The following is a 56,506-nucleotide window of genomic DNA, read 5'->3' as shown; positions in this document are numbered from 1 at the left end:
TATCGACCTTGGCGGCGTCGCTGATCAGTTCCAGCGCCACATCCGGACAGGCATCGAGAAAGGCTTTGGCCAGAGGCTGCAGGACAAAGTCGATGGCCGGGTTGGGTGCGTTGATGCGGATGGTGCCGGCTGGCCGGTGCCGGAAGCCTTCGATGTCGTCGACGGCCTCCGCGACGTCGCGCAGGGCCACGCGCAGCCGGCGCAGAAGCTGCTCGCCGGCGTCGGTCGGGGCCACGCTGCGGGTGGTGCGGTTCAAAAGCCGCACGCCAAGACGTTCCTCAAGGTTCCGGATCGACTGACTGAGCGCCGAGGCCGAGACGCCCCGCTCCGCCGCGGCCTTGCGGAAACTCCGCGCATCCGCCACAGCGGCGAAGACCTCCAGTTCGGCAAGGTTGGGACGTTTCATTGTAAACCTGTTCTAATCAGATCGATAAGAACTGAGCATATTATCGAACAATCTCAACCGTTCCATCATGTCTCAGGGAAAACGTCCGGTCCGGCGCCGGCGCATGGCCGGCGCCGTCTGACCGCATCATCCTGAGGACTGATCAATGGCTGGCCTGACCGTCAATGGACGTGGCGTCGACATCGATGCCGACCCGCAGACACCTCTGCTCTGGATTCTGAGGGAACATCTGGGCCTGACCGGCACCAAATACGGCTGCGGTGCGGGCGTTTGCGGCGCCTGCACGGTTCACCTCGACGGCGAGGCGGCCTTTGCCTGCCAGGTGCCGCTGGACGCGGCCACAGGCCGTGCCGTGACCACGATCGAGGGCCTGTCGCCCACGGGCGAGCATGCGCTGCAACGCGCCTGGATCGCCGAACAGGTGCCGCAATGCGGTTATTGCCAGTCCGGACAGATCATGCAGGCGGCAGCCCTGCTCAGCACCAATCCGCGGCCGGCGCGCGCGGAGATCGTCGATACGATGTCGGCCAATCTGTGCCGGTGCGGCACCTATCTGCGGATCGTGAAAGCCATCGAACGCGCGGCAGAGGAGGGCTGACCCCATGACCATCACCGCCAGCATGACGCGCCGTGGCTTCCTTCGCGGCACCGGCGCCCTGACCTTCGCCGTTCTGGCCGATGGCGCGATCCGGGTGTTCCGACAGGGCGCGCAGGCGCAGGGCCCGACCGTCACCCCGGCGCCGGTCAATGCCTGGGTCAGCATCGCGCCGGATGACGCGGTCACGATCCGTTTCGCCGCGACCGAAATGGGGCAAGGGGTCATGACATCGCTGCCGATGATCCTGGCCGAGGAACTCGATGCCGACTGGTCCCGGGTCCGCGTGGCCCAGGTCGATCAGGACAATTCGGCGATCTATGGCAATCCCAGGACCGGGGGCATCCTGTTCACGGCAGGCAGTTCCTCGGTCGAGGGTTATTTCGACGTCATGCGGCGTGCCGGCGCCGGCGCGCGGCGGATCCTGATCCATTCGGCCGCGGCGGCCTGGGATCTGGCGCCGGCCGAACTGGCCACCGAGGCCGGCGCGGTCGTATACCGGCCCGGCAATCGCCGCCTCAGCTTCGGGCAGATCGCGGCCCTGCCGCGGCTCGTGACCGACGTGCCCGCGATCACCGATGCCGATCTGAAACCGCGTGCCGCCTATCGCCTGATCGGCACCGATCCGGGCCGGCGCGATATTCCGGCCAAGACCCGGGGCGAGACGGTCTATTCGATCGATGTCCGCCTGCCCGAGATGGGCTATGCCGCCCTGCTGCATGCGCCGGTGGAGGGGGAAGCGCCGGCGACGGTCGACGATGCCGCCGCGCGACGCGTGCCGGGGGTGATCGAGATCATAACGCTGCCTGGTGCGGTGGCGGTGGTCGCGACGCGCTGGGAGACAGCCCTTCAGGCCCGCGATCTGCTCGATGTCACATGGACGACGACCTCGCCGTTCCGCGATGCCGACAGCGCGGCCGATCTGGCGGCGGAGGTCGCCGCCGTTCGCGATCCCGCCCGGTCTGGCACCGCCTGGGAAACCCGGGGTGACGTGGCGGCCGGGCTCGGTGCCGAGGGTGTGCGGGTGGTCGAGGCGGTCTACACGACCGAGCATGTCTATCACGCGCAGATGGAACCGCTGGCCGCGGTTGCCGCCGTCGATCCCGATGGCCGGGGCGCCGAAGTGTGGCTTGGCACCCAGAGCCAGACGCTGTCCATCGCCGCCGCCGCCCAGACATTGGCGACGACGCCCGACCGCATCCGCTTTCACGCCATGCAGATGGGTGGCGGATTCGGGCGCCGGACATTCTTTGCCCGCGATGTTCTGCGCGACGCGCTGCTGCTGTCCAAGGCGGTCAAACGACCGGTCAAGCTGATGTGGACGCGCGAGGATGACGTCAAGAACGGCTGGCTGCGGCCCGCGACCGCCCACAGGCTTGAGGCGGCGCTCGATGGCGACGGGCGGGTCGTGGCCCTGCGCCATCGCGTCGCCAGCCCGTCCATCCTGGCCTTCGCGGCACCGCCGCGCTGGGCGTCGGCCAATAACCGCGACCTCCTGGTGATGGAAGGCACCGAGAGCCACGATTATGACATCCCGGATTTTCTGGCCGAGCATGTCATATCCGAGCGGCGCGCGCGGGTGTCGGCCTGGCGGGGGATCGGCTGGGGGGTGAACTGTTTCGTCCGCGAAGCCTTCATCGACGAATTGGCCGAGGCCGCCGGGGAGGGCCCGGTCGGGTTCCGCCAGCGGCTTCTGGCCGGCAGCCCGCGCGGGCGCGCGGTTCTCGATGCGGTGGTGGCCATGTCCGGCTTCGGCCGGGCGCCGCAGGGCCGCGCCCACGGGCTGGCCTTCGCCGGCTACAAGACCACATTCGGGGCCGGCGTCGCCGAGATTTCGCTCGACCGGTCATCCGGCCGGATCCGCGTGCACCGCTTCTGGGCCGCGGTCGACGCCGGCCTTGCGATCCACCCGAAGAATCTTGAGGCGCAGACCGAAGGCGGCATCGTGTTCGGCTTGTCGGGCCTGCTGAAAGAACGCATCACCATCGCCGGCGGGATGATCGAGCAGAACAACTTCTATGATTATGAGCCGATCCGCATGAACGAGGTGCCCGAGATCGCCATCCGCATCGTTCCGTCGGACGCGGCCCCCTCAGGGGCGGGCGAGATCGGGGTGCCGATGACGGGTGCCGCCGTCGCCAACGCCATCTTTCAGTTGACCGGCAAGCGGATCCGCGACATGCCGTTCACGCCTGAGCGAATGATGGCATTGATGCAGGCATAAGGCGGGGCGGGCTGGCGGCGGGTTTTCAATTCAGGCTGGCGGCGCCGTGCAGGCGGTTGCCGGCCCCAACTGCCCCACGCGCCGGGCGATGGTGTTGGCGCGGCCCTGGATGTAGCGGGTTGGCTCGCCCGCCGACCAGCGGCGCGGATTGGGCAGCACGGCGGCCAGCAGTGCCGCCTCTCGGGATGTGAGGGCGGCGGCGGGCTTGTCGAAATGGGTCTGGGCCGCTGCCTCCGCGCCGTAAAGACCCGGCCCCCATTCGGCCACGTTCACATAAAGCTCGATGATCCGCCATTTCGGCCAGGCCAGTTCGATCGCATAGGCCAGCGGCACTTCAAGCGCCTTGCGCAGGAACCCGCCGCCCGGCCACAGGAACAGATTTCGAGCGGTCTGCATGCTGATCGTGCTGGCGCCGCGCAGGGCCTTGCCCCCGCGCCAGTCGTCGATCGCCACCCGCACCGCCGGCCAGTCGACCGCGCTGTGGTTGCAGAAATTATTGTCCTCGGCAGCGATGGCCGATTGCGGCAGGCTGCGCGCGATCTCGTCCAGACCGCGCGGGCGATAATCGATCCGGCCTTCATCGATCAGGCGGATCAGCATCAGCGGGGTTGCCGGCGGATCGACCCAGCGATAGGCGACCAGCATCGCCGCCCATACCGCGAGCACGGTCAGCAGAACCGCGCGCAGAACCCGCCACAGGCGGTGAAGCACGGGATGTAACTGGCGGCGCAGCCATGTTGCCAGCGGCCTCGGCGCAGGGGCGGGCATCTTCCTCCAGATCGGCATCGGGAACCGCGGAAATGAAACCGTGGCCCAGAATGCCGCAGCCGGGCGCCGGCGTCGAGCCCCGGGCGGCGCGCGCATGCCCGCGACCGGATCTGCCGTAAGCCTTGCGTAAACCCGGGTTGATCTGTGCATGATTGGTGACTTCCGGTTCTGATTGCCACGGGTCATGGTCGGGCCTGTCTCCACGACCGGCCCCCGCGCACCGGGTGTGTCGGAGTGTCCCCGCAGACCAAGGAAACATCCAGATGCAGCGTCTCAGAACCCGTGCCACCACCGATGGTGCCGCTGTGGCGCGCCTGACCGCCCTGCATCGCCGGCTGCTCGCCGGTGCTGCCGCGACGGTGATGGTATGGGCGGCAGCACCGGCGGAACGCCCGGCCCATGCGGCCGAGGTGCCGGCCGATGATGGCGACACGACGCTGCGCCTGGAACGTCTGTCGGACCTTCCAACCACCGTGCGTCTGGCCGTGGGCAAGGCCCGGCTGGTCGAAACCGGCCGGCCGGCCGTGCTTGGCCGCGATCAGGGCTGGACCTTCGCGAATGACGGCTTGGTTCTGTCGGAAGGCGACGGCGTGCGGATGGCCGGCGACAGGGTGGAGAACAGCGCCGGCGCGGTGATCCTGGGCCGTCGCGGCGTGGTGCTGGGCGGCGACGATGCCACCGGCACCCTGTCGGTGGACAATGCCGGCACTGTGCTGGGCGCGGGTGGCCCGGGTGTGCGGATCACCGGAGAGGCCGCGCGGCTGGTCAATCGCACGGACGCTCTGATCGGTGGCATCGGCGGCCGTGCCGCCGTGCTGCGCGGTGGCGAGACCAGCGTCGACAATCAGGGGCGCATCACCTCGTCCAGCCATGTCGGCCTGAAGATGACCGCCGATGATGATGCGTTGCTGGAGAACGGCCAGACCGGCCTCATCATCGGCACCGGTCGCGGCGCGGTTGTGGATGGCCGTGCCGTCACGGTGGTCAATGACGGCGCCATCGCCGGCGCCCGGCCGGCTGACGATCAGGATGGTGCGGCCCGTGACGCGCTTGGTCTGCTGGCGCGCGGCGATCAGGTGGTGGTGGTGAACAGGGCGACCGGGCTGGTCGTCGGCGACGATCAGGGGCTGCGTGTCCTGTCGGACCAGGGCGCGTTGATCGACAATGCCGGCGTCATCGGCGGGCTGGACGGGGATGGCGGCGACGGCACCATCCGACTGGTCAATCGCGACACCGGCGTGGTGACGGGCGGCAACGGCACTGTCCTGGCGGGAGCTGCGGTCGAGATCGACAATGCCGGCGCGTTCCTGGCTCCGGACAGTAGGATTTCACAGCCGATACTGTCGGTTTTTGACAGCGACGAGACCCGGATCATCAATCGCCTTGGCGGGGTGATCGACGGGAGCAGCATCGGCATCGACGTGACCGGCGGCGATGTCGAACTGATCAATGACGGCTTTATCAGATCCGGCATCCAGGATGACAGCGGGCTTGGTGGCCTGGATATCGGGGTGCTGATCACCGATGCCGAGGACGTGCTGATCGAGAATGACGGCCGGATCGAAGGCGCCTACGGGATCGCGGTCTTCACCGCCGACGAGGTCGAGATCACCAATGACAGCGCCGGTGAAATCCACGCCGGCTATGGCAATGCGGTCGCGGTCGAGGCCGATATCGTCCGGGTCGGCAATGAGGGCCTGATCCAGAGCGTGTTCGAGACCGGCGTGGAGGTGGTCGCCGGCGCGTCGGGACTGGTCGAGAACACCGGCGTGATCCTTGGCGGAGAAACCGGCGTCTTCGGCGCCGCCGATGTGATGACCGTCCACAATCAGGGCGTCATCACCGCCGGCCGCGAGGATGACGACGACCGGGATCCGGTGGCCGTGGATCTGACCGGCGGCGCCGTGAGATTGGTGAACGACCATGGCGGTGTGGTGTCGGGCGATACCGGCGCGCTGCTCTATGGCGTCGACCGTGCCGCGATCGACAATGCCGGCATCATCAGTGGCGGCGAGATGGGCCTGATCATTCAGGGCGGGACGGCCGGGATCGTCAATACCGGCCGGATCGAAGGCGCGGCCGGCGCGGGCATCGTGAGTGTGGCGACAGGCACCACAAGCATCGTGAACGCCGGCATCATCACCGGGGCCGTGGCCGGCGTCGCTGCCGACGGCATGATCGCCATCGACAATGCCGGCACCATCTCGGCCGGCGGTACGGCGATCTCTGCGACTGGCGGCACGGTGACCAACCACGCGGGCGGAGAGATTGCCGGCGCGGTTGGGATCTCGGCCAGAGGTGACGATGTCGGCATCGTCAACGCCGGCGGTTTGATAAGGGGCGATCAGGTCGCCATCGCCGTCGAGGGTGACGCTACTCTTGTGGATAACGCTGCCGGGGCCGAGATCACCGCCCAAGGCGATACGATCGACCTGAAGGGAGAGGCACTGATCGTCAATGCCGGGACCATCCGGTCGACCGGCGCGGTCGCGATCATCGTCGAAGGCGACGCCTTGGTCGACAATGCGGAGGGTGGTGTTATCGAAGCCGCGGGGCCGGCAATGATCCTGGCGGGGGTGACCTCGCTGACCAATGCCGGGCGGATTTCCTCGACCGATCCCACATTTGATGGTGACGACGACGACGGGGTGGCGGTCCTGGCCGGCAGTGGCGGGCTGATCGTCAATACCGGCGTGATCGACAGCGGCGCCGGTGCGGTGTCGATCGGTGACGTCGACACCGTAACCGGCCCGGCGGAACTGGAGACGGTCATCGCCAATGACGGCCTGATCCTGGCTCATGGCAATGGCGCCGCGCTGGGTGCTGATGTCGAGGGCGCGGTCGCGGTTGCCAATTCTAGCACGATCGCGGCGGAAGACGGACCGGCGGTCGACCTCGTGGCGGCCGATATCCTGCTCGGCAATGGCGGCACGATCGCAAGCGAAGGCGGCACCGGCGCCAGCCTCGCGGCCGATATCGTGTCGGTGTCGAACGCCGCCGGGGCGCTGATCGGCGGTGGCGATATCGGCCTCGCCATTCAGGGCGGGCGCGTCGATGTCGCCAATGGCGGTGTGATCGCCGGCGCCGCGATCGGGCTGGCGGTCGGCGGTGATGTGGTGACGGTCGACAATCAGGGCGAGATATCGGGCGAGACCGGTGTGGTGCTGCGCGAAGCCCCGGATGGCGAAGGGGATGGCGTGGCGTCAGAGCTGACCCTGGTCAATCGCGGCACGATCGATGGCGGCGTGGTCTTCCAGGGCGGGGATAGTAATTTTGCCGATATCGGCGGCACGGTGGCGGCGGACGAGGCTGGCAGGGCGGTGGTCTTCGCGGATGGCGCCGGCACGCGCGATCTGATCGTGGAGGCCGGCGCCGCGATCGGTGGTGACATTCTGGCCGGCACCAACAACACGCTGGAACAGGCGCGGCTGCGACAGGACAGTGTGGCCCGGTTCAGTGGCGCCGGCCGGTTCGAACACGATCTTCAGGGCTTCGGCCTGATCGACAAGACCGACGCCGGCACCTGGCGCCTCGATGGTGATCTGCTGGCAGCGGCATTCGATATCACCGGCGGCGGTGTGGCCCTGAACGGTCATTATACCGGTGACCGGTTGAGCGTCGGTGGTGCCGGCACGCTGTCGGGCACTGGCCGGATCACCGGCGAACTGATCAATGCCGGCACGGTGGCGCCGGGCAATTCGATCGGCACGCTGACCGTCACGGCTGACTATACCCAGACCGGCACCGGCACATTGGTGATGGAATACGCCGATGACGGCGCCGGCGGCGCGCTGACCGACCGGCTGGTGGTGGGCGGTGCCGCTGATATCCAGGGCGGCACCCTGGCGCTGACCTCGTTCGACGGATCGACCCCGCGCTATGCCAGCGCCGAGTTGTTGACCGCCGCAGGTGGCGTGACCGGCGGTTTCGACCGGGTGGAGACCGATCGCGCCGGTCTGCTGGGTGGGGTGCTGATCGAGGGTGACGTGATCTCGCTCCGGCTGGTCGATACCGCCAACGGTTTCCGGGCGCTGGCCGAAACCGAAACCGCCCGTGGCGTTGCCGGCGTGCTTGAGGCCCAGGCCCTGACGGCGACCGGCGACCGCGATGTGCTGCTGACCCAGCTTGCCGCTTTGGATGATGCCGGTGTCGCGGCGGCGCTGGGCGATCTGGCCGGCACCGAATATGCCGGCCATTGGCGGTATCTGCGCAGCACCGGCCGGGCCTTTGTCGATGGCGCGGCCCAGGCCGGTCGCGCCGGCCATCGCGGCGCCTGGATCACCGGCTTCGGCAATGCCGGCCGGACCAGCGGCGAGGATGCGGTGGGCGATGTCCGCTGGCGCAGCACCGGCACCGCCGTCGGCATCGACTTCGCGGTGGGCGAGGATGCCCGTCTGGGGCTTGCGGCCGGTGTCACCGACGGCCGGATGTCGGCCCGCGACCGCGATGCCGACATCGACACCACCGGCTGGCATGTCGGCGCCTATGGCGCGGTGCCGGCGGGGCCGGTGATGCTGGATGCGGCGGTGGCCTTCACCCGCGCCAGTTCCGATGCCAGCCGCAGCATCAGCGGCATCGGCCGGACGGCATCCGGCAGCTTCGATACCGACCAGATCACCGCCAGCGTCGGGGTGTCGACCGATATCGTCGTGCCTGGGGCAAAGCCGGGCACGCCGGAGGCCGCGGCCGGTGCGCCGGCCTGGACAGTGACGCCGATGCTGCGGCTGACCTTCGATCATCAGCGCAGCGATGACGTGACCGAGACCGGCGCGGGTGCCGCCTCGCTGCGGGTGGAGGGTGCGACGGTGCAGGGGCTGGAAGCCTTTGCCGGGTTGCGCTTCGGCGCGAGCTTCGGCGATGCCGCTGCCGGTGACGTCGTGGTCCGGCCCAGCTTCACCCTGGGCATCGGCCAGGAACTGCTCGACCGCGACAACAGCCTGATGGCCAGTTTCGCCGATGATCCGGCGAACCGGTTCAAGGTGAACGGCGTGTCGCAGGGCCGCACCACCGGCCGCTTCGGCGCCGAGGTGGCGGTGGATGTGGCGGCCGGGGTGACGATCGGCGCCGCCTATGCCGGCAGCATCGACGAGACCGGCGACGATCACCGCCTGACGGCGGGCCTGCGTCTGTCGTGGTGAGGCACCGGTTGACCGGGTGACGGACCGGTCAGTCCGCCGCGGCCCTGGCGGCCGCGGCGGCGCGGCGCGCCAGCGGGAAGATGGCGCAGGTGGTGGTGGCATGGGCATAGAGCTTGCCCGCCGCATCGGTCAGGGTCGCCTCGGCGGTGGCGAAGCTGCGGCCGACATGGATCACCTTGCCCTCGGCGCGCATGCGGCCGGTCTGGGCGGTGACCGCGCGCAGATAGTTCACCTTGATCTCGACGGTGGTATAGGCGCTGCCGGCGGCGAGCGTGCTGTGCACGGCGCAACCCAGCGCGCTGTCGAGCATGGCGGCGATCCAGCCGCCATGAACCGTGCCGATCGGGTTGTAGTGGTCGACCAGCGGCGTGCCCGCGAACACCGCGCGGCCATGTTCGACCGCTTCGGGATCGAAATTCAGCGTGGCACCGATCGGGGGCCGGGGCAGGGCGCCTGAGATCAGGCGCTGAAGCATCTCAAGCCCGCTCAATCCTTCGATCTGCTCGATGCTGGCGACGCCGACATTGCGGCTGTCGGTGGTGTCGGCGGCGGCGGCGATTTCGGTGGTCATGGCGGGGCGGGCTCCATTGAAGGCCTGTCTGTTCAGACAGGGATACCGCGCAGCAGCATGACCGGCAAGCGCTGGCAGAAGAGGCTGCGGCGCCGACAGCACCCGATCTGGCAGCGCCTCGCCTGGCAGCCCCCAAGGCCATGTGGCGCACCGATATGGTGTCCCTGTCTCCACAATACGGTATGATGGTGGCTGGTGAACGAGGTGGCAGCGAGGGCGGATGGTGCGGCACCGGAAGACCACACTGTCGAGACTGGGCGTGCTGTGCGCACTGGCGCTGGTGGGCATACTGGCCGGCTGTGCCGGCGGTGAGGATGATCGTGATGTCATCGCGGCAGCCTCGGTCCCGAAGCCTGTCGACGATGCCGACGATGTCATCGTCGCCCTGGACGGCGTTGTCCATCCGGATCTGGTGTATCTGCCGCCGGTGGCAGTGGATCCGATGCGGTTTCCCCGAGGCCGGGTGCCGGTATCGGCATTGTATGACCGGCTGCCCGATCTGGGACGCTGCGATCCAGGCCTACTGAAGGCGGCGGAACGACAGCGCGTGCTTGAACAGGTGAACCACGTCCGCGCCCTGCACCGGTTGCCACCGGTGCGGTATGAGCCGGCCGATGATGCGTCGACGACGGCGGCCGCCCTGATCATGGCGGCCAATGCCGCGTTGACCCATCAGCCCACCTCCGACGCGCTGTGCTGGACCGAGGCCGGCGCCGAGGGTGCGCGAACCAGCAATCTGGGGCAGCACTCCCAGAGTGGCGGCTATGCGCAACATGTCGTGCCATCGGGCATCGACCTGTGGTTGATCGATGAGGAGGTGGCCGGGCTTGGACACCGGCGCTGGCTGCTGATGCCGGCGCTGGACACGATCTCCTATGGCCGGGTGATCGGCAGACCGCCAGGTCGGCCGGACGTTCAGCTGTTCTCGGCCGATGCCATCCGTGTCGTCGGCCCCCGTCAGGACATCAGCCAACTGGGCACCGCGGTGATCGCCTATCCATTCGGCGACTATCCACGGCACTTGTTCCCCTCGGACAAGGTGGCGCTGTCGGTCAGTATTCTGGCCGATCGCGGCCCGCATGGCGACAATGGCCGTGGCGTGGTCGATTTCGACCGGGCGGTGATCCGGGTGACGGGGCCGGATGGTCGGGCGCTGCCGGTTCGCGACGTGAGGCAGGATTATGAAGGATTCGGCCTGCCCAACGTCCTGTACTGGAAGCTCGACGGTGTGCAGTCAGGCGTGCAATATCAGGTGGAGATCCGCGACATCCGGGTGTATGGCGTGTCGCGGGTGGTGGCCTATCCGTTCCGGCTGATCGCGACCGGGGCGCCGGGCTGACCCGCCGGTCGTGATCGGCATCGGGCGCCGGTCAGATGCGCCCCATGCGGGCGAAGGCATGGCGAAGGCCTGCCTCCAGGGTGTCGAAGGCAGGGCCACGCGCCTGGGCGGCGCGGTGAAGATGCAGGCCATGGGTGGGCAGGGGCGGCAGGTGCCAATCGGTGCCGATCTCGCGCAGGGCAGGGGTCAGGCGCCGACGATCGATCACACCGATGGCCATGCCGGTTTCGATGCAGGCATTGACAGCGGCGTTTGACGGGCTGACCAGAACCGGCCGCCAGAGCCGGCCCATCGCGGCCAGAGCCCGGGCCGCCGCCTGTCGATAGGGGCAGCCGGTATCATACAGCGCCAGCGGCAGCGGCGTGGCGTCCGCGCGCCCACTTTCCCTGGCCGCTCCGTCGATATCATCCGGAGGCGTCGCCGGCAGATGCCGGGCGCCGGCCCAGACCGGATCGATCCGGGCGGCGGCGCCGTCGCCAGACACATGGGGAGCCACGATCACCGCCATATCCAGGCGACCACCGGCGAAGGCCTCGGCCAATGTACCGCTGGGTGCTGTCTCAACCGATAACTCGGTGCCGGGATGGTCGGCGATCACCATCGCCAGCGCATCGCGGATGACGTCGGCGGCGTATTCATCGGGCAGGCCCAGACGGATCAGCGGCCCTTGGCGGCCGCCACGATCCAGCCGGCGCAGGATGCGATCGTTGAGTGCCAGCAGCGCCTCGGCATCGACCAGCAGGGCGTCGCCCGCCGGCGTCAGCGCCACATGGCGGTTGTCGCGATCCAAGAGCCGGGCGCCAACCAGATCCTCAAGCCGCCTGATCTGCATGCTGACCGACGCCTGACTGCGGCCCAGATGGTCGGCCGCGGCCTTGAACCGGCCAAGCCGGGCGACGCTGCGGAAACAGCGCAGCAGTTCCGGGTCGATGGTGCGTGTCATCTTCAAAAATCCTGAACAACAGCTTTCGATCATGCCATCTATACTGAAGCATAGCAAACGGCGAGGCTGGAGCACAGACGGTTCCCGCCACGCTTGAGAAGGTTTGTTCATGGTTGGTCGACGCCACTTTGCCGCCGTATCCGGCGCCATCGCCCTTGAGGCCGGGCTGGTGATCACCTGGAGTTCGGGTTTCGTCGGCGCCCGGTTGTCGGTGGATCAGGCCGCGCCGATTTTCACCATTCAGGCGTGGCGTTTTCTGGTGGCCGCCCTGGTGCTGGCGGCGCTGCCGCAGGTGCGGAGGGCCCTGACGGACACGGTGGCCGCTGGCGGTGCCGCGCGGGTTCTTTGGCGCCACGCATTGACCGGCCTGTTGGCGATCGTGGGCTATATCGGGGGGATCGTCGGGGCGATCGCCACCGGCATGCCCGTGGGCACCGCGGCATTGATCGCGGCCTTGCAGCCGCTGGCAGTGGCGGGATTGGCGTCGGCGCGCCACCGGCGCATGCCATCGCCGCGGCTGATGGCCGGGCTGGCGCTGGGGCTCGCCGGGGTCGCTGTGACACTGGGCACAGCCGGCATGTCCCCGGCTGGCGGGGCTGCGGCGGTCGACATGGTCGCGGCCGGATTGCTGGCCCTGGGGGGCACGACATGTCTGGTTGTCGCGACGCTGCGATCGACGGGCGGCCTGCCGCCAGCCGTGTCGCTGGCGGTGCAGTCGGCCGCGGCGGCTGTGGCCTTCGCGGTGGTGGTGGGGGTGAGTGATGGCGTGGCGGCCCTGTTTCCGCGCCCCACCCCCGGCATTCTGATCAGCATCGCCTGGCTGGTGGTGTTCTCCACCTTCGGCGGCTATGGCCTGTACTGGGTGTGTCTTGCCCGCAGTTCGGCGCTCAGGATCAGCTGCCTGCTGTGGCTGACCCCGCCGGTGACCAGCCTGTGGGCCTGGGCGATGTTCGGCGAGGCGCCGGCTGTTCAGGCCGTGGCGGGGCTGGCCCTCTGCCTCGCCGGCATGACGCTCACCGCTCCTCGATCTCGATCCACTTGTGTTCCACCTTCGGCTTATAGGCGGCGAAGCGCTCGATGAGCCGGGCAGGGTCGGTGTCGACCAGAAGCATGTCCAGATGCTGCGGCTTCATGAAGCCGCGCCGGGCGACATGGTGCAGGAAGGTCAGCAGCGGCTGATAGAAGTCGTCGACGTCGAGCAGGCCCACGGGCTTGGCATGGCTGCCGAGCTGCGCCCAGGTCCAGACCTCGAACAGCTCCTCGAAGGTGCCGATGCCGCCGGGCAGGGCGATGAAGCCGTCGGACAGATCGGCCATCATCGCCTTGCGTTCATGCATCGATCCCACCACCCGAAGCTCGGTGAGGCCGCGATGACCGACCTCGCGGTCTTCCAGCGATTGCGGGATAACGCCGATCGCGGTGCCGCCCGCGCTCATCACCGCATCGGCCACCTGGCCCATCAGGCCGACGCGGCCGCCGCCATAGACCAGCCCCAGATCGCGGGCGACCAGTTCACGGCCAAGCCGCCGCGCGCCTTCGGTGAAGGCCGGATTATCGCCGGGGTTGGAGCCGCAGAAGACGCAAAGCCGGTTCATAGTCTCTCCTCAATATGCCGAAGGCTGCGGAAAGCGGCCTCCAGGGGCCCCGGTGCTGCGCATATTGTGCCGGTATGCGAAACAAAAGGGCTAAAATCGGGTCCGTCGACCGTCCGGGCCGATTTTCCGCTCAGGTTGATGGCGCCAGACGTGCTACATCGAGCATGTGGGGATGATAACATCTCATCATCAAGGCGTCGTGACAGCCGGGCCGCCGAGCCCTGGCTGACGGCGGGAACCCGGCGGGGGCACGACCGGGGAATGCGTTGCGGGCCGGTTGGCTCCACATGCCTTGACGACACCCATGATCAGGTTTTAGGGGAGGAACCGATCCATGCGTATCTTCGCGTCGCTCGCCATCGTCGCGGGCATCTTTACGGCTGGCGCCGCCATGGCCGCCGATCCGGTGGTGATCAAGTTCAGCCACGTGGTGGCGGACGCGACCCCCAAGGGTCAGGGCGCGCTGATGTTCCAGAAGCTCGTGGCGGAACGCCTGGGCGATAAGGTGAAGGTCGAGGTCTATCCGAACTCGCAGTTGTTCGGGGACGGCAAGGAAATGGAAGCGCTGGCGCTGGGCGACGTTCAACTCATCGCGCCGTCGCTGTCGAAGTTCGACCGCTACACCAAGAAGCTCCAGGTCTTCGACCTGCCGTTCCTGTTCGACAACATCGCCGCCGTCGACCGGTTCCAGGCCACCGACATCGGTCGCGGGCTGCTGCGGTCGATGGAGGACAAGGGTTTCATCGGTCTCGGATACTGGCATAACGGCATGAAGCAGTTGTCGGCCAACAAGCCGCTGCGCATGCCCGAGGACGCCAAGGGCCTGAAGTTCCGCATTCAGGCCTCGGACGTGCTGCTGGCGCAGTTCGAGGCGCTGGGCGCCAACCCGCAGAAGATGGCCTTCGCCGAGGTCTATCAGGCGCTGCAGACCGGTGCCATCGACGGCGCCGAGAACCCGTATTCGAACCTGTACAGCCAGAAGTTCTTCGAGGTTCAGAAGTACATCACCGAGAGCAATCACGGTGTGCTGGACTATATGGTCGTCACCAATGCCGAGTTCTGGAACGGCCTGCCCGACGACGTCCGCAGCCAGCTTGAGACGATCATGGGCGAAGTGACGGTCGCCGTGAACAAGATGGCGAACGACATCAACGAGCGCGACAAGAAGCGGATCGCCGACAGCGGCTCGTCGGAAATCCTCACCCTCACCCGCGACGAGGTCTCGGCCTGGCGCACCGCGATGAAGCCGGTCTGGGCCAAGTTCGAGGGCGAGATCGGCCGCGACGTGATCGATGCGGCCCAGGCCGCCAATCCGGCGAGCTGACCCCGCGGGATCGCGGAAACCCTGTAACGGATGATGGCCATGATCAGCCGCATCTGGGGCCGGCTGGAGGAGGGCGCGATCGCCTTCCTCCTGGCCGCAATGACGCTGCTCACCTTCGCTCAGGTGGTGCTGCGCTATGTGTTCAACAGCGGGATGGTCTGGGCGCTGGAGGCGACCTTCTATCTCTTCGCCTGGCTGATCATGGTCGGCATCTCGTACTGCGTGCGGGTGCATGCCCATATCGGGATCGATCTGATCGTGAAGATGCTGCCGGCGGTGCCCCGGCGCACGGTCGGGCTGATCGCGATCGCGCTCTCGATCCTGTATGCCGTGCTGATGGCCTGGGGATCGTGGAATTATACCGAACGCATGATGATGCTGGGCATCGAGGCCGAGGACATCCCTGTCGAGCGCTGGATCCTGTCGATCATTCTGCCGATCGGTTTCGCGCTGCTGGGTGTGCGGCTGCTTGAACAGGGCTGGCTGGTCGCGACCGGCCGGGCCGAGGGCTTCCAGCTTGCCGATGAGGTGGCCGAGGCCATGGTGCTGGACGCGCGCGACAAGACGCCCGGGCCCGGGGACACCGGACCCGGCAGGGGAGGCCATGGCCGATGACCACAGCCTTCCTGTTCGTGGTTCTGTTCGCCTTTCTGATCATCGGCATGCCGATCGCCATGTCGCTGGGCCTGGCCAGCATTCTCACGATCATGCTGTTCGCCAATGACAGCCTGGCCTCGCTGGCGCTGAAATTCTTCCAGACCGCCGAACTCTACACCCTGCTGGCGATCCCGTTCTTCGTGCTGGCGGGCGCCTTCATGACCACCGGCGGCGTCGCCCGGCGGATGATCGATTTCGCGGTGGCCTGTACCGGCCATATGTATGGCGGCCTGGCGATCGCGTCGGTCTTCGCCTGCATGCTGTTCGCGGCCGTCTCGGGCTCGTCGCCGGCAACCGTGGTGGCGGTGGGGTCGATCGTCATCGCCGGCATGGTCAAGGCCGGCTATACCCAGAGCTTCGCCGCCGGCGTGGTCTGCAATGCCGGCACGCTGGGCATTCTGATCCCGCCATCGCTGGTGATGGTGGTCTATGCGGCGGCCACCGAAAGCTCGGTCGGCCGGCTGTTCATGGCCGGCGTCATCCCCGGCATTCTGCTGAGCGCGATGCTGGCGACCGCGATCTACATCTCGGCCCGGGTCCGCAAGATCCCCCGCCAGCCACGCGCGCCGATGCGCGAGGTGCTGCGCACCGGGCGCGAGGCGCTGTGGGGCCTGCTGCTGATCGTGATCATCATGGGCGGCATCTATGGCGGCATCTTCACCCCCACCGAGGCGGCGGCGGTGTCGGCGGTCTATGCGGCGGTGGTGGCGCTGTTCATCTATCGCGACCTGCGGTTCACAGACGTGCCACGGGTGCTGGTCGATGCGTCGAAGGTGACGGTGATGCTTCTGTTCATCATCGCCAACGCCTTCCTGTTCGCCCATGTGCTGACCACCGAGCAGATCCCGCAATCCATCGCCCGCGGCATCACCGAGGCCGGTCTGCAGCCCTGGCAGTTCCTGCTGGTGGTGAACATCATCCTGCTGGTTGCCGGCAACTTCATGGAACCGTCGGCGATCATCCTGATCCTGGCGCCGATCCTGTTCCCGATCGCCGTGGGGCTGGGCATCGATCCGGTCCATTTCGGCATCATCATGGTGGTGAACATGGAAATCGGCATGGTGACGCCACCGGTGGGGCTGAACCTGTTCGTGACATCGGGCATCACCGGCATGCCGGTGATGAGCGTGGTGCGGGCGGCATGGCCGTGGCTGATGATCCTGATCGCCTTCCTGATCATCATCACCTATATCCCCGCGGTGTCGCTGTGGCTGCCGAACACCCTGTTCGGAAACGCCGCGGTCGGCTGATCGCGCCGGCAGGCTGCACACAAAGCCCGCACGTCGCACACAGAAGAATGGCCGTCGCCCGGTGATCGGGCGGCGGCCATTCTTCTGTGGAGGCAGCGCCGGCCTATGCGGAGGCGGCGCGGGCAATCAGGCGCGCCAGAACGGCTTCGCCACCTCTTGCGCCGCATCGACCGGGTCGATGCCAAGGTCATGGAGCAGGTGGGCATCCAGATCGGCCAGGGCGCGGCGCTGCTGCGCGCGCGCGATCCAGGTGCCGATCAGGCGGATCAGAGCGGACATCCGATCGTCGGGCGCCTTTACGGTGGCGCCGGCGCGGACGGGGGGCATAACGGCTCCCGCGCAGACAGGGGCGCGGTGCCGCAGGGTCACGACGGTCATCTTCGTCATCTCCGGCTGGGGCTTTTTGGGGGGAGAGGGCCGGGGGAAGGCAGGCTGCCCTCCGACAACGGGCCGGCTGGCAAGGCTGATCATCGCGGCCGGGCGGATTGCGCGCAAACGAGGCTTTCTCGTACACTCCCTTAGGAAATCTATTCGTGGGTCACGGGACGGGAGAGCGGCACACAGAGGCCCCCCGTCCCCGTTGAATGTCGTATGCATGTCCCGGAAGCTGCCGCCCCTGAACGGCCTGCGCGCCTTTGAAGCCGCGGCGCGTTATTCAAGCTTCGCGCGCGCCGCCGAAGAGCTGAACGTGACACCGGCCGCCGTCAGCCATCAGATCAAGGGGCTGGAGGCGCATCTGGGCGTGACGCTGTTCCGGCGGCTGCCCAACGGCCTGCTGCTGACCGCCGCCGGCCATGCCTATCTGCCCGGGCTGACCGAGGGCTTCGACCGTATCGCCCGCTCCACCACAGAATTGCGTGGCCGGGGGCTGGCCGGCCGGCTGACGGTGAGCGTGCTGTCATCATTCGCCGGCCTGTGGCTGGCGCCCAGGCTGGCCCGGTTCCGTGATGCCTATCCCGATATCGAACTGTTCCTGAGCAGCGAAACCCGGATCGTCGACTTTGCGCGTGAGGCGGTGGATCTGGCGATCCGCTATGTGCCGGAGGTGTTGCCGCCGCTGGTCGGCGAGCGCCTGCTGGACGAGACCTTGAGCCCGGTGCTGAGCCCGGTTCTGCTGGAACGCGCAGGCCCCGTCGCCGATGCCGCCGCCCTGCTGGCGATGCCGTTGATCCATGATGCCGACGTGACCGGCGCGGATGTGTCGAATTCGTGGCGACGGTTCTTCGAGGTGGCAAAGGTCGTGATGCCGGCCGATCTGGAACAGGGACTGTTGATCAACGATACCGGGGTGGCGGTGGCCGCCGCCGTCGCCGGCCAGGGCGTGGTGCTGGGGCGCAGCGTTCTGGTCGCCGATCATCTGGCGGCGGGGCGGCTGGTGCGGCCGCTTTCGGTTCAGATGACCGCGGCCCAGGCCTATCATGTCGTGACCACCGAGGCCGGGCGGACCGATCCACGGATCGCCGCCTTCATCGACTGGCTGCGCGAGGAAGCGATGATCGGGCTGGTGTCGCGTCGCGATTGATGCCGGATATCCGCACGCCCGGCGCCTCATGCTTTTCCGGAGACCACCTGTCATGGCCAAGAGCAGATCCATTGCCGGTGCGTGGCGCCGCCACGCCGCAGCCCTGCTGATGCTGGCCCCGCTGCTGGCGATCACCGCATCGCCGGCGGCGGCGGCTGACGCTGCGGTCGACGGAAGGCCGGCCGATCTGGACCCGGCCACGGTGCATCCGGCCTGTTTCGACGATCTGGTGTCGCAGGCCTATAGCGGCGAGGCCAGCGTCGAGCGGGTGCTGTTGACCAACTGCCCGGGCGGCGATGCCCCGACCCGCAGCTATCGCGACCGGCGGATCTATGAACGGCCGCGCGACACCAGCCAGGGCGAGAGCTTTGCCACCGGCTGGGTGGCCAGCCGGTTCGTCGGCACCTTCGATGGCGGCCGGCTGGTCTATGAGCTGATCGACAATGGTGGCGGCACCGGCGCCTTTTCCATGCTGCTGTCGGGCCGCCTCAAGACCGGCGCCGAGGGACCGATGCTGGTCGATCTGGTGCTGGCACCGGCGGGCGATCGCTGCACCGGCGGCATCGATACTGCGGTGGCCGTCGACGACCGCTTGATGGACGTCGCCCAGTGGGTGACGCCGTTCGACGTGGTGTCGCTGATCCTGGATCTGGAGCCCGAACAGGCACCGGATGGCGTGACCGCGGCGCTTGGTGACGAGGCCGCACAGGCGGTGCCGGGATGTGCTGCCTGCTGTGTCGGCACGGTGGTGCTGCGCCTGGACGCCGCCAGCCTGAAGCCCCATGCCGGCGCCCAGACCGATCTGCCGGTGGCGGGCGAAAGCCTGCACATGACCTATGACGGTATCGGCGAGTATGACGACGGGGCGAGTGTCTGTCTGGCGAAGGTTGTTGGCGCCAGGGCGGCAGATGGTCCTGATCCGTCAGCGGATCCCGGGCGCGCGTCGAATGCCGGCACCGGCGCCGGCCTGGTGGGTGGCAGCATGGCCGATGACAATCCGGATGCCCAGGACGATATCAGAATTCCCCTGGAAGATCTGGCGGCGCTGCGCGAGCCCCTGCTCGCCTGCATCCGGGATAAAGAACACAAAAAATAAGGAATACATGGCATGCATGTGAGACATGTGCGTATGGCCATGTGAAATACATTGACACCTGCCGGCTCATGCGGAGAATTGGCATCGTGGTGGCAAAAGGACACGCACGATGATCGAGATCAAAGGCCTGACCAAGCGTTTCAGCGGCTATGACGCGCTGGTCGATATCGACCTGAACGTCCGCGACGGCGAGCTTGTGGCCCTGCTCGGACCATCGGGGTCGGGTAAGACCACGCTGTTGCGGATCATCGCGGGGCTGGAAACGGCCGACCGGGGTACGATCCGGTTCGGCGGCGAGGATGCCGGCCGGCTGGGCGCGCGGGAGCGCAAGGTCGGTTTCGTGTTCCAGCACTACGCGCTGTTCCGGCATATGTCGGTGTTCGACAATGTCGCCTTCGGGCTGACCGTCCGGCCGCGCCGCGACCGCCCGGGCCGGGCCGAGATCGCCGAGCGGGTGTCGGCGCTGCTGCGCATGGTGCAGTTGGAAAGCCTGGCCGACCGCTTCCCCAACCAGTTGTCGGGCGGTCAGCGCCAGCGCGTGGCATTGGCGCGGGCGTTGGCGATCGAGCCCCGGGTGCTGCTGCTGGATGAGCCCTTCGGCGCTCTGGATGCCAAGGTGCGCAAGGATCTGCGCCGCTGGCTGCGCCGGTTGCACGACGATCTGGGCCTGACCGGCGTGTTCGTGACCCATGACCAGGAAGAGGCGCTGGAAGTCGCCGACCGGGTGGTGGTGATGTCGCAGGGCCGGATCGAGCAGATCGGCACCCCGGCCGAGGTCTATGATCGCCCGGCGACCGCCTTCGTCTATCAGTTCTTCGGCAACGTCAACACGCTGCCGGTGACGGTGGCGGGCGGGCGGCTCAGGATTGCCGGCAGCCGTGGGGCCGCCGCATCGCTGCCTCTGCCGCTGGGGCTTGAGGCGACCCGCGCCGAAGACGGCACGCTGTATGTCCGCCCGCATGATCTGGCGATCCTGCCCGCCGGCACCGGCGACGCGATGCCCGCCACCGTCCGCCATCTGGTCGCTTTCGGCCCGTCGGTGCGGGTGGAACTGGACGTGGCCGGGCTGGACGTGATCGAGGCAGAGCTTCCGCGCGACGAGGCCGAGGCCCTGGCCCTTGCCCCCGGCCAGCCGGTAGCGCTCCAGATCCGCCGGGGGCGGTTGTTTTTCGACAACGACACCGGCTGGGATGTCGGCGTGACCGAACCGGTTGCGGCTTGAGAAGCGAGTCAGCCGGGCGATCCGGATCACGGCCATGGACAAAGCCCCTGCCAGTCTGTGGGGGCTTTCGCTCAGGCTCTGACTGATTCTGGCCGAAGAGCGCCAGTCGTCAGTCGTTTTGATCCGGGGCGTGAGGGGTTCGGTCCGGCTTATGAGCGCGCCCGTGAACCACCGCCGGGATGACGGATGCGATGGTTGCGCCGGCGAGGATTGTGGCAAGGGTCGTATGGCCGGCATTGGCGGCGAAAAGGGCCGCGATCGAGGCTGACGCTTTGTCATCAGGACACGTCATGTCAGCGGCGACGCTTTTCCGTATGGATCGCAGACCACAGATCGCCGCCGATCCGGTGCCAATCGCCTGTCAGTGCCTGCTGATCGCTTAGACGGCGGCGGGAACGTGCAGGTCTGCCGAGCGCTGCTGAAAAGACAAAGGACGGTGAGGCGAGGCCGTCCATCAGGCCCTGCAGAAAGTGACCACCGATCCGTGCGCCGCGCTTGGTAGCTGTTGCCATTGCCGCATCGATCCTGCGTGGGGGGCTCCGGCCCGGGCGGGACGCGACGGTTCAACGTCAAGCATCCCTGACCGTTCGTCTCGTATGATATATCAGGTGCCTGAGCCCACAATCAAACCCGCTTTTGCAGCCAGGCTTCCGCGCCGCGACCCAGGTTGAGGGCGGCGATGTCGCCCTCAACCGCCTCAGGCAACCGTCTCCTGCAAGGCTTGTACAGGTGGCTGCTCGTGCTGCATTGCCAGCCAGAGATCATAATTGGCCTGTAAATTCACCCAGAACCGGGCCGTGCTGGCGCCGGCCTTTTCCAGTCGTAGGGCCAGATCCGGGCTGATCCCTGCCTTGCCATTGAGAACTCTGGACAGGGCGACGCGCGACATGCACAAACGCGCCGCCGCGTCAGTGACCGACAGCGCAAGCGGCTCGAACACCATGTTCTTGAGGATTTCGCCTGGATGAGGATGCGTGTTGATCATCGTCATGCCCTCAATGATAATCCTGATAGTCGACGAGTTCGACATCGGCGCCGGCGAAGCGAAAGGTGATCCGCCAATTGCCATTGACCCAGACCGACCAATGCCCCTTCAGCGCGCCCTTGAGCGGATGAAGACGCAAGGCCGGCTGATTCAGATCCAGAGGCACCGCGGCCACGTCGAGCATCGCCAGGATCATCGACAGCTTGCGGGCATGAGCCGCTTGAATCCCACGGGTTGAGCCGGTGCGATAGAAGGCTTCGAGGCCCTTATGCCTGAATCCGATGATCATGCCGTATTGTATCCCGTATCGTTACGCGATGCAACGCGGCGCGTCACTCGACGGCGCCCGCAATCAAACCCGCTTGTGCAGCCAGGCTTCCGCGCCGCGACCCAGGTTGAGGGCGGCGATGTCGCCCTTCAGCTCGGTGACCAGCAGGCGGTCGACCTCGTCGTCGAGATATTGCGACAGCCAGCCGCGGACCATTTCGGCCGTGGCCTCAAGATCCAGCAGCCAGGCGTTTTCCATGGCATGGGCATGGGCCACCGATGCCAGCGCCTTGTGCAGCCGGTCATAGCTCTGGCCCTCGGCCCTGAGGTCGTATGTCACCAGATAGACTGCCATCGGCGGTGCGATCCCCTGTCGTGGCGGTCATCCGTCGCGCGGGCAGGTTTTGCCGGCCGGTGCCGCATTCTCTCTTAAGATGACGTTCAGGGGTCACATGTCAAAGGGCAACTCCCCGGCGATCACATGCGGCCGGTGGCTGCCGTTCCGATCGCCGGTTCACCGTTGCTCGACCCGATCCTCGATCCGGTCGTCGATCTCCCGGCCCGATAGCAGCCAGCCGCGACGCAGATCGTCGATATGCCGGGCCATCCAGCGTGACGCCTCGTCGGGATCATGCGCGCTCAGGGCGGCGAAGATCGCGCGATGCGCTTCCAGATTACGGCGGGGCGCCTGCTTCACCTGCTGGCCCAGCGCGACATAGGGCCGGAACAGAAGCTGGCCGATCGGCTCACGCGACAGCATCAGGGCCCGGTTTCCGGAAAAGGCGGCCAGCATGGTGTGGAAGGCGGTGTCGAGGCCGTCGCCGGGTTCCTCGGCCTCGACCGCCTGGGCCATCTCGGCGATATTGGCCTCCAGCGCCACGAGTTGGGCATCGGTGATGTGAACAGCGGCAAGCGATGCCGCCAGCGGTTCCAGAGCCCGCGCCACCTCCCACAATTCCTTGAACTTGACGTCATGCATCAACAGCGCGCGTTCCATGCGCGGTGAGATATCGGCCTCGCCCGGAATCGCGATCAACAGCCGCTTGCGGCCCTCGCGGCGCAGCAGGCCCTCGCTTTCAAGCTGACGGATGCCCTCGCGGACGGTCGAGCGGTTGACCCCGAAGCGCATGGCCAGCTCGGTTTCGCTCGGAAGCTGTTCGCCCGGCTTCAGCAGGCCGTCGACGATCAAGCGCTGAAGCTCTTTCGACACGACCTGATAGGCGGGAGGGATCTTCAGTTTCGCGATTTCCAGCATGGGGGCGTCCAGCTTCCGGAATGAAACGCGCCGCATCGGCACGACAGATCATTTATGCACAAACCGGCGGCCCGCTCCACGAAGCACATGTGAAGCGGGCCGCCGGCAAGGGAGGTGGTCTGGATGATCAGGGCATGGCCGGGGTGAGCCGGGCGCTAATCGGCGCCGGTGGCCGTCTCACCATGAACCTGTGGCACGGCGCGCCCGGCCGCGAAATGGTGGATGTGGCGGCCGATCTGCCAGATCATCTCGATCGCCATCAGCCCGAAGGCGACGGGAACCATGGCGATGAACGGCCAGACGGGGAAGAAGCCCGATCCGAGCTGCATCGCCCGGTCCGACCGCCAGCCGGCCAGCGCATACTGTGTGACATACCACAGGATGAACAGAAACACGGCCAGCTCCACCAGCAGCATCAGGATGGCGACCACCGTTCCCAGCCGGCGTGACAACAGGGTCGAGACGAGTTCCAGACGGGGAAAGATGCCGTCGCGATGGGCCAGCGGCAGCGCCCAGAACACCATCAGCGGAAACAGCATCCGTTCGATGATGTTATAGCCGCCGGGGATCAGGTCGACCAGCAGCACATAGCGGCCGAAGACGCTGAGCACGGTGATGATCATGATCGTGAACAGGCAGAGCCCGGCCCCGACCGAGGCCAGCCCCCATTCGAATTGTCCAAGACGGTCGTGGAGTTTCTTCATGGCCTCACCTGATGTGGCGTGGCAGCCAGGTCACGATTTCAGGAAACAGGATCGTGGCGCCGATCACGATCACGGCCGAGGCGACCGCGAATTTGGTCGCCGGCCGGAAGACCTCGGCCACCGGATGGCGCCGTGCCGCCGCCGCCGCATAGGCCGACAGCCCCACAGGCGGTGTCAGCAGGCCAAGCGCGATCATGAAGCTGGCCAGAACCCCGAACCATAGCAGGTCGATATTCGCGGCCTGCAGGATCGGCAGCACGATCGGCACGATCAGCAGGATCACCGCGGCGCTTTCCAGGATCATGCCGGCAACGAACAGGGTTGCCATCAGCACGGCCACCAGCAGTCCCGGCTGATCGACCAGCGGCTCCGCCAGCGCCAGCAGGTCGCGCGGCAGACGCGAGAAGGCCAGGAACCGCGCGAAGATCTGGGCGCCGATCACGATCAGCATCAGCATGGCCGAGATCTTGGCGCTGTCGGCCAGCGCCCGCCCCAGATCGCGCCAGCCGATACGGCGCATGAGGGTGAGCCCGACCAGGGCGGTGAAGGCGCCGATCGCGCCGGCCTCGCCCACGGTGATGATGCCGCTATAGATGCCGCCGAACACCACCAGCATCAGCGCGATCATGAACAGCGAGGCGCCAAGCGCGCCGCGCTCCAGCTCTTCGGGCTGATCGGGGCGGTCGGGCGTGCCGTCATGACCGGGGCGCAACTCTTCAAACACCGCGAGGCAGCCGATATAGACCAGCATGCACAACAGGCCCGGCCCCAGAAGCCCGATGAACAGGGCGCCGATCGGCACCGAAGTGATGGCACCATAGATGATCACGATCAGGCTGGGCGGGATCACCGCCGACAACGAGCCCGCGACCGCCGACAGACCGATGGCGAAGCGCCGGCTGTAGCCGACCCGTTCGAGTTCCGGTGCCGACAATGTGGCAAGGGACGCGGCCGACGCGGCCCCGGACCCCGAGACGGCGCCGAGCAGCCCGCCGATCACCAGCGTTGCCACGCCAAGCGGGAACCGCCGATACCCCGCCAGCCGGTGCCCGACCCGGAACAGGTCGAGCACCAGCCCGCCGCGCATCAGCAACTGGGCCATCAGCAGGTAGAGCGGGATGATCGACAGCGAATAGTTCGAGGCGGTGTAGAAGATGTCCTGCCCCAGCACGCCGTTGAGCACCCGGGGGCCGGTCCAGAGCAGAATGCCGACGATGCCGGTGCCGAACAGCACCGTCGCGACATGCTGGCCCAGCAGCAGGAAGACGCCGAACCAGCCGGCGACGATCAGGAGGATGACGTCATGAGACATGATCTTGCATTTCGCGAGGGATCGGGAACCGCCGGCGGGATCGATCTGGCCTCTCCGGACGGGGGCGGGCGTTGAGCCCGCCCCACCCGGAGCGCCGGTCAGCCGCCGCTCGCGAGATAGGCGTCGACACCGTCAGGCAGGGCGCCGCCCTGTTCCTTGACCAGTGCTGCCCACAGCTTTGCCGTGGCCATGCCGGGATGGCCGGCGGCCTCGGTCTGTTCGACCCAGCGCTTCCAGGTGGCGACCGATGCCCGCTCGATCGTGGCCTTCAGATCGGGGGCCAGGGTGGAGAGATCGGCGAAAGTGCCGCCGTTGGCCTTCGATTCCTCAAGCACCTCGGCATCCTGGGCCTGGATGAGTTCGGCGTTGCGGATCGCGATCTGCTGCGCCGTTTCGGTCCAGGTGGCGCGCTCCGCCTCGGTCAGCCGGGTCCAGGCCGCATCCGAGATCGCGAGATAGCTGCCCCAGTGGCCGACCGCGACCCCGGTGATGGTGTAGGTCAGCACGTCCTGCAATGAATAGGACCGCCAGTCGGCCACCGACAGGATGGTGCCCTCGATCGTGCCGCGTGACAGCGCTTCATAAGAGGCCGATGACGGCATGCTGACCGGTGTGGCGCCAAGCTCACTGAGGAAGATGGTGTGCAGCGCCGACCCGGCCCGCAACGGCATGCCCTTCAGGTCGGCGGCGGATTTGGGCACGACGCCCGCGAAGCTGATGGCATAGGCCGCGGTGGTGGCGACCGGCCAGGCATGGATCTGTTTTGCGGCGATTTCGTAATCGTAGAAGGTCTTGCCGTCATCCAGCGCGACATCGCTGTCCATCAGCGCCTGGAATGCCTTGGTCTGCGACACCGCATCGGTGCCGACCGTCGGCAACTGGGTGACGTCCGACAGCGGGAAGGCGCCTTCGTGATAGGGCGCCAGCAACGGGGCCGCGACGTCGATGGCGCCCCCCTGAAGCGCGTCGAGTTCACGGCCGACGGCGGTGAGTTCACCGGCATAGAAGCGGGTGAATGTCACGTCGCCCTTCGTGCGCTCTTCCATCGCGTCGGCGAACAGGTCCATGTGCTTGCCGACCCAGAAATGCACCTGGGGCAGCGACGAGGCGATGATCAGGTCGGTCTCGGCATGAGCGCTGAACGCGACCATGGAGAGACAGCCCGCAAGCGCGGTTTTCGCGAGATGGTTCATGATGTCCTCCCTGTCCGGATCTTCGTCCGTTATCCCGCCTGTCAGGGGCGGTGATGTTGGTTGCGATAGTGTGTATCAGGCGTCGGCGGTGAGGTCGGCCGCCCGTGCGGCGAGCGCCGGCGCCAGCCGGCCGACCTCGGTGGCGTCGTCGGATGCGGCATTGCCCTGGCGGGCCCGCGCGGCGATCCCCTCGAAGATCACCGCGTTCCGGAACAGCGCCAGGACCAGATAGAACCGGGTCAACGGGCCGGTCTGACCCGAGGCGTCGAAATATCGCCGGGTGAAGCTGTCCATGTCGGGCAGGCCCGCGGCCGCGACATCGACATCCGAAAGCCCGCGACCATATTCATCCGGCCGCATCATCCAGGTGTAGATGCAGCTATGGGCCAGATCGGCCAGCGGGTGGCCGAGCGTCGACAGTTCCCAGTCCAGCACCGCGACGATCCGGGGTTCGGTCGGGTGGAACATGACGTTGCCGAGGCGGAAATCGCCATGAACCAGGGTCGTCTGGTCGTCATCGGGCAGGTTGCGGGGCAGCCAGTCGATCAGCCGGTCCATCGAGGCGTTGTCGGCGGTGCGCGACAACTGCCATTGCCGGGTCCAGCGGGCGATCTGGCGGGCGGCGAAGCCATGGCTGCGGCCATAATCACCAAGCCCGACGCCGGAGATGTCGACCGCATGGATCCGGGCGAGCATCAGTGCCAGCGCGTCGAAATAGGCCCGTCGCTCCGGCGTCGGAATCCCCGGCAGGGCGTTGTCGTGCAGCACACGGCCCTCGACCCGTTCCATCACATAGAACTGGGTGCCGATGATCCGCTCATCGGTGCAGAAATGGACCATCTCCGGCACGGCCACCCCGGTATCGCGCAGGGCCGCCTGCACCCGGTATTCCCGGTCGATGGCATGGGCCGAGGGCAGCAGCGTGCCGGCCGGGCGTTTGCGCAGCACCAGTCGCCTCTCCCCTGTGTCGAGGAAATAGGTCGGGTTCGACTGTCCGCCGCCCAACCGGGTCAGGGTCAGCGCGGGGCCGATGCCGTCCAGCGTCGCCGCCAGATAAGCGGTCAGGGCCGGGACATCGAGGTCGTCGGGGGCACGGGTTGCGGCGGTCATCGGGTGCGCTGGATCTGCTCATCTGCCGGACGAACCGGCGTGGCCATGCAGTGCCGGGCGGCTCATCCAGGGTCACGGCGGCAGCCGCGACACCGGCCTTGCATCCGGCGGCTCGTGTTGTGATTGGACAATAGCTAGAGGCAGGGCTATCGTTCTGTCAATCCGATTGTCGGACAAATGGACCAGCACATGCTTGGGCGTGAATGCCGGTCCGGGAGGAGAGCCAGCCCATGACGACCAATGCCCCCATGACCTTTGATGACATTTCCTACGAGGTGGCGGATGCCATCGCGACGATCACCTTTCAGCGCCCGGAGGTGATGAACGCGGCCCGCAACCAGACCCAGGACGAATTGGTGGCGGCGCTGGATGCCGCCGATGCCGATGATGCCGTGCGGGCGGTGATCGTGACCGGCGCGGGGCGGGCCTTCTGTGCCGGCACCGATATCTCGAACGGCTTCGATCTGCCGGCTGGCGGTGATCCGGCAACCGGCGAGGGCGTGCCGGCCGATGTCGGTGGGGTCACGGTGCTGCGGCTGTTCCGGATGCGCAAACCGGTCATCGGTGCGATCAACGGGCCGGCGGCCGGCTTTGGCGCCACCTTCACCCTGGCGATGGACATGCGGCTTGCCGCCGATACGTCGAAATTCGCCTTCCCCTTCACCCGGCGCGGGATCGCCGCGGAATCCTGCTCAAGCTGGTTCCTGCCCCGGCTGGTGGGCATGCAGACCGCCCAGGACTGGATGCTGACCGGGCGGACCTTCCCCGCGACGGAAGCCCTGGCCCGCGGGTTGGTGCATGAACTGCTGCCGGCCGATGCGCTGTTGCCCCGGGCCCGGGCGATTGCCCGCGACATCGCCGAAAACTGCGCGCCGGCTTCGGTGGCGATCAACCGGCAACTGCTGTGGCGGATGCTGGGGGCCGATCACCCGCGGGTCGCGCATGCCCTGGAAAGCCGGGCGGTCGCGGCACGGCTGGCCAGCGACGACGTCCGCGAGGGCGTCGACAGCTTCAAGGAACGGCGCCAGCCGCGCTTCACCGGCACGCTGGCCGAGGCGGATTACATGTCGGCATGGTGGCCTGAAGCCTGAAGCCTGAAACCAGAGGTCAGGGGGCGGGGCGGCCGGGCGGTGGTCAAAATGAAAGGGGGCCGCGAAAGCGACCCCCCTCTTATGCCTGCCGAGCGTCGCTGAGCGCGACGGTCAGAACCAGCTAGGCTGCCGACGACGCGACGGCGTTGTCGCGGTGGCACCCAGTGTGGCGGGACCGAACAACCGGCTGAACGGCCGCGTGTAACGCGGTCCCTGGGCGTTGCCCCGCATACGGCTTTGGGCCGTCTCGGTGCGGGCGACGGGCTGCGCGCTGAGCGCGCGGCCATCGAACCCGCCGGGCAGGGCAAACAGATGTGCAAGACGCACGAGGTCACCTGTTGGTGGTTGATGATGCTGTCAATATAGCGCGGATTGGCGGTGCTGTGCAGGGGGGGCGTGAAAATACAACCACTTGGCAGGCGCGGGGCAGCCTTGCATCCGCCGCTCGCCAAGGTTCAGCCTTCGCTTGCCGCTCGCGAGGCATTGGCGGAACGGCGCATCAGCCACGCCGCCAGCACCACCGCGATCGTCACAAGCAGCACCAGAATGGTGGCCAGCGCGTTGATCTTGGGACTGACACCCAGGCGGACGCTTGAGAAGATCACCATCGGCAGGGTGCTGGAGGCCGGCCCCGACACGAAGCTGGCGATCACCAGATCGTCGAGCGACAGGGTGAACGACAGCAGCCAGCCCGCGATCAGGGCGGGTGCGATGATCGGCAGGGTGATGACGAAGAACACCTTGGCCGGATGGGCGCCAAGATCCAGCGCCGCTTCTTCCAGGCTCATGTCGAAGCTGGCCAGACGCGCCTGAACGATCACCGCGACATAGGCGGTGCAGAAGGTGACATGGGCGATGATGATGGTCATCACGCCGCGCCCGGCCGGCCAGCCGATCATCTGTTCCAGGGTGACGAACAGCAGCAGCAGCGACAGACCGGTGATGACTTCCGGCATCACCAGCGGCGCGCTGATCATGCCCGAGAACAGGGTGCGGCTGCGGAAACGACCGAAGCGGACCAGCACCAGCGCCGCCATGGTGCCCAGCACCAGCGCCAGTGTGGCCGAGATGGCGGCGATCCGGAAACTGACCCAGGCGGCGTTCATGATGGCGCTGTCGGCCAGCAGCTCGCCATACCATTTGGGCGAGAAGCCGGCCCAGACCGTCACCAGCCGCGAGGCGTTGAAGGAATAGATGATCAGCAGCAGGATCGGCACATACAGGAACAGGAAGCCGGTCAGCAGCGACAGCAGGCGGAACCAGGGGAAGCGTGAGGCCATGACGTCAGCGCTCCTCAACCACGTTCGGCGCTGCGCGCCTGGACGTTCTGGAAGATCATGATCGGCACCACCAGCAGCAGCAGCATCGCGATCGCCACCGCCGATGCCACCGGCCAGTCGCGGTTCTGGAAGAATTCATTCCACAGCACCCGGCCGATCATCACCGTATCGGGACCACCCAGCAGATCGGGAATGACGAATTCGCCCATCGCCGGGATGAACACCAGCATCGCGCCGGCGATCACCCCCGGCATCGACAGCGGCAGGGTGATGGTGAAGAAGGCCTTCACCGGCCGGCAGCCCAGATCGGCGGCGGCTTCCAGCAGGCTCATATCCATTTTTTCAAGCGTGGCATAAAGCGGCAGCACCATGAACGGCAGGTAGCTGTAGACGATGCCGATCACCACCGCGAAATTGTTGTTGATCAGCGGCAGCGGTTCCGAGATCACCCCCGCCCACATCAACGCGTTGTTGATCAGCCCGTTGCTCTGCAACAGCCCGATCCAGGCATAGACCCGGATCAGGAACGAGGTCCAGAACGGCAGCACGATCAACAGCAGCAGCAGCGGCCGGATCTTCTGGTCGCTGCGCGCGATCGCATAGGCCAGCGGATAGCCCAGCAGCAGGGCCACGACGGTTGAAATCGCCGCCAGTTCCATACTGTTCAGATAGGCGTTCAGATAGAGCGCGTCTTCGAACAGAAAGGCGAAGTTGCCGAAATTGAGGTTGATCGCCAGCGACAGGTCGTCGACCCATTCCAGCAGCGGCGTATAGGGCGGCTGGCCGATCACCGCCTGCGACAGGCTGATCTTCAGGATGATGACGAAGGGCAGCAGAAAGAACAGCAGCAGCCAGACATAAGGCACCGCCACCACCAGCCCGCGCCCCGGGCGGGGCAGGCGAAGCCGGCGCCGGGCACCGTCGGGTTCGGCGGCAGGGTCGATCGGCGTTTCGAGGTCGGCCATGCGGTCGGTCCCCTCAAGATCTGAGTCGGTGCGCCAGGGCGTGGCGGTGGAGGCATGCGCGCGGATGCAGCCCTCAGGCGATCAGCACCACGGCGTTGCCCGGATGCCAGGACAGATAAACCTCGTCGTCCCACGATATCTCGGGCTCGGCCAGCCGGAGCATGTTGTGGGTGGTGGCCAGCACCATCTTTCCGCTGGGCAGCCGGACATGATAGGTGGAGACGTCGCCCAGATAGACGATGTCCTGCACCACGCCCCGGAAGACGTTGGGGGTATCGGTGGGTGCTGTCAGCGACAGGCGGATCTTCTCGGGCCGGATCGCCACCCACAGGGTCTGGTTTTCCGTGGCCGACACGCCGTGTGCCACATGGATCGGGCCACCGGTCTCCTCGCTGTCGATCACCGTGCCGTCGACGTGTTCATGGGCCAGATAGCCTTCGAACATGGTGACCGAGCCGATGAAATCGGCGACATAGCGGCTGGTCGGATATTCATAGATCTCGTTGGGCGTGCCGATCTGGTCCAGGCGGCCCGAGCGCATCACCCCGATGCGGCTGGACATGGTCATCGCCTCTTCCTGATCATGGGTGACCATGACGAAGGTGACGCCGACGCTTTCCTGAATGTTGACCAGTTCAAGCTGGGTGCGTTCCCGCAGCTTCTTGTCCAGCGCGCCCAGCGGTTCATCCAGCAGCAGCAGCTTGGGCCGCTTGACCAGGCTGCGGGCCAGGGCCACGCGCTGGCGCTGGCCGCCCGACAACTGATCGGGCTTGCGGCGCATGAAATCCTGCATCTGCACCAGGGTCAGCACCTCGGCCACCCGATCGCGGATTTCGGCCCGGGGCAGGCCTTCCTGCTTCAGCCCGAAGGCGACGTTCTGTTCCACCGACATATGCGGAAACAGCGCATAGGACTGGAACATCATGTTGACCGGCCGCTGATAGGGCGGCACCCGCGCCACATCGACGCCGTCGATCAGGATCTGTCCCGCCGTCGGGGTCTCGAAGCCGGCCAGCATACGCAACAGGGTGGTCTTGCCGCAGCCCGATCCGCCGAGCAGCGAGAACAGTTCGCCGCGATAGATATCGAGCGACAGATTGTCGACCGCCACGAAATCGCCGAACCGCTTGGTCACGTCGACGATCTGAAGATAGGGCTTGGCGTCGGGCGCCGCCCAGGGCTGAACCGGTGCCGGTCGCGCTGCCCGCACGCGGTCGGGCTGTTCAATGCTCATCGCGCGCCATTCCCCCCCACACAGAGACCCGATCAAGGCTGCACGCGATGCGTTGCAGCCGGACGATGCTGACGGTGTTTTTTTCGATCGGCGTGGACCTGATGGTCTGGCCGGACCCGGGTCTGGACCCGGCGGCCATCCCGGGGAGGGATGGCCGCCGGATGTCCTCAGCCTTCGGTGCCGCTGCGGATCCGCGTCCAGGCGCGGCTGCGGGCCCGTTCATACTTCAGGTCGTGGGGGGTGACGACCCACAGCCGGTCCATGGTCTCGGCCGTGGGATAGATGCCGGGGTCGTTGCGCACGTCTTCCGACACCAGTTCGGTCGCCTTGGCATTGGCGTTGGCATAGGCGACAAAGTCGGAAATCGCCGCCGTCACCTTGGGCTCAAGGACATAGTTGATGAAGGCGTGGGCGTTCTCAGGATGTGGGGCATCCGCCGGGATCGCCAGCATGTCGAACCATAGCTGCGCGCCCTCGGCCGGGATCAGATAGGCGATCTCGTGGCCGTTCTCGGCCTCGGCCGCACGGTCGCGGGCCTGGAGCACGTCGCCGGAATAGCCCATGGCGACGCAGACCTCGCCATTGGCCAGATCGTTGATGTACTGGCTGTTGTGGAACTTGCGGATATGGGGCCGCACCTTCATGTAGCCCTCGGTCACCTTGTCGACATCCTCGACCTTATGGCCGTCGGGGTCGAGGCCCAGATAGTTCAGCATCGCGGGGAAGGTCTCGTCGGGGCTGTCCATCACCGACACGCCGCAATCGGCGAGCTTGGCCACGACCTCGGGATCGAACAGCAGGCGCCAACTGTCGAGCGGCCCGTCTTCGCCCAGCCGTTCCTTGACCATCTTGACGTTATAGCCGATGCCGGTGGTGCCCCACATATAGGGCACCAGATGCGCGTTGCCCTTGTCGTATTTCGCCACCCGTGCCATCAGCTTGGGGTCGAGATTGGCGAGATTGGGGATCTTCGACGGATCGAGCTTCTGGTAGATGCCGGCCGAAAGCTGGCGCGCGGCATAGGGCGCCAGCGTCGGCCCCACGATGTCATAGCCCGATCGGCCGGCCAGAAGCTTGGATTCAAGCACATCCTGGCTGTCATAGACGTCGTAATTGACCCTGATGCCCGACTGCTGTTCGAAATTCGAGACCGTGTCCTCGGCCACATAATCGGACCAGTTATACACGTTCAGAACCTTTTCCTCGGCCGCGGTCGCAGCCGTGGTGCCGAGGGCCAGGGTCAGCAGACCGGCGGCGAAGGCGCCGGCGGTCTGGCGCTGTGTGCGTCGTCGGGTGGTCATGGGCGGCGCCTCATCTCATCACGCGCGGTCTTGAAAGCGGTTCCCGCGCTCGGTTCCGTTTCCGCCGGTCGGGACCGGCCTTTCGGGGCGAGCCGGAGCGGATGTGACCCGTCGGGGTTCCCCTCGACAGGATCGCATCGCTCCGACCGGCATTCTTCGACAAGGCGGGTACCGCGGTCAACCGCGGCCGGGGGAGGTTCGACGCCGCTCGTCCGGTTTCGTGCACAGATCGGCCGGGATCGAGGGCCGGGCTTCGATGTCTCGACACCCGGCCTCAGATCTCAGACGTTGAGAAGCAGGCACTCCCGCTCCCAAGATGAGATCACGCTGGAATAGGCATCATACTCGGCTTCCTTAACCGCGATCAGCACCTTCACGAACCGCTCGCCCAGCAGTTCCACCAGCGGATCGCAATCGGCCAGCCGGGTCAGCGCCTCGGGCAGATGCCGGGGCAGGCCATGGGCGCGGACATAGGCCGATCCGCGCAACGGCTCGCCCGGGGTCAACCCCTCGACCATGCCCAGATAACCGCAGGCAAGGCTGGCCGCGATCGCGAGATAGGGGTTGGCGTCGGCGCCGGGCACCCGGTTCTCGATTCGCCGTGCCTCGGGCTCGGAATGGGGCACGCGCAGGCCGCAGGTGCGGTTCTCATAGCCCCATTCGACATTGATCGGCGCGTCGGAATAGCGGATCAACCGGCGATAGCTGTTCACGTTGGGTGCGATCAGCGGCATCACGGCCGGCAGATATTTCTGCAGGCCGGCGATGAAGCCATACAGCAGCTCGGTGCTGGCGCCGCCCTGGCCGACGAACAGGTTGGCCCCGGTCTCGGCATCGGTCAGCGATTGATGGATATGCATGGCGCTGCCCGGCTCGCGCTGCATCGGCTTGGCCATGAAGGTCGCATAGACCTTATGACGGATCGCCGCCTCGCGCACCGTGCGCTTGAACAGGAAGGCCTGATCGGCCAGTTCCAGGGCGCCGCCATGGTTGAAGTTGATCTCCATCTGTGCGGCCCCGGCCTCGTGGGTCAGGGTGTCGATGTCGATCTCCTGCGCTTCGCAGAAATCATACATCTCTTCGAACAGCGGATCGAATTCGTTGACGGCGTCGATGCCGAAGGCCTGGCGGCCGGTTTCGGGGCGGCCGCTGCGGCCGACCGGCGGCTCAAGCGGATAGTCGGGATCGTGGTTGATCTTGACCAGGAAGAATTCCAGCTCCGGCGCCACCACCGGCGCCCAGCCCTTGTCGGCGAAGCGTTGCAGCACGCGGCGCAGAACGTAACGCGGCGCGATATCGCAGGGCCGGCCATCCAGGTAATAGCAGTCGCACAGCACCTGGGCGGTGGCGTCCACATACCACGGCACCTTGCGGACGGTATTCTCATCGGGCTTCATCCAGACATCGGGCATCGCCTCGTCGGTGATGTCCTCGTCGGGATATTCGCCGGTCACGGTCTGCGTGAACACCGGCTCGGGCAGCCTGAGCCCGTGACTTTCCAGGCTGCGGACGAATTTATCGGCCGGAAGGATCTTGCCGCGGGCAACGCCGCTCAGATCCGGCACAAGGCATTCAATCTCGGTAATCGCATTGGCCTTGAGCCATTCGGCAAGGGTATCCATAAACCACCAGGATATGAGGGAACCCCGCACCGACAAGCGGCCACGCGCCCCGGACGGGCAGGGCGGCCGTTGCCCGCCATTGCGTGGCGGCGTCAGCCGGAGCCGCGAGAGTTCGAACCATGACAGCCGGGGCCGAACCACCACGGGGACGGGCGGGCAAGCGATGCGAGGGGCCGTACCGCCGGGTGCGGGGGGCGTTCGGACAGGATAGACGCTGGACCTGGCGGACCGACACGTTACCCATCAAGGATACGTCGGCGTCTGAGACGATTGCAAGCGGGCCGCGCGCAACGCATGGCTGCCGTGGCGCCGGCCGCGCTTGACCCGCCCCGGCGGCGGGCCGGATACTCGGCGCGGTCTGTGGTGATGGCGGTTCCGGGTGCCGGTTCTGCCCCCGAAATCGCGCCCCAAAGGTCGAAGGAGACCATGTCCGATGACCGCCGCCGATCCGAAAGCCTCCATCCCGATGTCCAGCGTGCCGCCCTTGCCGCCGGAACCGCATGCCCGCTCGCGCTATGCCGCCGCCAATCTGGGCCGCATGCGGCGACGGTCGCCGCTGGATGGTGATCTGGTGGTGGATCTGTGCGTGATCGGCGGCGGGCTGACCGGTCTGTCGGCGGCGCTGGATGCCGCGGAGCGCGGCATGCGGGTGGCGCTGATCGAGGCGCGGCGCGTGGGCTGGGGGGCATCGGGCCGCAATGGCGGGCAGGTGTTGAGCGGCTTCTCGTCGGGCACCGACCGGCTGGTCGCCAAGGTCGGCGAGGATACGGCCCGCGAGATGTGGCAGATGACCGTCGATGCGCTGGATCTGGTCCGCGCCCGCATCGCCGCGCACGGCATCGACTGCGATCTGGCCGACGGCGTGCTGACGGCGGCGGTGAAGCCGCGACACTTGCGCGATCTGGAGGCCGAGATGGCGCGCGAGCGCCGCTGGGGCTATGACCGTTCGGAACTGATCCCGGCCGACCGGATCCGCGATCATGTCGGCAGCGCACGCTATGTCGGCGGCATGCTCGACCATGGCGCGGCCCATCTGGACCCGCTGGCCTATGCGATCGGGCTGGCCGGGGCGGCGGAGGCGGCCGGCGCTCAGATCTTCGAGGAAACCTCGGCGACCGCCATTGGCCGCCCGGCCACGACATCACCGGCCGGACCCGTCGGCCGGTTCCGGGTCGAGACCCAGTCGGGTGCCATCACCGCATCGCATGTCGTGGTGGCGGCCAATGCCGAGAACGGCCGGCTGGTGCCGGAGGTGCGTCACAAGGTGATGCCGGTCGGCACCTATGTGCTGGCGACGGAGCCGCTGGACCCGGCCCTGGCTCATCGGCTGCTGCCGGGCAATGTGGCGGTCTCCGACTGCAATTTCGTGCTGGATTACTTCCGGCTGTCGGGTGACCGGCGGATGCTGTTCGGCGGCAAGGTCAGCTATTCCGGCCGGCCGCCGCTCAACCTGGAGCGGAGCATGCGCCGCTCGATGCTGGCGGTGTTTCCCGAACTGGCCACGGTGCCGACATCCGAGGTCTGGGGCGGGGTCGTCGACATCACCCACGACCGGACACCACATTTCACTGAAGTGGTGCCGGGACTGATCGTGCTTCAGGGTTTTTCCGGGCACGGGCTGGCGCTGACCGCGCTGGCCGGGCGGCTGGCGGTCGAAGCGATGGCCGGAGACCGCCGCCGCTTCGACCTGTTCGACCGCCTGCGCCATATCGACTTTCCCGGCGGCTGGGCGCGCATGCCGCTGCTGGTGCTGGCGATGGGCTGGTACCGCCTGCGCGACATGATGCCCTGACGCGACCTGATATCCAGACCGGACCGGGCGGTCCGGAGGTCAGTCCGCCGTGGCGACCGCCGGTGACTGTTCGCGCCGCGCCAGGACCAGTTGTGCCGCAACCGTTGCCACCAGCACGGCAATCCCTGCGACGGTGGAGGTGATGCCCGGCAGGATCAGCCCGAAGGCCGCGAGGCCGAGCAGGATGCGCCAGCCCGGATTGAGCCGGCGGACCAGCCAGCCCTGATCGGCGGCGGCCAGCGCCGTCACCGCGACCGCGCAGGCGATGGTCGACGAGACGATCTGGGCCAGCCCCTGATCCACGATCAGCACGCCCGGATGATAGACCATCAGGAACGGGATGATGAAGCCGGTGGCCCCCATCCGGACCGCGGCGAAGGCCTGGGTCATCGGATGCGTGCGGGCGATCGACGACGCCGAGAAGGCCGACAGCGCCACCGGCGGGGTGATCGCCGACATGATGCCGAAATAGAAGATGAACAGATGCGCCGTGATCACCGGCAGGCCCAGTTGCACCAGGGCCGGCACCACGGTGAAGGCCAGCAGCAGATAGGCCGGGGTGGTGGGAAGGCCGGTGCCCAGCACCAGCGAGGCCACCATGGTGGCGAGCAGCGCCAGGAACAGGCTGTCGCCGCCCACCGCCAGCACCAGCTTGCTGAAGGCGAGGCCGATGCCGGTCATGTTGACCACCGCCAGGATGATGCCGACGGCGGCGCACATCGCGAGCAGGCTGAGCCCGTCGCGCGCCGCCTCGATCAGCACCTGAACGATCTTCTGCGGCCCCATGCGCATCGGCCGGTGCCAGATGCCGCCGCCCAGCAGCACGCCGATACCGGCGAGGCAGGCATAGGCGGGGGAATAGCCTTGCGCCAGCATCACCACGATGGCCGTGGCCGAGGCAAGGACGGTCAGACCCTCGATGACATTCGCGCGCGTGACCGGCGGCAGCTCGGCCGCGGCACGGGCATCGGCCTGCGACAGACCTTCGGCCTTGGCGGCCAGCATCACCCGGATCGAGATGCTGCCATAGAACAGCAGGCAGGGAATGATCGAGGCGATGACGATGGTGACATAGGGAATGCCGGTGATGTCGGCCATCAGGAAGGCGACGATGCCCATCACCGGCGGGGTGATCTGGCCGATGGTCGAGGCGCAGGCTTCCACGGCGCCCGCGAAGCTCGGGCGATAGCCGACGCGGATCATGAACGGAATGGTGAACGACCCGGTCGCCAGCACATTGGCGGGGCCCGATCCCGACAGCGACCCGAAGCCCATGCTGGCGACGATGGCCGACTGGGCCGGACCGCCCGGAACCCGTCGGGTGCCGCGCCCGGCCAGCCGGATGATCGCCTCGCCGGCGCCACTGGCCCTGAGCACGGCGCCATAGAGCACGAAGATATAGATCATCGAGGCCATCAGCCCCAGCGACGAGCCCAGAATGCCGCCCTGGCCGAACATCTCTTCCAGCGCCACCTCGAACCTGACGGTGGAGTGATGCAGCACGCCGGGCAGCCACGGCCCGGCCCAGATGAAGGCCATGAAGCCCACCACCAGCAGCGCCATGCCCAGGCCGCATGACCGGCGGGTGATTTCAAGCGTGACGATCAGGGTTGCCGCGAACACCATCAGGTCTTCGGGCAAGGGAAAACCCATGCGGTACGAGAACATGTCGTACCAGTCGATGAAGATATAGATCATCGCCCAGGCAATGGTGGCGATGAAGGCGATGGTGAGCAGGCGGTCGATGATCGTGCCGCCGGTGGTCCGGCGCCACGAGGGTGGCAGGCTGGGCTGCGACAGCAGGATCGCCGCCGAGCCGAGCAGCAGGACGACCCCCCGCTGTACCGGCAGGGGCATTTCGCCCAGCAGGATCGTCGCCAGGATGAAGATCATGAGAGCGAGACCACAGGCATCGGCCAGCCGGGCCGTCGCCCGGATCCAGACGCCGTCTCCGGTCATGTGGCCGAGATCGTCGCCGCTTGAGGTGATGGTCATGGGCAAAGCCTTCCCCTGCCGGTGCAATTGCCCGTCGGGCCAGGCGCACCGGGTGTTTTCGGCATGGGCGGATGGGCAGGCGCCGGCCGTTATCGCGGCGGGCGATTGCGTGTGGGGGCCATATGTGGGCGGGCGGGGCGGCGGCGGTCGACAGGCCGCAGGTGATGGCGCCACCCTTGCCGCTGGTTCAGGCGATCAGGGCTTCATCACGCCCTGTTCGACATAGAACCGTTTCGCTCCGGGGTGAATGATGCCGCTGGCGCTCTGCACGGCGCTTTCGATGGTCATCGCGCGCAACTCGCGTGATGCGGCGTGAACGTCGTCGATATGGGTCCACAACGCCTTGACCAGCGCATAGGCGACATCATCCGGCATGTCGCGATGGACGATGATCTGCATGCGGGTGGTCCAGCTTTTGACCGGCGCATCGGCCTTGACGTGTCCGTCATAGGCGGCTTTCAGCATCTCGGGCGTGATCACGACCCGGTCGTAATAATCGGCGGCGGGAAATGTCTTGTGAAAGCCGGTCATCGCCGCATCGTCGACGCCGATATAGGCAAGCTCGCTCTGCAGCGCGCCCGAAGCGACGGCACCCTGCGGCAGACCACCCCACAGATAGACCGCGTCCATGGTGCCGTTGCGCAATTCATCCATGGCGGTCGCGTATTCGACATACTGACCCTTGACGTCGCCGCCGTGGACATCCAGACCGTGGGCCGCGAGCAGGGCTTCGTTGATGGTGCCGGAGAACCCGCCGGGCGTGCCCAGTGCGATGGACTTGCCTTTCAGGTCGGCGAGCGTGTGAATGCCGCTGCCGGCCCGGACGACGTAATGGGCGACGCCGCTTTCCAGCGTCAGCAACACGCGGACGTCGTCGTAATACTTGCTGGTGTCGCCACGGCCCTTGAACATGAATAGCCCGTCGCGGGCATAGAGCAGATGCGGCGAGGCGATGATGCCGATCTCCCAGTCCTTGTCGACCACGCCACGCAACAGCTTGGATGTGCCACCATGGGGGGCGACCTGCATCGCCACGCCGGCATCGGCCTTGTCGAGCAGGGTCGACCAGGCGACGCCGAGGGCGTATTCATCCGAGGTGTTGCTGATCGTGGCGAAGGTGACCCGGGCCGGATCCGCCGCGCGGGCCGCGGTCGTGGTGGTCAACACGCCGGTCGAGATGGTGGCGGTTGCGCACAGCGCCGCCATGCCGACGGCGGCGGCCCTGAATGCCCCCGTCAGAACGCCGCGCGTGGCGCGGCCGCAGATTGTGGTCATGTCCCCGTGAACTCCCCCTCGCAGGCCCCTGCCCGGGGCCCTGCGTCATCGATGCGGATGCGGGTCCGGCCTTTCGGAATGTTCTGATTTCGCGATATGAAACCGAACAAATCTCTTATTGCGATTGTTTTAAGGCATTTTCATGGGAATGGCCCGCATTTTTATGCTGTTGACCCGATATGATGCAACTTATGGGATATTCCGGTTGCGGAATGCGGTGATGACCGAATGGTGAGCAGGCTGTGGTGCGATTGACGGAGGCGTGGCATCACCCTACGGTCGATGCGCTCTTCATTCTCAAGCGCCTGCCGCCGTTGCGCGCCCCGTCCTCAAACACCGCTGGTCCATCCATGACGCGTCTTTTCAAGCGCCGCCTTCCAGGCAACCACACCATCCATGCCGGCCGCGCCGCAACGAATGCCGGCTGGGGCATGGGCGCCGGTCGTCACAGAGGGGCGCCAGCGCCGCAGGTCCGGCCGGGACGCTGGTTGGCGGCGGCATGTCTGGCGCTGACCCTGTGCCTGCTGCACGGGCTGATGGCGCCGGCACCTGTGCGGGCGCAGGTGCTGCCGGGCCTGCCGTCCGCGTCCCAGTCTGCCGATGGGGCCGCGGACGAGGGGACCGCCGCCGGCTCGGATGCCGAGATCGAGGCGCTGATCAAGCTGATCGAGGATCCGGCCGGCCGCGAGAAGCTGGTGGAGCGGCTGCGCGCCGCCGAGGCCCCCAAACCGGATCAGGAGGCCCTGGCGGCCGAGCTGGTGATGCCGTTCCTGGACGGCCCGGCGACGGTGATCGCCAATCGGCTGGACGTTCTGGGGCGCGACCTGCAGCGGGCGGCGGTGTCGCTGTCGCGCGCGCCCGACGAGGTTGAACGCATCGGCCGGGTCCTGGCCGACCCGTTGAAGCGCAACCACTGGCTGGACCTGGCATTGCGGCTGGTGGCGGTGGTGGCGGCGGGCTTCGTGGCCGAGGCCGTGGTCAAGGCACTGCTGAGGCGGCCGCGCGCGCGGCTGATGATCAATCCGCCGGCGGCGCGCTGGCGGCGGGTGATGCGCGGCGCCGGGCTGCTGTTTCTGGATCTGCTGGGGATCATGGCCTTTGCCGGTGGTGCGGCGGCGGCGGTGACCCTGGTGCGGCCGACTGGCGAGGCTGCGACCATCGCCATCGCCATCGTCCAGGCCAATCTGGCGGTGCGGGTGGTGATGGCGCTGGGCCGGATGCTGATCCGGCCGCAGACCCGACGGCTGCGGCCGCTGCCGATCGGCGACGAAACCGCGGCTTATTGCTATATCTGGCTGCGCCGTTTCGCCCGGATCATCATCTATGGCTGGTTCCTGTATGATGCGGCCCAGGCGCTGGGCATGTCGGCGCCGGTGCTGAAGGTGGCGCTGAAGCTGTTCGGCCTGTTCGTGGCCAGCCTGGCCGCGGTGGTGATCCTTCAGAACCGCCACGAGGTGGCGGCGTTTATCGCCGGGCGCGGCACGCCCGAACCGGATGGTGCCGCCTGGCCCGGCGCCACCGTGGCCATGGCCGACCCGGGGGATGGCTCGGCGCCATTGGCGGCGGCCACCGATACGACCGCCACCGACACGGCCGCGACCGGGCCCGCCACATCCGATGACGCCCGCCACCGCGACGACGATGTCCCGACGGATCTTGCCAGCGCCGCCGCCGACCGGGCGGTGGAGGTGACGCGGCGTGGCATGCACACCCTTCGGACCCGCCTGGCCGATAGCTGGCACGTGCTGGCGCTGGCCTATGTGGCGGTGGCGGCCGTGATCTGGCTGCTGGGCGTGGAGGGCGGCTTCACCTTCATGGCGCGGGCGACCTTTGCCACCGTGGTGATCGTGCTGATCGACCGGCTGGCGGTTCTGGCGGCCGAACGCGGCCTTGGCCGGCTGTTCGCGGTGTCGGATGAATTTGTCGAACGCCATCCGGGGATCGAGGCACGGGTGAACCGCTATCTGGCGGTGACCCGCGCGGCGCTGGTGGGGTTCATCCATGTCTTCGCGGTGCTGGCGCTGCTGGAGGCATGGGGGCTGGGCGGGCTTGCCTGGCTCGCCTCGGATGCGGGCGCCTCGGTGATCGGGGCGCTGGTCAAGATCGTGGTGTTCGTGGTCGGCGCGCTGGTGATCTGGGAAATGGTCGACGGCGCCATCAACCGCCGCCTGAAGGAAGACGGCAGCCGCGCGCCCACCACTCGCGCCAGAACCCTGCTGCCGATGCTGCGCAACGTGGTGATGATCATCCTGAGCCTGGTGGTGATCCTGACCGTGTTCTCGGAGATCGGCATCGATATCGGGCCGCTGCTGGCCGGCGCCGGCGTCGTCGGCCTGGCGATCGGCTTCGGCGCCCAGACGCTGGTGAAGGATTTCATCACCGGCGCCTTCATCCTGTTCGAGGACACGATCTCGGTCGGCGATGTGGTGACGGTGGCCGGTCAGACCGGCGTGGTCGAGCGGATGACCGTGCGCACCATCCGGTTGCGCGACGTCGAGGGCGTGGTGCGCACCGTGCCGTTCAGCGCGGTCGACATCGTGCAGAATCTGACCAAGGACTTTTCGTATGCCCTGCTGGATATCGGGGTGGCCTATCGCGAGAATGTGGGCGATGTGGCCGAGATGATGCGCGAGGTGGGGCTGAAGATGGCCCGCGAGCCGGAATTCCGCGACCAGATCCTGCAGCCGATCGAGATTTTCGGTCTGGATCGCTTCGGCGCCAGCGAGGTGGTGGTGCGCGCCCGGATCATGGTGAAGCCCGGCCAGCAATGGGGCATCAAGCGGGCCTTCTATGCCCGGATCAAGGAGGCCTTCGACGCCGCCGGCGTGGAAATTCCGTTCCCGCACACCACGCTGTATTTCGGCGCCGACAAGGACGGCAAGGCGCCGCCGGCGCCGATCCGGCTGATGGGCGATGGTCGCCGCCGTGATGATGGCCGGGGGCCCGCCAATGATGTGCCCGCAGGCGGCGACGAGGCCCCGACCGGGGATGCCGCCACGCCCGCGCGGTCGGGCACGGCCGCGGAGCTGCCGGGTGACGAGGATGTCCGCCGCCCGCCGCAACTGGACGACGGCACCGGCGATGCCGGGGGCGGCAGCTCGCCGGTGCGCTGAGCGCCCGCCCTGGCGTGCCCGGTTCACGTCCGGGCCGGCCCCTCGGGCTTGCCCCGCCCGTCCTCGGCGCTTATCCTCCGCCGGCCCCGTCTGGCCGCTCTCATGCGGCATGGGCGGGGCGGCGGCGGGTGCCGCCGGTTCCGGGCGAGGCGAGGTGACGAGATGGGCGAACCGCGACATATGGGGGCGGTCAACTGGCGGGGCTTCGCGACGCTGTATCTGCGCGAAGTCCGCCGTTTCGGCAAGGTCGCAGGCCAGACGCTGACCGCTCCGGTGGTGACGGGGCTGCTGTTCCTGGCCATTTTCTCGCTGGCGCTGGGCCGGTCGGTCGAGGTGATCGGCGGCGTGCCCTATCTGGAATTCCTGGCCCCCGGGCTGGTGATGATGCAGGTGGTGCAGAACGCGTTCTCGAATTCGTCATCCTCGCTGATGATCTCGAAGGTGCAGGGCAACATCGTCGACGTGCTGATGGCGCCGCTATCGGCCACCGAACTGACCCTTGGCTATGCGCTTGGCGCGGTTACCCGTGGCGTGCTGGTCGGCGTGGTGCTGATCGCCGCCATGAGCCCCTTCGTGCATTTCGAATTCGCCAAGCCCGGCTTCGTGCTGTTTCACCTGCTGGCGGCATCGCTGATGATGGCGCTGATCGGCATCCTGGCAGGCGTGTGGGCCGATAAATTCGACCAGATGGCGGCGATCACAAATTTCGTCATCACGCCCCTGTCGTTTCTGTCAGGCACGTTCTATTCGGTCGACCGGCTGCCGGAGGGGTGGAGCTTTGCGGCACACATCAATCCGTTTTTCTATATGATCGACGGAATCCGCTATGGCATGACCGGCCATGCCGACGGGTCGGTTCTGGCCGGCGTGCTGGTGCTGGGGGGTGTGGATCTGGTTCTGGGGATCGCCTGCTGGATGGTGCTGAACCGCGGCTGGAAGCTGAAGGCCTGACCGGGGTCACCGACCCGGCCAGACAACCACCATCAGCCGGCCGTGCGGCAACACGTGGCCGGCCGTCTTATCGTCCACCCTTCTCGCAATCGGTTTCGCGATGTCCTCATCCCATCTGGCGCTCGTCGTGCGGCATCCCAGGCTGAAGGCGCTTTATGCGCTGTGGTTGCGCCTGTGTGCCGGCGGCAGCTTTCCGGCCCTCGACGGCATGGCCCCCGCGGATCTGCGTCCGTGGCTGGACGACATGGCGATCGTCGGCCTGGACGACACCGCCGGCTATGTCTATCGCTATTACAGCCCCGCCTATGCCGCGGCCTTCGGCACCGACCTGACCGGCTGTTCGCTTGCACGCATCGCCGCCGACCGGGCGGTGGTGCTGGCCGCGGAATACGATGCCGTGCGCGCCGAACGCCTGCCGGTGTCGCGGGTGTACACGGCCCTGTTTGACGGCCAGCAACAGACATGGGAACGTCTGGTGCTGCCATTCTTCGATCTCGATGGTGAGGTCAGCAAGTTGCTCGTCGCTGCCTACAGGGTGGACGCATGAACGCGAGACGCCCCTTCACGTTGCCCGATCTGGACCCGCGCCGCGAGGCCGACCAGGATCACAGCCTGCCGCCGCGCGCCGAGGAATTCGGCCTGTGGTGCGCCATGACCGATCGCCCCTTCCGTCTGGTGCAGGTGGAACTGGAAGGCGCCGGCACCCGGGAATGGGCGATCGAGGCCTATCCCGGCACCGACCAGGCATCGATCATCTATGCCACCGGCACCGATGATCAGGCGGCGGCACTCGCGGTCGCCTATGGCTTCCTGGCCGGTGTGGAGTGGACCGAGGCGGCGCTGGCCCCGGCGCTGGAACCCGACGACCAGCCGGATGTCTGGGTGGACGAGGACGAGGCCCTGGCCCTGGTGGCGCCGTTGATGCTGCCGCCACCGTTCATGGAAGGCGAGTTGCTGGTTGCCGAGGTGGTGCCCGGCGAGGATCCGGTGTTCGATTTCGCGAGCCTGGCCGCCGCCAATGCCGCCGATGCGGAAAGCGGCCTGCCGGTCGTTGACGACCAGCCGGTTTCGGCATCTGTGCCGGAGCCGGAGCCGGAGCCGGAGCCGGAGCCGGAGCCGGAGCCGGAGCCGGAGCCGGAGCCGGAGCCGGAGCCGGAGCCGGAGCCGGAGCCGGAAGCCCCTGCGTTCGAGCCCGAAGCCGAGGCCGAGCCTGAAGCCGAACCGACGCCCGAGCCCGAACCGACGCCGGAGCCCGAACCGGAATCCGAGGCCGAACCGGAATCCGAGGCCGAACCGGAGCCGGAGGCCGAACCGGAGCCGGAGCCGGCCCTTGAGTCCGGGCTCGATGTCGCGCTGCGGGCGTCGGAGGATGAGGTCGAGGACGACGATCCGGCCGACGACACCGGCGATGCGCCGTGGCTGGATGCGCCGGAGGTGGCAGACGACGAGCTGCCGGACGAGGGCGACGGGTTCGACATTCAGGCGGAGGTGGCTGCCGCTGCCGCCGATGCCGATGCCGACGCCGCCGGGGACGCGGTTGACGATGTCGACACCGTCGCGATGGTCGATGACGCCGGTTTCGAGCCGGCACCCGGCTATAACCTGCCGCCGCTGGCGCTGCTTGCCACATCGGAGGCCGAGGATGATCCGGCACTGGATGAAGGCGTGCTGGCCGACAAGACCCGCAAGCTGGAAACCGTGCTGCGCAATTTCCGCATCCGTGGCGAGATCATGGAGGTGCGGCGCGGCCCGCTGGTGACATTGTTCGAACTTGAGCCGGTACCCGGCACCAAGTCATCGACCGTGATCAATCTGGCCGACGACATCGCACGCTCGATGAGCGCGATCACCGCCCGGATCGCGGTGGTGCCCGGCCGCAGCGTCATCGGCATCGAATTGCCGAATGAGAGCCGTGCCACGGTCTATCTGCGCGAAATACTGGCCTCGCCGGCCTATAGCCAGGGCAATCACCGTCTGCCGCTGGCCTTGGGGAAGAATATCGGTGGCGAGCCGGTGGTGGTCGATCTGACCCGGATGCCGCATCTGCTGATCGCCGGCACCACAGGGTCGGGCAAGTCGGTCGGCATCAATGCCATGATCCTGTCGCTGCTCTACCGGCTGCCGCCCGAGCAGTGCCGGTTGATCATGGTCGACCCGAAGATGCTGGAACTGTCGGTCTATGACGAGATCCCGCATCTGCTGACCCCGGTGGTGACCGATCCGAACAAGGCGGTGGTCGCCCTGAAATGGGTCGTGCGCGAGATGGAGAGCCGCTATCGCGCGATGTCGCATCTGGGCGTGCGCAATGTCGAGGGCTACAACACCCGGGTCGCCGAGCTCGAACTGCGCGGCGAGCAGGTCACGCGCCGGGTGCAGGTCGGCTATGACAAGGTGAAGCAGGAGCCGATCTTCGAGGAACAGATCGTCGAGATGGAGCACCTGCCCTATATCGTGGTGGTGGTCGACGAGATGGCCGACCTGATGCTGGTGGCCGGCAAGGAAATCGAGACCCTGATCCAGCGGTTGGCGCAGATGGCGCGCGCGGCCGGCATTCACCTGATCATGGCCACCCAGCGGCCGTCGGTCGATGTCATCACCGGCACGATCAAGGCCAATTTCCCCACCCGGATCTCGTTCCAGGTCACCAGCCGGATCGACAGCCGCACCATTCTGGGGGAAGCCGGCGCCGAACAGCTGCTGGGCCAGGGCGACATGCTGTTCATGGCGGCGGGCGGACGCATCACCCGGGTCCACGGGCCGTTCGTGAGCGACCGCGAGGTCGAGGAGGTCGTGGAGCATCTGCGCGGCCAGGGCCGGCCCGACTATGTCTACAGCGTCACCGAGGATGACGACGGCGACATGCCGATCGACAGCCTGCCGGCCGATGACGGCGCGGCGGACGGCGATGATGATGGCGACATCTTCGCGCAGGCCGTGGCCCTGATCCTGCGGGAAGACAAGGTCTCGGTCAGTTTCGTGCAACGGCACCTGCAGATCGGCTATAACCGCGCCGCCCGTCTGGTGGAGCGGATGGAATCGGAAGGCATGGTCAGCCCGCCCGACCATGTCGGCCGCCGGCAGATTCTGGTGAATGCCCGCAGCTACTTCGCCGATCGCCGGTCGTCGTGATCCACGTCCGGCCTTGAAGCCGCCACGGGCCGCCCTATCCTGAACGGGCAGGGCGGCCCGGCCCGGCACAATCATGGCCGGCCTGAGGGATGCCAAGGAGGCAGGTCATGGTCAGTCCCACACCCAATCACCGTCGGCCTACACCCGTGGCGGCCTTGATCGCGCTGGGCCTGATGATTGCCATGCCGGCTGGAGCCATTCCGCGCGGCGCATCCGCCGCAGCACCCATCGGCGAGACGGAGGGCGATGCGATGAGCGCCTATGACTTCACCCTGCCGGCGATCGACGGCGGCACCATCGATCTCGGCGCCTGGACGGGCCGGCCGATCCTGGTGGTCAACACCGCCTCGCTCTGCGGCTTCACGCCTCAGTATGAGGGGCTGGTGTCGCTGTGGCAGCGCTATCGCGATCAGGGGCTGATGGTGGTGGGCGTGCCGTCGGGTGATTTCGGCGGTCAGGAATATGACGACGCGGCCCGGACCCGCGATTTCTGCACCATCACCTATGGCGTCGATTTTCCCCTGGCGAGCAAGCAGGTGGTGCGTGGTGACGCGGCCCATCCGCTGTTCAGATGGCTGGTGGCGAGCCTGGGCCAGGACGCGCAGCCGCGATGGAATTTCCACAAATATCTGATCGATGGCGAGGGCCGGGCGGTGGCCAACTGGCCGTCGCGGGTAGAGCCGACCGCGCCTGAGGTTGTGGCGGCGATCGAGGCCACACTCAGGTGACCCGGCGCGTGGGTGCGCCTGATCTTTAGATAACCGCGGGCGCGGACGCTCCTGACAGTCGCCGGGCGGCAATGCGGGCGAAGCGCAGGGTCAGCGCCTTGCGGCGTGCCGGGTTGAGCGGCGGGCGCGGGGCCGCGTCGCGCAGGATCGCGGCCTCGTAAGGGTTGGCGACGATCAGCCCTTCGGCCTGGGGCAGCAGCCCCTGGGGAAACGTCTCGGGCACCGCGAAATAGAACTGGTCGGCCCAGGCGGCATAATCGGGCCATTTGTTGTCGGAGCGGAAATCCGCCGGCCCGCTCTTGATCTCGATCAGCAGAAAGCGGCCCTGGCCATCCAGTGCCATCAGATCGGCGCGGCGGCCGGATTTCAGCGGGAACTCCACCAGCACGGCGCAATCCATCGCCTCTTCCAGCATCCGCCGCACGCCCGCCGCTACGGCGGCGGCGATCCCGGCCACCGAGTTTGAGGCGGTCGCGCCGGCCTCTGGCGCCTCCGGCACGCCGGCCGGCATCGCCTGATCGGGCAGATCATTCACAAACGATAGGCCTCCGCAAGCCTCGATGCGGTCTCGATCGCGATGCCATGGCGTCGCGCCAGGGCCGCCATGTCATCGGCATAGCCCCCGCCGATCACCGTCGCCACGGGAATGCCACGACGGAGACACTGATCGAGCACCATATGTTCGCGGGCGGCCAGCCCGCGATCGGTCAGGGCCAGCCGTCCCAGGCGGTCATCCCGATGCGGATCGACCCCCGCCAGATAGATCACCAGATCGGGGCGCGGGTTGTCCAGAAGCCCTGGCAGCGTGTCTTCCAGATGGTCCAGATAGACCCCGTCGCCGGTGCCGTCGGCAAGCTCTATGTCCAGCGTGCTCAAGGCTTTGCGGGCTGGAAAATTGCGTGCGCCATGCATCGAGAAGGTGACGGCCCAGTCTTGGCCCGCCAGGATCCGCGCGGTGCCGTCGCCCTGATGCACATCCAGATCGACGATCAGAACATGCGCCAGTCCCGCCACGTGATGTGCCCAGCACGCGGCGACCGCGACATCGTTGAACACGCAGAATCCGGCGCCGAAGCCGGCATGGGCATGATGGCTGCCGCCGGCGGTGTTGCAGGCGATCCCCTGTTCCAGCGCCGCGCTGACTGCGGCGATCGTGCCGCCCACGGCGGTCGTCGAGCGGGTGACGACCGAGGGCATGATCGGCACCCCGATCCGGCGCACGGCTGCGGCATCCAGCCGGCAGGCCAGCACATCGGCCACGTAATCGGCGGTGTGTGCCCGCGACAAGGTTAACGCGCAGGCCGGCTGCGGCTCCACCACGCGCAGCCGGTGTGCGAAGGGTGCCCGGTCCAGATAGGCTTTCAAGGCCGCGAATTTGCCGATCGGGAAGCGATTTCGTGGCGGAAAAGGCACAGTGTAGCAGGAATGATGCACAACAGAGAGGCTCATTGGAAGCAACCCTTGACCTGGACCGGTGTCGCGAAACATTAAGGATGCTATGACACTATGTGGCGTCATCCCGGTTTGCCCATCATGGATCAACCGCCGGCATCCACCATGCACCGATCAATGATGGGCATCGACCAGGAATCGACGACCGTTGCCTGGCGGCGGGGATCAAACTGCCGTGGTCAACGGTTTCAAGGGCGCCGTTGCCTGTTTTTTCCGGCCGGTTTCGGGAGTAGTCTCGATACTGCGCCTTCGTGCGGTGCGGCAGGCCAGAGCGGCGGGGGCCAGGTCTTTCCCAGCCGGTACCGGCAGGCCGGATCGCGAAGCACAGCGGGGGTTGCATGATCTCCGTTTCGTCGCAGCTCGCCGTTCCATCGCGCGGTGTGTCCGACCTGGAGTGCAGGCGTCGAGAGACGTGCACGAAGGGTGACGAAAAAGCCACGACGATGACTCGGGCATCATGTGCCGATTTCGATAGGATGCCGGGCAACCACCCGATCGGCTTCACCAAGGAGGGTAATCCATAATGAACGCGCTGAATCGCTTTGCCGTGGTCGGCCTCGTCGCCGGCAGCATTTCCGCCTGCGGTCTCATCGACCCGGACAGCATCGCGCAGACGCCGGCGCCGAGCGACCCGTTCCTCTCCGCTCTGTCGGATGAGTATCTGGCGCTGTCGCGTGCCGAGCGTGCTGAGTTCGACTGGGTCGACGGCGACGTCTTCGCCCAGAAGGGTGACTGGGCCCGCCAGGGCACCGTCGTTCCGCCGGAGCAGCTCGAAGACTGGTATCTGCCCCGCGGCTCGCTGCCGGCCCTCAGCTCGGCCCGTCAGCGTCTGATGACCCAGCTGAACGGTGGCGCCATGGCGTCGAAGCCGGTCGCCGCCGCCAAGGCCCAGGCGGGCTTTGACTGCTGGGTGCAGGAGCAGGAAGAAAATCATCAGCCCGAGGACATCGCGGCCTGCCGCAAGATGTTCGAGGACGCGATGGCCGAACTCGAAGCCACGGCCGCCCCGGCCCCGCAGCCGGTCGCGGTTGTGAAGCCGGTCGAATTCCAGATCTTCTTCCCGTGGGATAGCGCCCAGTTGCATGGCCAGGCCTACGACATCATCCGTGATGCCGCCGCGGCCTATAAGGAGCGCAAGACTGTCGCTCTGCGTCTGGATGCCCACACCGACCGTTCGGGCCCGATCCCCTACAACGATCGCCTGTCGACCCGCCGCGCTGAATCGGTGACTGCCGAGCTGGTGAAGCTGGGCGTGCCCCGCAACGCGATCACCGCGACCGCCCATGGCGAGCGCAACGTCCCGGTCTCGACCGCCGACGGCGTGCGTGAGCAGCGCAACCGCGTGGTGATCATCCGTCTGGCCAACTGACCCGGCCCTTGACGGACGAACCGATACACGACTGATCTGCCGGTTCCGGACAGGCACCTCCCCTTGTGGGGGGCTTGTCCGGGCCGCCGGGACCGACGAAAAAGGGCGGATGCGCACGAAGATGCGGGTCCGCCCTTTTTTCTGTCACCGGACAGGGGGGATGCTGTGGGGCAAGGTTTCCCCATGATCCCCGTCAGAGACGGGATCGAGCCCTTGAGCGACGGGATCAGGATTGGCGCCGGATCAAGGCGGAGGACAGATGGATGGTGAAGAAGCTTCTGATCGCGGTTGCGGTGATCGTGCTGCTGCTGGTGGGCGCCGCGGTGGCGGCCCCCTTTCTGATCCCGACCGATGCGATCATGCGCAGGGTGGTGGCCGAGGTGGAGGCCCGCACCGGCCGCCAGCTCTCCATTGATGGCGACGTCAGCCTGTCGCTGCTGCCGGTGCTGGCGCTGGATGTGAACCAGGTGCGCTTCGCGAATGCCAGTTGGTCGGATGCGGGCGAGATGGCCAAGGTCGACCATATGGCGGTGGAACTGGCGCTGTGGCCGTTGTTGTCGGGTGAGGTGCGGGTGGCGCGCTTCGTGCTGGATCAGCCGGTGATCCGGCTGGAACGGCGGGCGGACGGCACCGCCAACTGGCAGATCGCGGCCGGCGGCGAGACCATGTCCGGCACCGTGCAGCCGGCGGCTCCGGGGACCGCGGAACCGGGGACCGCAGAACCGGGAACGGGGGCACAGCCGGGCAGCGGCAATGGTCGGTTGAGCGGCCTGACCCTGGGCGATGTGCATATCACCGACGGCACTGTCATCTATAGCGATGCGGCCAGCGGCACCGAGCAGCGGCTGGATGCGGTGAACCTGACGATCGCGACCGAGACCCTGGACAGCCCCCTGACGCTGACCGGCGATGCGTCATGGCGCGACATGCCGGTCACCATATCGGCGCGCGCCGAAACCGCCCGGGCGGTGATCGAGGGCCGCGAGACCCCGGCACGGGTGGAACTGGGCCTGCGGGACGCCCGCGTCGTGCTGGACGGTACGGCGCTGCCGGGCGGCCAGCCGGGCTTTGCCGGCACCAGCGAGGTGACCGTGCCCGATCCGCGTGGCCTGGCCGACGCCATGGGCACGCCGCTGGCGCTGCCCGATGGCGCGCTGTCGGCTTTGTCGCTGGCCGGCCGGGTGGATGCGACGCCGGCACGGGTATCCCTGAGCGATGCCCGCCTGGCGGTTGACGACATCGAGGCCACCGGCCGGATGGCGGTGGATCTGTCGGGCCCGCGACCGAAGATCGAGGGCGCGCTTACCACCGGCGATCTGGTGCTGGACCGTTATCTGCCGGCCGATGCCGGCGGGGGCGCCACGACGCCTGGGGCCGGCGCTGACGGCGCCGGCGATCAGGGCTGGAGCGACGCGCCAATCGATCTGTCGGCGTTGGCGGTGGCCGATGCCGATGTCACCATCAATGCGGGCTCGGTGACGATCCGCGACACCCGGCTGGGGGCGACCGAACTGGCGCTGAGGCTGGACGACCGCCGCCTGACCGTCGATGTGCCCCAGACCGGGCTCTATGGCGGCAGCGGCCATGTCACCATCGGCGTCAATGGCCGCGCCAGCCCGGCATCGCTGTCGCTGAAGGGCGCCTTCCAGGGCCTGGACCTGCTGCCGCTGCTGACCGCCGCCACCGGATCGGACCGGCTGGAAGGCACCGGGCGCACCGAATTCGACCTGACCGCGCGTGGCAGCAGCCAGAAGGCGCTGATCGGCGGCCTGGCCGGGCGGGGGCTGTACGAGGTGACGGATGGCGCGCTCCGCGGCATCAACATTGCCGCCATGATCCGCAATCTGGGCGGGGCCTTCGATGATGGCGGCGCCGAGCGCAAGACCGATTTCGCCCGGTTGGGCGGCAGCTTCACCGCCGAGCGGGGCATCGTCACCAACCGCGACACCGAGTTGCAGGCACCGCTGCTGCGGGTGACGGCGGCGGGCACGGTGAACCTGCCGGAACGCCGGCTCGATTACCGGATCGAACCCAAGGCGGTGGCCAATCTGGAGGGCCAGGGCGGCCGCGCCGATCTGTCCGGGCTGATGGTGCCGGTGATCGTGGAAGGCCCGTGGAGCAACCTGTCCTACCACCCGGATCTGGAGGGGGCCTTGCGGCAGGGCCTGAACGACCCTGAGGCGGTGCGCCGCGCGATCGAGGGTGCGCGTGAGGGTGATGTCGGCGATGCGCTGAAAGGCCTGCTGGGGGGCGGCCAGAGCGGTGGTGACGCCGGCGACGACAATGCGACCGACGGCAGCGAGCCGGCCAACCCGCTGGACCAGTTGAAGGGCCTGTTCAAGCGATGAGCGATCGAGTGTAAGGGGCGCGTCAGGCCGGTGTAAGCCAGCCGCAAGCGGTTACGACTAGTGTCTGGGCCTGGACGGGCGCCGGAAGGTCCGGTACCCCTCCCTTTGCCCGGAGACCCGATGATGACCCTTTCCCGCCTGCTTGCCCGCGTCGCTGCCCCGGCGGCTGTTCTGGTGGCGCTTGCGGCCCCCGCACTGGCTGACCCCACCTGCACCACCGCCGCCAGGGATGCATGGATTCCGGAAGACCAGATGAAGGCGAAGATCGCGGAGCTGGGTTTCAAGGACATCCGCAGCTTCGAGGTGACCAAAGGCAACTGCTACGAGATCTATGGCCATGACAAGGATGGCCGCAAGGCCGAGGTCTATTTCGACCCGACCGATGCCCGGATCGTGAAGCAGGAGATCGATTGAGCCATGTCCCGTTCAGGCCCCGGCGCGGAATTGTCGCGCGCCGGGCCGGGCGTCCGGGTCTGGGATCCGGTCGTCCGGCTGTTTCACTGGCTGGTGGTGGTGGGTTGCCTGCTGGATCTGGCCATACTGGACGAGGGCGAGGCGCCGCACCGCTGGGTCGGCTATGTCGTGGCCGGCGCGCTGGCCGTGCGCATCCTGTGGGGGTTCGTCGGCACCGAACCCGCGCGGTTTCGGGCCTTCGTGCCCACACCGGCGGTACTTCTGGGCTATCTGCGCGATCGTATCGCCGGGCGGGCCCGGATCTATCGCAGCCACAATCCCGCCGGCGCGGTGATGATGCTGGCGCTGATGGCCCTGCTGGCGGTGGTGTCGATCACCGGCATCATGACCACCACCGACATGTTCTGGGGTGTGGGCTGGGTGGAAGAGCTGCACGAGGCCGCGGCCGAGGCGATCATCCCGCTGGCCCTGCTGCATGCGGCTGTGGCGATTATTGAAAGCGTGGCCGGGCCGGTGAACCTGATCGCGGCGATGATCACCGGACGCAAGCGGCTGCGCTGACGGCAGGTGTTCGCTCTGCTGTCGCAGTGCGGAGGCTTTCCCGGCGCCGGGAGGCAGGATAGGTTGGTGCGCGATCCGCCCTGCTGCCCGATCCGCCCTCCTGCCAGCCACCATGCAGAGCCCGTTGCCCATGATCGATGCCGCCCTTGCGCCTGACGCCCGCGTCGGTTTCCAGTTGATGCTGGCAACCGGCCTGATCGTGCTGACCATCGCGGTCCATGTGGCGGCGACGCTGGCGGTGATCGCGCTGCTGCGGCGGTCGGGCGAGCATGCCTCGAACATCCTGGGCAATGCGCCGCTGGCTGTGCCGTTGCTGGTGGCGCTGGCGACCCTGGGCATGCTGGTGGCCCACACCATCGAGATCTGGGGCTGGGCGGCGGTCCTGCTGCTGCTGGGCCAGTTTCCGAACCTTGAGGCGGCGCTGTATTTCTCGGTGGTCACCTTCACCACGCTCGGCTATGGCGATATCGTGCTGGGCCCTGACTGGCGGTTGCTGGGCGCCATGGCGTCGGTGAACGGCATCATCCTGTTCGGCTGGACCACGGCGGTGGTTGTGGCGGTGCTGACCAGCGCGATCGAGCAGCGCGACGCCCGCCGGCGCGAGGGGGCGAAGAGCGAGGGCCATCGCTGGGAGCCCTGGCATCCGCATGTCCAGTGGCGGCCGCATGTGCAGGATGTCCGTCACCACCCGCGTGCCCACGACCGGGGCGACGCTGTGGATCACGACGAGGCCGAGTGACGGACGGTCGCGGCTGACGCTGACGCCGGTCGTGAAAAAGAAGAACCAGGCCTGAAAAAGAAACAGGGGACCAACCGGTGAGGTTGGTCCCCTGAATGGCGCGCCGGGGAAGATTCGAACTCCCGACCCCCAGATTCGTAGTCTGGTGCTCTATCCAACTGAGCTACCGGCGCATGCCCGGATTTGAGCGGGTGTGCCGCAGATGGTGGTCTGTGGCCCCCTCACCGGGACGAGGCGGAAAATAGTCCGGCTTTCCGGGGAATGCAAGCGCTATGTGGCGTTTTCTTGAAGGTGTCGGCGGGCTGGCGGGCCGTGGCGATCAGACGTGGTGGCAGGCGGCCAGCCGGCCCCCGTCCACCGGGCGCAGCTCGGGCCGCCGGGTGCCGCAGATGTCGGTGGCGCGCCCGCAGCGGGGCATGAAGGCGCAGGCCGGTCGCGACTGGCCGGAGGCCTGCGGTGTCAGCGCCGGCCCCTGATCGGCCGTCTTGCGGGCGCGCCGGCGGCGGCTGCGCGCCGGATCGGGCACCGGCACGGCGGCGAGCAGGGTGCGGGTATAGGGGTGGGCCGGGTTGTGGAAGATCTCGGCGGTGCGGCCGGTTTCGACCACCCGTCCCAGATACATCACCGCCACCCGGTCGGTGACATGGCCGACCACGCCCAGATCATGGCTGATGAACAGATAGCCCATGCCGACCGCGGCCTGCAGGTCCATCATCAGGTTCAGCACCTGCGACTGCACCGACACGTCCAGCGCCGATACCGCCTCGTCGGCCACGATCAGCCGGGGGCGGGTGATCAGGGCGCGGGCGATGGCGATGCGCTGGCGCTGCCCGCCCGAGAATTCATGCGGATAGCGGTCGGCATCGGCCGGCCGCAGACCCACCTGGGCCAGCGCCTCGGCCACCCGCTCGGCGCGCTCGGCCATGCCGGCGGTCTTCAGCCCCTCCATCGGTTCCGCCACCACCCGTTCCACCTTGTGGCGCGGATCCAGCGAGCCGTAAGGATCCTGGAACACCATCTGCAGATCGCGCCGCCGGGCCAGCAGGTCGCGCCGGCCCAGCTTGAACAGGTCGTCGCCATCAAAGATCACCCGGCCGGCGCTGGGGCTTTCCAGCGCCACCACGGTGCGGGCGAGGGTGGATTTGCCGCAGCCGGATTCGCCCACGATGCCGACGCTTTCGCCCGCCGCCATCTGAAGGTCCACGCCATCGAGCGCACGCAGCACCGGCGGCGCCTGGAACAGGCTTTCGCGGGGCAGGCGGTATTCACGCACCAGCCCCTCGATCTGGAGCAGGGGGACAGGCTGTAGCGGAGCGGCGGGGGTGCCAGCCGTGGAGGGGGACAGGGACGGGGCGGCGCTCATGCGGCGAACTCCGGAATGTGTTCGCCCCGCGCCACCGGATGGATGCAGGCGACGCCATGATCGGGGGCAAGCGGTGTCCATGGGATCGGTCGGGTGCAGGGCTCGTCGGCGCGCGGGCAGCGGCCGGCGAAGGCGCAGCCCGGCGGCAGGCGGCGCGGATCGGGCACGGTGCCGGGAATCGTGGCCAGTCGGGGCCGGGTATGGGCCGGGCCATCGCCATCGGCTGCATGTTCCAGCCCGCGGGCATGGGGAATGGCCGCGAACAGGCCATGGGTATAGGGATGGGCCATGTGGTCGAACAGCGCCGG

At 67.3% G+C, this 56,506-nt stretch carries 49 protein-coding genes and 1 tRNA gene (2 of these 50 cut by a window edge); 23 read left to right on the top strand and 27 right to left on the bottom strand.

Translation table 11 applies throughout. The annotated features are described in order from the left end of the window. Window positions 1–406 carry the beginning of a LysR family transcriptional regulator gene (locus WG924_RS15315; RefSeq protein WP_345933919.1) on the bottom strand. Its footprint begins 524 nt before the window's first position, so 406 of the gene's 930 nt are visible here — the first part of the coding sequence; its start codon is at window positions 404–406; its stop codon lies beyond the left edge, outside the window. A 145-nt stretch (window positions 407–551) separates the two neighbouring features. On the opposite strand from WG924_RS15315, the gene WG924_RS15310 reads away from it, so the two are divergent. Together WG924_RS15310 and WG924_RS15305 are read left to right on the top strand one after the other, a co-directional pair. Further along, window positions 552–1,004 carry a (2Fe-2S)-binding protein gene (locus WG924_RS15310; RefSeq protein WP_345933918.1) on the top strand — a complete coding sequence of 151 codons (453 nt, stop codon included), beginning with the start codon at window positions 552–554 and terminating at the stop codon, window positions 1,002–1,004. Window positions 1,005–1,008: 4 nt separating this feature from the next. Continuing rightward, window positions 1,009–3,225, top strand: a complete 2,217-nt coding sequence (locus WG924_RS15305) for a xanthine dehydrogenase family protein molybdopterin-binding subunit (RefSeq protein ID WP_345933916.1) — start codon at window positions 1,009–1,011, stop codon at window positions 3,223–3,225. 30 nt (window positions 3,226–3,255) lie between these two features. Here WG924_RS15305 and mtgA read toward each other — a convergent pair whose 3' ends face one another. Beyond that, the gene (gene mtgA / locus WG924_RS15300) at window positions 3,256–3,993 is read right to left on the bottom strand and encodes a monofunctional biosynthetic peptidoglycan transglycosylase (protein WP_345933915.1); all 738 of its coding nucleotides are present in this window, start codon (window positions 3,991–3,993) and stop codon (window positions 3,256–3,258) included. Window positions 3,994–4,256: 263 nt separating this feature from the next. Between mtgA and WG924_RS15295 the strand changes: the two genes are divergently transcribed. Further along, window positions 4,257–9,131 (top strand): autotransporter domain-containing protein, encoded by a 4,875-nt coding sequence (locus WG924_RS15295; protein WP_345933914.1) that lies wholly within the window; start codon window positions 4,257–4,259, stop codon window positions 9,129–9,131. Between the two features lie 28 nt (window positions 9,132–9,159). On the opposite strand, the gene WG924_RS15290 is transcribed toward WG924_RS15295, so the two are convergent. Beyond that, window positions 9,160–9,702: a PaaI family thioesterase gene (locus WG924_RS15290; RefSeq protein WP_345933913.1), complete on the bottom strand. Its 543-nt coding sequence runs from the start codon at window positions 9,700–9,702 to the stop codon at window positions 9,160–9,162. 220 nt (window positions 9,703–9,922) lie between these two features. Here WG924_RS15290 and WG924_RS15285 point away from each other — a divergent pair, with 220 nt between their 5' ends. Next, window positions 9,923–11,041 carry a CAP domain-containing protein gene (locus WG924_RS15285; RefSeq protein WP_345933912.1) on the top strand — a complete coding sequence of 373 codons (1,119 nt, stop codon included), beginning with the start codon at window positions 9,923–9,925 and terminating at the stop codon, window positions 11,039–11,041. Between the two features lie 31 nt (window positions 11,042–11,072). Here WG924_RS15285 and WG924_RS15280 read toward each other — a convergent pair whose 3' ends face one another. Continuing rightward, window positions 11,073–11,984, bottom strand: a complete 912-nt coding sequence (locus WG924_RS15280) for a LysR family transcriptional regulator (RefSeq protein ID WP_345933911.1) — start codon at window positions 11,982–11,984, stop codon at window positions 11,073–11,075. A 109-nt stretch (window positions 11,985–12,093) separates the two neighbouring features. Here WG924_RS15280 and WG924_RS15275 point away from each other — a divergent pair, with 109 nt between their 5' ends. After that, window positions 12,094–13,065 (top strand): DMT family transporter, encoded by a 972-nt coding sequence (locus WG924_RS15275; protein ID WP_345933910.1) that lies wholly within the window; start codon window positions 12,094–12,096, stop codon window positions 13,063–13,065. Here WG924_RS15275 and WG924_RS15270 read toward each other — a convergent pair. Then, complete coding sequence (locus tag WG924_RS15270) at window positions 12,998–13,579, bottom strand: LOG family protein (RefSeq protein ID WP_345933909.1); 582 nt, start codon at window positions 13,577–13,579, stop codon at window positions 12,998–13,000. The two genes, WG924_RS15275 and WG924_RS15270, sit on opposite strands and share 68 nt — an antisense overlap. Before the next feature lie 334 nt (window positions 13,580–13,913). On the opposite strand from WG924_RS15270, the gene WG924_RS15265 reads away from it, so the two are divergent. Genes WG924_RS15265 through WG924_RS15255 form a run of 3 tightly spaced genes read left to right on the top strand, consistent with a single transcriptional unit; the run spans window position 13,914 to window position 16,810 of the window. After that, window positions 13,914–14,903: a TRAP transporter substrate-binding protein gene (locus WG924_RS15265; RefSeq protein ID WP_345933908.1), complete on the top strand. Its 990-nt coding sequence runs from the start codon at window positions 13,914–13,916 to the stop codon at window positions 14,901–14,903. 39 nt (window positions 14,904–14,942) lie between these two features. After that, on the top strand, window positions 14,943–15,518 hold the full coding sequence (locus tag WG924_RS15260) for a TRAP transporter small permease (RefSeq protein WP_345933907.1): 576 nt from the start codon (window positions 14,943–14,945) through the stop codon (window positions 15,516–15,518). Further along, a complete protein-coding gene (locus tag WG924_RS15255; protein ID WP_345933906.1) occupies window positions 15,515–16,810 on the top strand; it encodes a TRAP transporter large permease in 1,296 nt (431 codons plus the stop codon). The genes WG924_RS15260 and WG924_RS15255 overlap by 4 nt, the downstream gene beginning before the upstream one ends. Before the next feature lie 126 nt (window positions 16,811–16,936). Here the strand turns inward: WG924_RS15255 and WG924_RS15250 are convergent, their stop codons facing one another. Continuing rightward, entirely contained in the window at window positions 16,937–17,188 is a 252-nt protein-coding gene (locus WG924_RS15250) for a DUF1127 domain-containing protein (protein WP_229707969.1), read from the bottom strand. Window positions 17,189–17,405: 217 nt separating this feature from the next. Here WG924_RS15250 and gcvA point away from each other — a divergent pair, with 217 nt between their 5' ends. The 3 genes from gcvA (at window position 17,406) to WG924_RS15235 (ending at window position 20,650) form a co-directional block, all read left to right on the top strand. Beyond that, complete coding sequence (gene gcvA, locus WG924_RS15245) at window positions 17,406–18,332, top strand: transcriptional regulator GcvA (protein WP_345933905.1); 927 nt, start codon at window positions 17,406–17,408, stop codon at window positions 18,330–18,332. 52 nt (window positions 18,333–18,384) lie between these two features. After that, a complete protein-coding gene (locus tag WG924_RS15240) occupies window positions 18,385–19,428 on the top strand; it encodes a hypothetical protein (protein WP_345933904.1) in 1,044 nt (347 codons plus the stop codon). Between the two features lie 109 nt (window positions 19,429–19,537). Then, window positions 19,538–20,650 (top strand): sulfate/molybdate ABC transporter ATP-binding protein, encoded by a 1,113-nt coding sequence (locus WG924_RS15235; RefSeq protein ID WP_345933903.1) that lies wholly within the window; start codon window positions 19,538–19,540, stop codon window positions 20,648–20,650. Between the two features lie 293 nt (window positions 20,651–20,943). Here WG924_RS15235 and WG924_RS15230 read toward each other — a convergent pair whose 3' ends face one another. The 9 genes from WG924_RS15230 to WG924_RS15190 all read right to left on the bottom strand — a co-directional run bounded on the left by WG924_RS15230 (window position 20,944) and on the right by WG924_RS15190 (window position 27,476). Further along, window positions 20,944–21,162, bottom strand: coding sequence for a hypothetical protein (locus WG924_RS15230; RefSeq protein WP_345933902.1), 219 nt, complete (start codon window positions 21,160–21,162; stop codon window positions 20,944–20,946). Window positions 21,163–21,347: 185 nt separating this feature from the next. Next, window positions 21,348–21,635 (bottom strand): HigA family addiction module antitoxin, encoded by a 288-nt coding sequence (locus WG924_RS15225; protein WP_345934135.1) that lies wholly within the window; start codon window positions 21,633–21,635, stop codon window positions 21,348–21,350. A gap of 10 nt (window positions 21,636–21,645) precedes the next feature. After that, window positions 21,646–21,924 (bottom strand): type II toxin-antitoxin system RelE/ParE family toxin, encoded by a 279-nt coding sequence (locus WG924_RS15220; protein WP_345933901.1) that lies wholly within the window; start codon window positions 21,922–21,924, stop codon window positions 21,646–21,648. 63 nt (window positions 21,925–21,987) lie between these two features. Beyond that, window positions 21,988–22,257: a hypothetical protein gene (locus WG924_RS15215; RefSeq protein WP_345933900.1), complete on the bottom strand. Its 270-nt coding sequence runs from the start codon at window positions 22,255–22,257 to the stop codon at window positions 21,988–21,990. Window positions 22,258–22,416: 159 nt separating this feature from the next. Next, window positions 22,417–23,193 (bottom strand): FadR/GntR family transcriptional regulator, encoded by a 777-nt coding sequence (locus WG924_RS15210; RefSeq protein WP_345933899.1) that lies wholly within the window; start codon window positions 23,191–23,193, stop codon window positions 22,417–22,419. Between the two features lie 119 nt (window positions 23,194–23,312). Beyond that, window positions 23,313–23,861 carry a TRAP transporter small permease gene (locus WG924_RS15205; protein WP_345933898.1) on the bottom strand — a complete coding sequence of 183 codons (549 nt, stop codon included), beginning with the start codon at window positions 23,859–23,861 and terminating at the stop codon, window positions 23,313–23,315. A 4-nt stretch (window positions 23,862–23,865) separates the two neighbouring features. Continuing rightward, complete coding sequence (locus tag WG924_RS15200) at window positions 23,866–25,173, bottom strand: TRAP transporter large permease (RefSeq protein WP_345933897.1); 1,308 nt, start codon at window positions 25,171–25,173, stop codon at window positions 23,866–23,868. A 98-nt stretch (window positions 25,174–25,271) separates the two neighbouring features. Further along, window positions 25,272–26,366 carry a TRAP transporter substrate-binding protein DctP gene (dctP, locus tag WG924_RS15195; RefSeq protein WP_345933895.1) on the bottom strand — a complete coding sequence of 365 codons (1,095 nt, stop codon included), beginning with the start codon at window positions 26,364–26,366 and terminating at the stop codon, window positions 25,272–25,274. Between the two features lie 75 nt (window positions 26,367–26,441). Then, window positions 26,442–27,476, bottom strand: coding sequence for a phosphotransferase family protein (locus WG924_RS15190; protein WP_345933894.1), 1,035 nt, complete (start codon window positions 27,474–27,476; stop codon window positions 26,442–26,444). A gap of 248 nt (window positions 27,477–27,724) precedes the next feature. On the opposite strand from WG924_RS15190, the gene WG924_RS15185 reads away from it, so the two are divergent. Beyond that, window positions 27,725–28,567: an enoyl-CoA hydratase-related protein gene (locus WG924_RS15185; protein ID WP_372045169.1), complete on the top strand. Its 843-nt coding sequence runs from the start codon at window positions 27,725–27,727 to the stop codon at window positions 28,565–28,567. Between the two features lie 455 nt (window positions 28,568–29,022). Here the strand turns inward: WG924_RS15185 and WG924_RS15180 are convergent, their stop codons facing one another. The 5 genes from WG924_RS15180 to WG924_RS15160 form a co-directional block, all read right to left on the bottom strand. Then, window positions 29,023–29,847 (bottom strand): ABC transporter permease subunit, encoded by an 825-nt coding sequence (locus WG924_RS15180; protein ID WP_345933892.1) that lies wholly within the window; start codon window positions 29,845–29,847, stop codon window positions 29,023–29,025. Window positions 29,848–29,861: 14 nt separating this feature from the next. Continuing rightward, on the bottom strand, window positions 29,862–30,812 hold the full coding sequence (locus WG924_RS15175) for an ABC transporter permease subunit (RefSeq protein ID WP_345933891.1): 951 nt from the start codon (window positions 30,810–30,812) through the stop codon (window positions 29,862–29,864). Window positions 30,813–30,885: 73 nt separating this feature from the next. Beyond that, the gene (locus WG924_RS15170; protein WP_345933890.1) at window positions 30,886–32,046 is read right to left on the bottom strand and encodes an ABC transporter ATP-binding protein; all 1,161 of its coding nucleotides are present in this window, start codon (window positions 32,044–32,046) and stop codon (window positions 30,886–30,888) included. A 167-nt stretch (window positions 32,047–32,213) separates the two neighbouring features. Beyond that, entirely contained in the window at window positions 32,214–33,347 is a 1,134-nt protein-coding gene (locus WG924_RS15165) for a polyamine ABC transporter substrate-binding protein (RefSeq protein ID WP_345933889.1), read from the bottom strand. A 281-nt stretch (window positions 33,348–33,628) separates the two neighbouring features. After that, on the bottom strand, window positions 33,629–34,969 hold the full coding sequence (locus WG924_RS15160; RefSeq protein ID WP_188577254.1) for a glutamine synthetase family protein: 1,341 nt from the start codon (window positions 34,967–34,969) through the stop codon (window positions 33,629–33,631). Between the two features lie 433 nt (window positions 34,970–35,402). Here WG924_RS15160 and WG924_RS15155 point away from each other — a divergent pair, with 433 nt between their 5' ends. After that, a complete protein-coding gene (locus WG924_RS15155) occupies window positions 35,403–36,761 on the top strand; it encodes an NAD(P)/FAD-dependent oxidoreductase (RefSeq protein ID WP_345933888.1) in 1,359 nt (452 codons plus the stop codon). A gap of 39 nt (window positions 36,762–36,800) precedes the next feature. On the opposite strand, the gene WG924_RS15150 is transcribed toward WG924_RS15155, so the two are convergent. Further along, window positions 36,801–38,756, bottom strand: coding sequence for a TRAP transporter permease (locus WG924_RS15150; RefSeq protein WP_345933886.1), 1,956 nt, complete (start codon window positions 38,754–38,756; stop codon window positions 36,801–36,803). A gap of 195 nt (window positions 38,757–38,951) precedes the next feature. Further along, entirely contained in the window at window positions 38,952–40,031 is a 1,080-nt protein-coding gene (locus WG924_RS15145) for a TAXI family TRAP transporter solute-binding subunit (RefSeq protein ID WP_345933885.1), read from the bottom strand. A gap of 350 nt (window positions 40,032–40,381) precedes the next feature. Here WG924_RS15145 and WG924_RS15140 point away from each other — a divergent pair, with 350 nt between their 5' ends. From WG924_RS15140 to WG924_RS15120, 5 genes are all read left to right on the top strand, one after another. Beyond that, a complete protein-coding gene (locus WG924_RS15140) occupies window positions 40,382–43,144 on the top strand; it encodes a mechanosensitive ion channel domain-containing protein (RefSeq protein ID WP_345933884.1) in 2,763 nt (920 codons plus the stop codon). A 162-nt stretch (window positions 43,145–43,306) separates the two neighbouring features. Next, complete coding sequence (locus WG924_RS15135; RefSeq protein ID WP_345933883.1) at window positions 43,307–44,095, top strand: ABC transporter permease; 789 nt, start codon at window positions 43,307–43,309, stop codon at window positions 44,093–44,095. A gap of 100 nt (window positions 44,096–44,195) precedes the next feature. Next, window positions 44,196–44,642 carry a PAS domain-containing protein gene (locus tag WG924_RS15130; protein ID WP_229707971.1) on the top strand — a complete coding sequence of 149 codons (447 nt, stop codon included), beginning with the start codon at window positions 44,196–44,198 and terminating at the stop codon, window positions 44,640–44,642. Beyond that, entirely contained in the window at window positions 44,639–47,224 is a 2,586-nt protein-coding gene (locus WG924_RS15125) for a DNA translocase FtsK (RefSeq protein WP_345933881.1), read from the top strand. The genes WG924_RS15130 and WG924_RS15125 overlap by 4 nt, the downstream gene beginning before the upstream one ends. Window positions 47,225–47,331: 107 nt before the next feature. Next, the gene (locus WG924_RS15120) at window positions 47,332–47,952 is read left to right on the top strand and encodes a glutathione peroxidase (protein WP_345933880.1); all 621 of its coding nucleotides are present in this window, start codon (window positions 47,332–47,334) and stop codon (window positions 47,950–47,952) included. Between the two features lie 25 nt (window positions 47,953–47,977). On the opposite strand, the gene WG924_RS15115 is transcribed toward WG924_RS15120, so the two are convergent. Then, window positions 47,978–48,487, bottom strand: a complete 510-nt coding sequence (locus WG924_RS15115; protein ID WP_345933879.1) for an MmcB family DNA repair protein — start codon at window positions 48,485–48,487, stop codon at window positions 47,978–47,980. Next, the gene (locus WG924_RS15110) at window positions 48,484–49,401 is read right to left on the bottom strand and encodes a histone deacetylase family protein (RefSeq protein WP_345933878.1); all 918 of its coding nucleotides are present in this window, start codon (window positions 49,399–49,401) and stop codon (window positions 48,484–48,486) included. Before WG924_RS15110 ends, WG924_RS15115 begins: the two co-directional genes overlap by 4 nt. Before the next feature lie 526 nt (window positions 49,402–49,927). Between WG924_RS15110 and WG924_RS15105 the strand changes: the two genes are divergently transcribed. From WG924_RS15105 to WG924_RS15085, 5 genes are all read left to right on the top strand, one after another. Continuing rightward, on the top strand, window positions 49,928–50,773 hold the full coding sequence (locus WG924_RS15105) for an OmpA family protein (protein WP_345933877.1): 846 nt from the start codon (window positions 49,928–49,930) through the stop codon (window positions 50,771–50,773). 263 nt (window positions 50,774–51,036) lie between these two features. Continuing rightward, on the top strand, window positions 51,037–53,121 hold the full coding sequence (locus WG924_RS15100) for an AsmA family protein (RefSeq protein WP_345933876.1): 2,085 nt from the start codon (window positions 51,037–51,039) through the stop codon (window positions 53,119–53,121). Window positions 53,122–53,244: 123 nt separating this feature from the next. Beyond that, window positions 53,245–53,535: a PepSY domain-containing protein gene (locus tag WG924_RS15095; protein ID WP_345933875.1), complete on the top strand. Its 291-nt coding sequence runs from the start codon at window positions 53,245–53,247 to the stop codon at window positions 53,533–53,535. Window positions 53,536–53,538: 3 nt separating this feature from the next. Then, a complete protein-coding gene (locus tag WG924_RS15090) occupies window positions 53,539–54,096 on the top strand; it encodes a cytochrome b/b6 domain-containing protein (protein ID WP_345933874.1) in 558 nt (185 codons plus the stop codon). A 130-nt stretch (window positions 54,097–54,226) separates the two neighbouring features. Beyond that, complete coding sequence (locus WG924_RS15085; RefSeq protein WP_345933873.1) at window positions 54,227–54,835, top strand: potassium channel family protein; 609 nt, start codon at window positions 54,227–54,229, stop codon at window positions 54,833–54,835. 96 nt (window positions 54,836–54,931) lie between these two features. Here the strand turns inward: WG924_RS15085 and WG924_RS15080 are convergent. From WG924_RS15080 to WG924_RS15070, 3 genes are all read right to left on the bottom strand, one after another. After that, window positions 54,932–55,008 (bottom strand) — tRNA-Arg (locus WG924_RS15080). Between the two features lie 146 nt (window positions 55,009–55,154). Then, entirely contained in the window at window positions 55,155–56,198 is a 1,044-nt protein-coding gene (locus tag WG924_RS15075; RefSeq protein ID WP_345933872.1) for an ABC transporter ATP-binding protein, read from the bottom strand. Beyond that, window positions 56,195–56,506, bottom strand: the end of a protein-coding gene (locus WG924_RS15070; RefSeq protein ID WP_345933871.1) for an ABC transporter ATP-binding protein. 726 nt of this gene lie beyond the right edge of the window; the window shows 312 of its 1,038 coding nt (coding positions 727–1,038); its start codon lies off the right edge, out of view; its stop codon occupies window positions 56,195–56,197. The genes WG924_RS15075 and WG924_RS15070 overlap by 4 nt, the downstream gene beginning before the upstream one ends.

Source organism: Tistrella arctica (genome assembly GCF_039630945.1).
In the GTDB taxonomy this organism is placed as follows: domain Bacteria; phylum Pseudomonadota; class Alphaproteobacteria; order Tistrellales; family Tistrellaceae; genus Tistrella; species Tistrella bauzanensis.
Note: the sequence above shows the minus strand (reverse complement) of the source record. Positions and strands in the feature narration are given on the sequence as shown.

Excerpts from the sequence above, each read along its gene's own strand:
- WG924_RS15310 (WP_345933918.1), top strand. The coding sequence starts at position 552 with ATGGCTGGCCTGACCGTCAATGGACGTGGCGTCGACATCGATGCCGAC.
- WG924_RS15305 (WP_345933916.1), top strand. The coding sequence starts at position 1,009 with ATGACCATCACCGCCAGCATGACGCGCCGTGGCTTCCTTCGCGGCACC.
- mtgA (WP_345933915.1), bottom strand. The coding sequence starts at position 3,993 with ATGCCCGCCCCTGCGCCGAGGCCGCTGGCAACATGGCTGCGCCGCCAG.
- WG924_RS15295 (WP_345933914.1), top strand. The coding sequence starts at position 4,257 with ATGCAGCGTCTCAGAACCCGTGCCACCACCGATGGTGCCGCTGTGGCG.
- WG924_RS15290 (WP_345933913.1), bottom strand. The coding sequence starts at position 9,702 with ATGACCACCGAAATCGCCGCCGCCGCCGACACCACCGACAGCCGCAAT.
- WG924_RS15285 (WP_345933912.1), top strand. The coding sequence starts at position 9,923 with ATGGTGCGGCACCGGAAGACCACACTGTCGAGACTGGGCGTGCTGTGC.
- WG924_RS15280 (WP_345933911.1), bottom strand. The coding sequence starts at position 11,984 with ATGACACGCACCATCGACCCGGAACTGCTGCGCTGTTTCCGCAGCGTC.
- WG924_RS15275 (WP_345933910.1), top strand. The coding sequence starts at position 12,094 with ATGGTTGGTCGACGCCACTTTGCCGCCGTATCCGGCGCCATCGCCCTT.
- WG924_RS15270 (WP_345933909.1), bottom strand. The coding sequence starts at position 13,579 with ATGAACCGGCTTTGCGTCTTCTGCGGCTCCAACCCCGGCGATAATCCG.
- WG924_RS15265 (WP_345933908.1), top strand. The coding sequence starts at position 13,914 with ATGCGTATCTTCGCGTCGCTCGCCATCGTCGCGGGCATCTTTACGGCT.
- WG924_RS15260 (WP_345933907.1), top strand. The coding sequence starts at position 14,943 with ATGATCAGCCGCATCTGGGGCCGGCTGGAGGAGGGCGCGATCGCCTTC.
- WG924_RS15255 (WP_345933906.1), top strand. The coding sequence starts at position 15,515 with ATGACCACAGCCTTCCTGTTCGTGGTTCTGTTCGCCTTTCTGATCATC.
- WG924_RS15250 (WP_229707969.1), bottom strand. The coding sequence starts at position 17,188 with ATGACCGTCGTGACCCTGCGGCACCGCGCCCCTGTCTGCGCGGGAGCC.
- gcvA (WP_345933905.1), top strand. The coding sequence starts at position 17,406 with ATGTCCCGGAAGCTGCCGCCCCTGAACGGCCTGCGCGCCTTTGAAGCC.
- WG924_RS15240 (WP_345933904.1), top strand. The coding sequence starts at position 18,385 with ATGGCCAAGAGCAGATCCATTGCCGGTGCGTGGCGCCGCCACGCCGCA.
- WG924_RS15235 (WP_345933903.1), top strand. The coding sequence starts at position 19,538 with ATGATCGAGATCAAAGGCCTGACCAAGCGTTTCAGCGGCTATGACGCG.
- WG924_RS15230 (WP_345933902.1), bottom strand. The coding sequence starts at position 21,162 with ATGGCAACAGCTACCAAGCGCGGCGCACGGATCGGTGGTCACTTTCTG.
- WG924_RS15225 (WP_345934135.1), bottom strand. The coding sequence starts at position 21,635 with ATGATCAACACGCATCCTCATCCAGGCGAAATCCTCAAGAACATGGTG.
- WG924_RS15220 (WP_345933901.1), bottom strand. The coding sequence starts at position 21,924 with ATGATCATCGGATTCAGGCATAAGGGCCTCGAAGCCTTCTATCGCACC.
- WG924_RS15215 (WP_345933900.1), bottom strand. The coding sequence starts at position 22,257 with ATGGCAGTCTATCTGGTGACATACGACCTCAGGGCCGAGGGCCAGAGC.
- WG924_RS15210 (WP_345933899.1), bottom strand. The coding sequence starts at position 23,193 with ATGCGGCGCGTTTCATTCCGGAAGCTGGACGCCCCCATGCTGGAAATC.
- WG924_RS15205 (WP_345933898.1), bottom strand. The coding sequence starts at position 23,861 with ATGAAGAAACTCCACGACCGTCTTGGACAATTCGAATGGGGGCTGGCC.
- WG924_RS15200 (WP_345933897.1), bottom strand. The coding sequence starts at position 25,173 with ATGTCTCATGACGTCATCCTCCTGATCGTCGCCGGCTGGTTCGGCGTC.
- dctP (WP_345933895.1), bottom strand. The coding sequence starts at position 26,366 with ATGAACCATCTCGCGAAAACCGCGCTTGCGGGCTGTCTCTCCATGGTC.
- WG924_RS15190 (WP_345933894.1), bottom strand. The coding sequence starts at position 27,476 with ATGACCGCCGCAACCCGTGCCCCCGACGACCTCGATGTCCCGGCCCTG.
- WG924_RS15185 (WP_372045169.1), top strand. The coding sequence starts at position 27,725 with ATGACCTTTGATGACATTTCCTACGAGGTGGCGGATGCCATCGCGACG.
- WG924_RS15180 (WP_345933892.1), bottom strand. The coding sequence starts at position 29,847 with ATGGCCTCACGCTTCCCCTGGTTCCGCCTGCTGTCGCTGCTGACCGGC.
- WG924_RS15175 (WP_345933891.1), bottom strand. The coding sequence starts at position 30,812 with ATGGCCGACCTCGAAACGCCGATCGACCCTGCCGCCGAACCCGACGGT.
- WG924_RS15170 (WP_345933890.1), bottom strand. The coding sequence starts at position 32,046 with ATGAGCATTGAACAGCCCGACCGCGTGCGGGCAGCGCGACCGGCACCG.
- WG924_RS15165 (WP_345933889.1), bottom strand. The coding sequence starts at position 33,347 with ATGACCACCCGACGACGCACACAGCGCCAGACCGCCGGCGCCTTCGCC.
- WG924_RS15160 (WP_188577254.1), bottom strand. The coding sequence starts at position 34,969 with ATGGATACCCTTGCCGAATGGCTCAAGGCCAATGCGATTACCGAGATT.
- WG924_RS15155 (WP_345933888.1), top strand. The coding sequence starts at position 35,403 with ATGACCGCCGCCGATCCGAAAGCCTCCATCCCGATGTCCAGCGTGCCG.
- WG924_RS15150 (WP_345933886.1), bottom strand. The coding sequence starts at position 38,756 with ATGACCATCACCTCAAGCGGCGACGATCTCGGCCACATGACCGGAGAC.
- WG924_RS15145 (WP_345933885.1), bottom strand. The coding sequence starts at position 40,031 with ATGACCACAATCTGCGGCCGCGCCACGCGCGGCGTTCTGACGGGGGCA.
- WG924_RS15140 (WP_345933884.1), top strand. The coding sequence starts at position 40,382 with ATGACGCGTCTTTTCAAGCGCCGCCTTCCAGGCAACCACACCATCCAT.
- WG924_RS15135 (WP_345933883.1), top strand. The coding sequence starts at position 43,307 with ATGGGCGAACCGCGACATATGGGGGCGGTCAACTGGCGGGGCTTCGCG.
- WG924_RS15130 (WP_229707971.1), top strand. The coding sequence starts at position 44,196 with ATGTCCTCATCCCATCTGGCGCTCGTCGTGCGGCATCCCAGGCTGAAG.
- WG924_RS15125 (WP_345933881.1), top strand. The coding sequence starts at position 44,639 with ATGAACGCGAGACGCCCCTTCACGTTGCCCGATCTGGACCCGCGCCGC.
- WG924_RS15120 (WP_345933880.1), top strand. The coding sequence starts at position 47,332 with ATGGTCAGTCCCACACCCAATCACCGTCGGCCTACACCCGTGGCGGCC.
- WG924_RS15110 (WP_345933878.1), bottom strand. The coding sequence starts at position 49,401 with ATGAGCCTCTCTGTTGTGCATCATTCCTGCTACACTGTGCCTTTTCCG.
- WG924_RS15105 (WP_345933877.1), top strand. The coding sequence starts at position 49,928 with ATGAACGCGCTGAATCGCTTTGCCGTGGTCGGCCTCGTCGCCGGCAGC.
- WG924_RS15100 (WP_345933876.1), top strand. The coding sequence starts at position 51,037 with ATGGTGAAGAAGCTTCTGATCGCGGTTGCGGTGATCGTGCTGCTGCTG.
- WG924_RS15095 (WP_345933875.1), top strand. The coding sequence starts at position 53,245 with ATGACCCTTTCCCGCCTGCTTGCCCGCGTCGCTGCCCCGGCGGCTGTT.
- WG924_RS15090 (WP_345933874.1), top strand. The coding sequence starts at position 53,539 with ATGTCCCGTTCAGGCCCCGGCGCGGAATTGTCGCGCGCCGGGCCGGGC.
- WG924_RS15085 (WP_345933873.1), top strand. The coding sequence starts at position 54,227 with ATGATCGATGCCGCCCTTGCGCCTGACGCCCGCGTCGGTTTCCAGTTG.
- WG924_RS15075 (WP_345933872.1), bottom strand. The coding sequence starts at position 56,198 with ATGAGCGCCGCCCCGTCCCTGTCCCCCTCCACGGCTGGCACCCCCGCC.